Source organism: Neobacillus sp. 204 (assembly GCF_046562815.1).
Classification (GTDB): Bacteria; Bacillota; Bacilli; order Bacillales; family Cytobacillaceae; genus Neobacillus.
On record NZ_JBJORY010000006.1, the window covers coordinates 230687 to 288357 of the forward strand.

At 37.0% G+C, this 57671-nt stretch carries 65 protein-coding genes, 2 pseudogenes and 1 riboswitch (2 of these 68 running past the window's edge); of the genes and pseudogenes, 22 read left to right on the forward strand and 45 right to left on the reverse strand.

Translation table 11 applies throughout. The annotated features are described in order from the left end of the window. The 3 genes from efp to ACJ004_RS14455 form a co-directional block, all read right to left on the reverse strand. On the reverse strand, nt 1-88 hold the 5' portion of the coding sequence (efp, locus tag ACJ004_RS14445; RefSeq protein WP_335698119.1) for an elongation factor P. Its footprint begins 470 nt before the window's first position; only the first 88 of its 558 coding nucleotides appear in the window; it begins with the start codon at nt 86-88; the stop codon falls past the left edge of the window. Between the two features lie 21 nt (nt 89-109). After that, the gene (locus ACJ004_RS14450; protein ID WP_410893760.1) at nt 110-1171 is read right to left on the reverse strand and encodes a M24 family metallopeptidase; all 1062 of its coding nucleotides are present in this window, start codon (nt 1169-1171) and stop codon (nt 110-112) included. A gap of 78 nt (nt 1172-1249) precedes the next feature. Beyond that, nucleotides 1250-1747 (reverse strand): YqhR family membrane protein, encoded by a 498-nt coding sequence (locus ACJ004_RS14455; protein WP_410893761.1) that lies wholly within the window; start codon nt 1745-1747, stop codon nt 1250-1252. Nucleotides 1748-2035: 288 nt separating this feature from the next. On the opposite strand from ACJ004_RS14455, the gene ACJ004_RS14460 reads away from it, so the two are divergent. Both ACJ004_RS14460 and ACJ004_RS14465 read left to right on the forward strand, forming a co-directional pair. Further along, nucleotides 2036-2980, forward strand: coding sequence for a DUF1385 domain-containing protein (locus ACJ004_RS14460; RefSeq protein WP_410893762.1), 945 nt, complete (start codon nt 2036-2038; stop codon nt 2978-2980). A 57-nt stretch (nt 2981-3037) separates the two neighbouring features. Beyond that, the gene (locus ACJ004_RS14465) at nt 3038-3433 is read left to right on the forward strand and encodes an SA1362 family protein (RefSeq protein ID WP_410893763.1); all 396 of its coding nucleotides are present in this window, start codon (nt 3038-3040) and stop codon (nt 3431-3433) included. Between the two features lie 57 nt (nt 3434-3490). On the opposite strand, the gene ACJ004_RS14470 is transcribed toward ACJ004_RS14465, so the two are convergent. From ACJ004_RS14470 to ACJ004_RS14510, 9 genes and pseudogenes are all read right to left on the reverse strand, one after another. Continuing rightward, complete coding sequence (locus ACJ004_RS14470) at nt 3491-4375, reverse strand: patatin-like phospholipase family protein (protein ID WP_410893764.1); 885 nt, start codon at nt 4373-4375, stop codon at nt 3491-3493. A gap of 152 nt (nt 4376-4527) precedes the next feature. Further along, nucleotides 4528-4977: a C40 family peptidase gene (locus tag ACJ004_RS14475; RefSeq protein WP_410893765.1), complete on the reverse strand. Its 450-nt coding sequence runs from the start codon at nt 4975-4977 to the stop codon at nt 4528-4530. Between the two features lie 380 nt (nt 4978-5357). Next, nucleotides 5358-5927, reverse strand: coding sequence for a VanZ family protein (locus ACJ004_RS14480; protein ID WP_410893766.1), 570 nt, complete (start codon nt 5925-5927; stop codon nt 5358-5360). Then, nucleotides 5924-6844 (reverse strand): VanY-A/VanY-F/VanY-M family D-Ala-D-Ala carboxypeptidase, encoded by a 921-nt coding sequence (gene vanY / locus ACJ004_RS14485; RefSeq protein ID WP_410893767.1) that lies wholly within the window; start codon nt 6842-6844, stop codon nt 5924-5926. Before vanY ends, ACJ004_RS14480 begins: the two co-directional genes overlap by 4 nt. A gap of 101 nt (nt 6845-6945) precedes the next feature. After that, nucleotides 6946-8058: a HAMP domain-containing sensor histidine kinase gene (locus tag ACJ004_RS14490; protein WP_410893768.1), complete on the reverse strand. Its 1113-nt coding sequence runs from the start codon at nt 8056-8058 to the stop codon at nt 6946-6948. Beyond that, complete coding sequence (vanR, locus tag ACJ004_RS14495; protein ID WP_410893769.1) at nt 8051-8746, reverse strand: vancomycin resistance response regulator transcription factor, VanR-F/VanR-M family; 696 nt, start codon at nt 8744-8746, stop codon at nt 8051-8053. Before vanR ends, ACJ004_RS14490 begins: the two co-directional genes overlap by 8 nt. A gap of 307 nt (nt 8747-9053) precedes the next feature. Beyond that, nucleotides 9054-10817 (reverse strand): annotated as a pseudogene (locus ACJ004_RS14500) (vitamin B12-dependent ribonucleotide reductase); the annotation flags it as partial. Between the two features lie 347 nt (nt 10818-11164). After that, nucleotides 11165-11959 (reverse strand): annotated as a pseudogene (locus tag ACJ004_RS14505) (ribonucleotide reductase N-terminal alpha domain-containing protein); the annotation flags it as partial. 363 nt (nt 11960-12322) lie between these two features. Further along, complete coding sequence (locus ACJ004_RS14510; protein WP_410893770.1) at nt 12323-13159, reverse strand: lipoate--protein ligase family protein; 837 nt, start codon at nt 13157-13159, stop codon at nt 12323-12325. Between the two features lie 191 nt (nt 13160-13350). Here ACJ004_RS14510 and ACJ004_RS14515 point away from each other — a divergent pair, with 191 nt between their 5' ends. Then, a complete protein-coding gene (locus ACJ004_RS14515; RefSeq protein ID WP_410893771.1) occupies nt 13351-13734 on the forward strand; it encodes a rhodanese-like domain-containing protein in 384 nt (127 codons plus the stop codon). 152 nt (nt 13735-13886) lie between these two features. Here the strand turns inward: ACJ004_RS14515 and gcvPB are convergent, their stop codons facing one another. The 3 genes from gcvPB to gcvT are packed head-to-tail and all read right to left on the reverse strand — an operon-like array spanning nt 13887 to nt 17811. Beyond that, nucleotides 13887-15347, reverse strand: a complete 1461-nt coding sequence (gene gcvPB / locus ACJ004_RS14520) for an aminomethyl-transferring glycine dehydrogenase subunit GcvPB (protein WP_410893772.1) — start codon at nt 15345-15347, stop codon at nt 13887-13889. Beyond that, complete coding sequence (gene gcvPA / locus ACJ004_RS14525; protein ID WP_410893773.1) at nt 15340-16686, reverse strand: aminomethyl-transferring glycine dehydrogenase subunit GcvPA; 1347 nt, start codon at nt 16684-16686, stop codon at nt 15340-15342. The genes gcvPB and gcvPA overlap by 8 nt, the downstream gene beginning before the upstream one ends. 18 nt (nt 16687-16704) lie before the next feature. Next, nucleotides 16705-17811: a glycine cleavage system aminomethyltransferase GcvT gene (gene gcvT, locus ACJ004_RS14530; RefSeq protein WP_410893774.1), complete on the reverse strand. Its 1107-nt coding sequence runs from the start codon at nt 17809-17811 to the stop codon at nt 16705-16707. Nucleotides 17812-17981: 170 nt separating this feature from the next. Beyond that, nucleotides 17982-18069, reverse strand: a riboswitch (glycine riboswitch). 176 nt (nt 18070-18245) lie between these two features. On the opposite strand from gcvT, the gene ACJ004_RS14535 reads away from it, so the two are divergent. From ACJ004_RS14535 to ACJ004_RS14590, 12 genes are all read left to right on the forward strand, one after another. After that, a complete protein-coding gene (locus ACJ004_RS14535; protein WP_410893775.1) occupies nt 18246-19934 on the forward strand; it encodes a DEAD/DEAH box helicase in 1689 nt (562 codons plus the stop codon). Then, nucleotides 19912-20703 carry a YqhG family protein gene (locus ACJ004_RS14540; protein ID WP_410893776.1) on the forward strand — a complete coding sequence of 264 codons (792 nt, stop codon included), beginning with the start codon at nt 19912-19914 and terminating at the stop codon, nt 20701-20703. The genes ACJ004_RS14535 and ACJ004_RS14540 overlap by 23 nt, the downstream gene beginning before the upstream one ends. Nucleotides 20704-20824: 121 nt before the next feature. Next, nucleotides 20825-21907 (forward strand): competence type IV pilus ATPase ComGA, encoded by a 1083-nt coding sequence (gene comGA, locus ACJ004_RS14545; protein ID WP_410893777.1) that lies wholly within the window; start codon nt 20825-20827, stop codon nt 21905-21907. Beyond that, a complete protein-coding gene (gene comGB, locus ACJ004_RS14550) occupies nt 21894-22925 on the forward strand; it encodes a competence type IV pilus assembly protein ComGB (RefSeq protein ID WP_410893778.1) in 1032 nt (343 codons plus the stop codon). The genes comGA and comGB overlap by 14 nt, the downstream gene beginning before the upstream one ends. Before the next feature lie 19 nt (nt 22926-22944). Beyond that, nucleotides 22945-23265: a competence type IV pilus major pilin ComGC gene (comGC, locus tag ACJ004_RS14555; protein WP_410893779.1), complete on the forward strand. Its 321-nt coding sequence runs from the start codon at nt 22945-22947 to the stop codon at nt 23263-23265. Further along, nucleotides 23265-23705: a competence type IV pilus minor pilin ComGD gene (comGD, locus tag ACJ004_RS14560; protein WP_410893780.1), complete on the forward strand. Its 441-nt coding sequence runs from the start codon at nt 23265-23267 to the stop codon at nt 23703-23705. Before comGC ends, comGD begins: the two co-directional genes overlap by 1 nt. Further along, entirely contained in the window at nt 23689-24027 is a 339-nt protein-coding gene (gene comGE / locus ACJ004_RS14565) for a competence type IV pilus minor pilin ComGE (protein WP_410893781.1), read from the forward strand. The genes comGD and comGE overlap by 17 nt, the downstream gene beginning before the upstream one ends. Continuing rightward, nucleotides 23975-24451, forward strand: coding sequence for a competence type IV pilus minor pilin ComGF (comGF, locus tag ACJ004_RS14570; protein ID WP_410893782.1), 477 nt, complete (start codon nt 23975-23977; stop codon nt 24449-24451). The genes comGE and comGF overlap by 53 nt, the downstream gene beginning before the upstream one ends. Beyond that, nucleotides 24448-24834, forward strand: a complete 387-nt coding sequence (gene comGG / locus ACJ004_RS14575) for a competence type IV pilus minor pilin ComGG (RefSeq protein WP_410893783.1) — start codon at nt 24448-24450, stop codon at nt 24832-24834. Before comGF ends, comGG begins: the two co-directional genes overlap by 4 nt. Nucleotides 24835-24881: 47 nt before the next feature. Beyond that, nucleotides 24882-25067, forward strand: a complete 186-nt coding sequence (locus ACJ004_RS14580) for a YqzE family protein (protein WP_410893784.1) — start codon at nt 24882-24884, stop codon at nt 25065-25067. A 228-nt stretch (nt 25068-25295) separates the two neighbouring features. Next, nucleotides 25296-25994: a helix-turn-helix transcriptional regulator gene (locus ACJ004_RS14585; protein WP_410893785.1), complete on the forward strand. Its 699-nt coding sequence runs from the start codon at nt 25296-25298 to the stop codon at nt 25992-25994. 82 nt (nt 25995-26076) lie between these two features. Continuing rightward, nucleotides 26077-26319: a DUF2626 domain-containing protein gene (locus ACJ004_RS14590; RefSeq protein WP_410893786.1), complete on the forward strand. Its 243-nt coding sequence runs from the start codon at nt 26077-26079 to the stop codon at nt 26317-26319. A gap of 40 nt (nt 26320-26359) precedes the next feature. On the opposite strand, the gene ACJ004_RS14595 is transcribed toward ACJ004_RS14590, so the two are convergent. Beyond that, nucleotides 26360-27451 carry a class I SAM-dependent methyltransferase gene (locus ACJ004_RS14595; protein ID WP_410893787.1) on the reverse strand — a complete coding sequence of 364 codons (1092 nt, stop codon included), beginning with the start codon at nt 27449-27451 and terminating at the stop codon, nt 26360-26362. Between the two features lie 163 nt (nt 27452-27614). Continuing rightward, the gene (locus ACJ004_RS14600) at nt 27615-28250 is read right to left on the reverse strand and encodes an MBL fold metallo-hydrolase (protein WP_410893788.1); all 636 of its coding nucleotides are present in this window, start codon (nt 28248-28250) and stop codon (nt 27615-27617) included. A 214-nt stretch (nt 28251-28464) separates the two neighbouring features. On the opposite strand from ACJ004_RS14600, the gene ACJ004_RS14605 reads away from it, so the two are divergent. Beyond that, entirely contained in the window at nt 28465-28641 is a 177-nt protein-coding gene (locus tag ACJ004_RS14605; protein WP_410893789.1) for a DUF2759 domain-containing protein, read from the forward strand. Nucleotides 28642-28729: 88 nt separating this feature from the next. Here the strand turns inward: ACJ004_RS14605 and ACJ004_RS14610 are convergent, their stop codons facing one another. The 22 genes from ACJ004_RS14610 to ACJ004_RS14715 all read right to left on the reverse strand — a co-directional run bounded on the left by ACJ004_RS14610 (nt 28730) and on the right by ACJ004_RS14715 (nt 48664). Next, entirely contained in the window at nt 28730-29047 is a 318-nt protein-coding gene (locus ACJ004_RS14610; RefSeq protein WP_410893790.1) for an MTH1187 family thiamine-binding protein, read from the reverse strand. A gap of 91 nt (nt 29048-29138) precedes the next feature. Continuing rightward, nucleotides 29139-30284, reverse strand: a complete 1146-nt coding sequence (locus tag ACJ004_RS14615) for a YqgU-like beta propeller domain-containing protein (protein WP_410893791.1) — start codon at nt 30282-30284, stop codon at nt 29139-29141. 169 nt (nt 30285-30453) lie between these two features. Beyond that, nucleotides 30454-31425 (reverse strand): ROK family glucokinase, encoded by a 972-nt coding sequence (locus ACJ004_RS14620; protein WP_410893792.1) that lies wholly within the window; start codon nt 31423-31425, stop codon nt 30454-30456. A gap of 5 nt (nt 31426-31430) precedes the next feature. Beyond that, nucleotides 31431-31646, reverse strand: a complete 216-nt coding sequence (locus ACJ004_RS14625) for a YqgQ family protein (protein WP_410893793.1) — start codon at nt 31644-31646, stop codon at nt 31431-31433. A gap of 115 nt (nt 31647-31761) precedes the next feature. Next, complete coding sequence (locus ACJ004_RS14630) at nt 31762-33324, reverse strand: rhomboid family intramembrane serine protease (protein ID WP_410893794.1); 1563 nt, start codon at nt 33322-33324, stop codon at nt 31762-31764. Between the two features lie 150 nt (nt 33325-33474). Beyond that, nucleotides 33475-33669, reverse strand: a complete 195-nt coding sequence (locus ACJ004_RS14635) for a hypothetical protein (protein WP_410893795.1) — start codon at nt 33667-33669, stop codon at nt 33475-33477. 93 nt (nt 33670-33762) lie between these two features. After that, a complete protein-coding gene (locus ACJ004_RS14640; RefSeq protein WP_410893796.1) occupies nt 33763-34719 on the reverse strand; it encodes an L-lactate dehydrogenase in 957 nt (318 codons plus the stop codon). 67 nt (nt 34720-34786) lie between these two features. Next, the gene (locus ACJ004_RS14645) at nt 34787-35575 is read right to left on the reverse strand and encodes a DUF92 domain-containing protein (RefSeq protein ID WP_410893797.1); all 789 of its coding nucleotides are present in this window, start codon (nt 35573-35575) and stop codon (nt 34787-34789) included. Then, complete coding sequence (locus ACJ004_RS14650; RefSeq protein ID WP_410893798.1) at nt 35572-36138, reverse strand: 5-formyltetrahydrofolate cyclo-ligase; 567 nt, start codon at nt 36136-36138, stop codon at nt 35572-35574. The genes ACJ004_RS14645 and ACJ004_RS14650 overlap by 4 nt, the downstream gene beginning before the upstream one ends. Nucleotides 36139-36195: 57 nt before the next feature. Next, nucleotides 36196-36345: a 50S ribosomal protein L33 gene (rpmG, locus tag ACJ004_RS14655; RefSeq protein ID WP_015594975.1), complete on the reverse strand. Its 150-nt coding sequence runs from the start codon at nt 36343-36345 to the stop codon at nt 36196-36198. A 96-nt stretch (nt 36346-36441) separates the two neighbouring features. Continuing rightward, nucleotides 36442-37068 carry a hypothetical protein gene (locus ACJ004_RS14660; protein WP_410893799.1) on the reverse strand — a complete coding sequence of 209 codons (627 nt, stop codon included), beginning with the start codon at nt 37066-37068 and terminating at the stop codon, nt 36442-36444. A 14-nt stretch (nt 37069-37082) separates the two neighbouring features. Next, a complete protein-coding gene (locus ACJ004_RS14665) occupies nt 37083-38333 on the reverse strand; it encodes a glycosyltransferase family 4 protein (protein ID WP_410893800.1) in 1251 nt (416 codons plus the stop codon). Beyond that, the gene (locus ACJ004_RS14670) at nt 38326-38868 is read right to left on the reverse strand and encodes a DUF4912 domain-containing protein (protein ID WP_410893802.1); all 543 of its coding nucleotides are present in this window, start codon (nt 38866-38868) and stop codon (nt 38326-38328) included. The genes ACJ004_RS14665 and ACJ004_RS14670 overlap by 8 nt, the downstream gene beginning before the upstream one ends. A 220-nt stretch (nt 38869-39088) precedes the next feature. After that, nucleotides 39089-39748 carry a phosphate signaling complex protein PhoU gene (phoU, locus tag ACJ004_RS14675; protein ID WP_410893803.1) on the reverse strand — a complete coding sequence of 220 codons (660 nt, stop codon included), beginning with the start codon at nt 39746-39748 and terminating at the stop codon, nt 39089-39091. Between the two features lie 13 nt (nt 39749-39761). After that, complete coding sequence (gene pstB, locus ACJ004_RS14680; RefSeq protein WP_410893804.1) at nt 39762-40535, reverse strand: phosphate ABC transporter ATP-binding protein PstB; 774 nt, start codon at nt 40533-40535, stop codon at nt 39762-39764. A gap of 12 nt (nt 40536-40547) precedes the next feature. Continuing rightward, on the reverse strand, nt 40548-41369 hold the full coding sequence (pstB, locus tag ACJ004_RS14685; protein WP_410893805.1) for a phosphate ABC transporter ATP-binding protein PstB: 822 nt from the start codon (nt 41367-41369) through the stop codon (nt 40548-40550). Between the two features lie 16 nt (nt 41370-41385). Further along, a complete protein-coding gene (pstA, locus tag ACJ004_RS14690) occupies nt 41386-42273 on the reverse strand; it encodes a phosphate ABC transporter permease PstA (RefSeq protein WP_410893806.1) in 888 nt (295 codons plus the stop codon). Further along, nucleotides 42273-43193 (reverse strand): phosphate ABC transporter permease subunit PstC, encoded by a 921-nt coding sequence (gene pstC / locus ACJ004_RS14695; protein ID WP_410893807.1) that lies wholly within the window; start codon nt 43191-43193, stop codon nt 42273-42275. Before pstC ends, pstA begins: the two co-directional genes overlap by 1 nt. Before the next feature lie 84 nt (nt 43194-43277). Next, on the reverse strand, nt 43278-44192 hold the full coding sequence (locus ACJ004_RS14700; protein WP_410893808.1) for a phosphate ABC transporter substrate-binding protein: 915 nt from the start codon (nt 44190-44192) through the stop codon (nt 43278-43280). 305 nt (nt 44193-44497) lie between these two features. Then, nucleotides 44498-46522, reverse strand: coding sequence for a peptidoglycan D,D-transpeptidase FtsI family protein (locus ACJ004_RS14705; RefSeq protein WP_410893809.1), 2025 nt, complete (start codon nt 46520-46522; stop codon nt 44498-44500). Between the two features lie 190 nt (nt 46523-46712). After that, nucleotides 46713-47942 (reverse strand): MFS transporter, encoded by a 1230-nt coding sequence (locus ACJ004_RS14710; protein ID WP_410893810.1) that lies wholly within the window; start codon nt 47940-47942, stop codon nt 46713-46715. 113 nt (nt 47943-48055) lie between these two features. Next, a complete protein-coding gene (locus ACJ004_RS14715; RefSeq protein WP_410893811.1) occupies nt 48056-48664 on the reverse strand; it encodes a superoxide dismutase in 609 nt (202 codons plus the stop codon). A 354-nt stretch (nt 48665-49018) separates the two neighbouring features. Here ACJ004_RS14715 and ACJ004_RS14720 point away from each other — a divergent pair, with 354 nt between their 5' ends. Further along, the gene (locus ACJ004_RS14720) at nt 49019-49714 is read left to right on the forward strand and encodes a Crp/Fnr family transcriptional regulator (protein WP_410893812.1); all 696 of its coding nucleotides are present in this window, start codon (nt 49019-49021) and stop codon (nt 49712-49714) included. A 35-nt stretch (nt 49715-49749) separates the two neighbouring features. Here the strand turns inward: ACJ004_RS14720 and ACJ004_RS14725 are convergent, their stop codons facing one another. Beyond that, nucleotides 49750-50235: a DUF456 domain-containing protein gene (locus tag ACJ004_RS14725; protein WP_410893813.1), complete on the reverse strand. Its 486-nt coding sequence runs from the start codon at nt 50233-50235 to the stop codon at nt 49750-49752. A gap of 102 nt (nt 50236-50337) precedes the next feature. Here ACJ004_RS14725 and ACJ004_RS14730 point away from each other — a divergent pair, with 102 nt between their 5' ends. From ACJ004_RS14730 to ispG, 3 genes are all read left to right on the forward strand, one after another. Continuing rightward, nucleotides 50338-51186: a DUF1189 domain-containing protein gene (locus ACJ004_RS14730; protein WP_410893814.1), complete on the forward strand. Its 849-nt coding sequence runs from the start codon at nt 50338-50340 to the stop codon at nt 51184-51186. A 96-nt stretch (nt 51187-51282) separates the two neighbouring features. Next, nucleotides 51283-51615, forward strand: coding sequence for a hypothetical protein (locus ACJ004_RS14735; RefSeq protein WP_410893815.1), 333 nt, complete (start codon nt 51283-51285; stop codon nt 51613-51615). Between the two features lie 119 nt (nt 51616-51734). Beyond that, nucleotides 51735-52835 carry a flavodoxin-dependent (E)-4-hydroxy-3-methylbut-2-enyl-diphosphate synthase gene (gene ispG, locus ACJ004_RS14740; protein ID WP_410893936.1) on the forward strand — a complete coding sequence of 367 codons (1101 nt, stop codon included), beginning with the start codon at nt 51735-51737 and terminating at the stop codon, nt 52833-52835. Between the two features lie 58 nt (nt 52836-52893). Here ispG and ACJ004_RS14745 read toward each other — a convergent pair whose 3' ends face one another. Continuing rightward, a complete protein-coding gene (locus ACJ004_RS14745) occupies nt 52894-53376 on the reverse strand; it encodes a hypothetical protein (RefSeq protein ID WP_410893816.1) in 483 nt (160 codons plus the stop codon). A 197-nt stretch (nt 53377-53573) separates the two neighbouring features. On the opposite strand from ACJ004_RS14745, the gene ACJ004_RS14750 reads away from it, so the two are divergent. Beyond that, on the forward strand, nt 53574-54173 hold the full coding sequence (locus ACJ004_RS14750; RefSeq protein ID WP_410893817.1) for a 5' nucleotidase, NT5C type: 600 nt from the start codon (nt 53574-53576) through the stop codon (nt 54171-54173). Between the two features lie 222 nt (nt 54174-54395). Here the strand turns inward: ACJ004_RS14750 and zur are convergent, their stop codons facing one another. The 3 genes from zur to ACJ004_RS14765 are packed head-to-tail and all read right to left on the reverse strand — an operon-like array spanning nt 54396 to nt 56423. Beyond that, nucleotides 54396-54806 (reverse strand): zinc uptake transcriptional repressor Zur, encoded by a 411-nt coding sequence (gene zur, locus ACJ004_RS14755; RefSeq protein WP_410893818.1) that lies wholly within the window; start codon nt 54804-54806, stop codon nt 54396-54398. Then, nucleotides 54793-55653, reverse strand: coding sequence for a metal ABC transporter permease (locus tag ACJ004_RS14760; protein ID WP_410893819.1), 861 nt, complete (start codon nt 55651-55653; stop codon nt 54793-54795). Before ACJ004_RS14760 ends, zur begins: the two co-directional genes overlap by 14 nt. Then, entirely contained in the window at nt 55650-56423 is a 774-nt protein-coding gene (locus ACJ004_RS14765; protein WP_410893820.1) for a metal ABC transporter ATP-binding protein, read from the reverse strand. Before ACJ004_RS14765 ends, ACJ004_RS14760 begins: the two co-directional genes overlap by 4 nt. A 174-nt stretch (nt 56424-56597) precedes the next feature. On the opposite strand from ACJ004_RS14765, the gene ACJ004_RS14770 reads away from it, so the two are divergent. Beyond that, entirely contained in the window at nt 56598-56855 is a 258-nt protein-coding gene (locus tag ACJ004_RS14770) for a DUF2624 domain-containing protein (RefSeq protein ID WP_410893821.1), read from the forward strand. 27 nt (nt 56856-56882) lie between these two features. Here ACJ004_RS14770 and ACJ004_RS14775 read toward each other — a convergent pair whose 3' ends face one another. Then, on the reverse strand, nt 56883-57671 hold the 3' portion of the coding sequence (locus ACJ004_RS14775) for a deoxyribonuclease IV (protein WP_410893822.1). The gene runs 105 nt beyond the window's last position; only the last 789 of its 894 coding nucleotides appear in the window; the start codon falls outside the window, past its right edge; the stop codon is at nt 56883-56885.

The window sequence follows — 57671 nt, forward strand, 5'->3', positions numbered from 1 at the left end:
GCTTTACGTGTTGGAAATCCAAAACACGCCATAGGCCTCCATCAACTTCAATTGTTAATCCAGTCTTAAAATCATTTACAGAAATCATGTTTAAATCCTCCTAAGTTCGTTACAGTATAATTAGTTCTTTTGTAGAATGTGTGAGTGCTTCGTTATGGTCCTTTGTAATTAATGTATCATCTTCAATCCGAACACCGCCAAGACCTGGGATATAGATACCTGGTTCACATGTTACAACCATTCCAGGTTCTAAAACGACATCAGATTTCATCGATAATCCTGGCCCCTCATGGATCTCAAGTCCGATACCATGTCCAGTGGAATGCCCAAAGAATTCACCATAACCTTTTTCTGTTATGTAATCTCGTGTGATAGTGTCTGCTTCCTTACCCGTCAATCCTGGTTTGATTCCAGCCATACCACGTAGTTGTGCTTCAAGAACAATATCATAAATTTCTTTTAGCTTGGCATTTGGCTCGCCAACTGCAACTGTCCTCGTAATATCAGAAACATACCCATTGTAATAACAGCCGTAATCCATTGTTACAATATCTCCAGCCTCAATGACTTTGTCACTTGCAACACCATGTGGCAGTGCAGAGCGATGACCTGAAGCAACAATCGTATCAAACGAAGAAGAAGTGGCACCAGCTTTTCTCATAAAAAATTCTAACTCATTCGATACTTCTAGTTCAGTTTTACCTGGACTAATAAAGTCTAAAATGTGTTTAAAAGCAGCATCAGCAATATCAGCTGCTACCTTTAATATCTTAAGCTCTGAATCAGTCTTTATCAAGCGTAACTTTTCAATTACACCGGAAATCGGAACAAGTTCAGCTTCCATTTCTTTATCATATAATTTAAAGGAGGAATAGGTTAGAAAATCTTCTTCAAAGCCAAGCTTTTGAATGCCAAGTTTCTTAGCCTGTACCGCTACCTCTTCAGGGATTGTCCCTGTAATTTTAATAATTTCGAACCCTTGACATTGTTTAGTTGCTTGTTCAATATAGCGGAAATCTGTAAGAAACTGAGCTTTATCTGCACTAATTAAAACAACACCAGCCGTGCCAGTAAAGTTAGATATATAGCGTCGATTAAACGGACTAGTGATCAGTATCCCATCAATTCCATGTGTTGAAAAATTCGATCTTAATTTTTCTATTTTTTCCATAACTCTCCACTCTCCTTTTCAAATCAAATGAGGACAAAAATATTTTATCACAACCTACCAATTCCGACTAATTGAAAGTTAGGCTGATTCCTCTTTCTCTTGTTGTTTATTATTTTGAAACTCATAATTTATGGAATAACCAATGAAAATTCCATATACGATATATATACAAATGGAGGTAATAATCGTATCACGGTTTAAATCAAAGAATGGTTTTATTCCAGGAAAAAGTGGATTGAGTACAAAGAACACCACAGCAAATAATACAAGTCCATACCCAAGGCCAAACCAAAAGCCTTTGAATTTTCTCAGCGCTGCATAGTAAACAAAGGCAGCAACTACTGAACAAATTCCAATTAAGATGATGGAAATGATTGTTCCCAGCCATTCGTATTTCCAATTCCCCAGTGCCCATGGCTCAAGGATGACATTAGGACGAATTTCCGTAAAACTTAAGTAGGAAGCGATCCAACCAATTGTGCCCCAAAACAATCCTCCAAATAGCCCTGTCCAAAAGACCATAACTGGAAAGGACATGGGTTTAGGATAATTACCTAGTTTCTGCTCATTCGTCATTATAATAACCTCCGTTTACTATCCGCTTCTTCAGGCAGTGCCTTTTTGATAGTTCTTATTCATGTTGTACTGTCCCTGAAGCAGGGACTGCAAAAGACCATAATAAATTCCATTTTTTATTATGTCCTTAGGAATTCAATCCCTTGCATCTAAAAAAACTTTTTAATTTGGAAATATTATGTCATTCCTAGAGGTTTTTTCATTTTTCTAGTAGAATAGAATTAAGTACATACAGATTTATTCTACTTCTGCTGTTGTGCAACTTTTGATTAGGTTGGTGTTAAGTATATGTCTAATTCTCAAAAACCAGTTTATGGCGGTCAAGCGGTTGTTGAAGGTGTTATGTTTGGCGGAAAACATCATTATGTTACTGCGGTTCGCAGAAAGGATCAATCTGTTGAATATTTTCATTTGCCACGTAAAACAAATCCTTATTTTACTTTTTTAAAAAAAATCCCTTTTCTGCGTGGGATAATTGCCATAATTGAGTCGAGTGCGAATGGATCAAAACATTTAAACTTCTCAACGGAAAGATTTGATGTTGACCCCAAAGACGACGAAACAATAAAAGAAAAAGAAGTCTCAAAGTTAACAATGTACCTTGGTGTTGCTGCGATTGGTGTTATCTCATTTTTATTTGGTAAATTCGCCTTTACATTAATTCCTGTATTCCTTGCCGTTTTGACAAAGCCAATTTTTCCTTCGGATTTCGCTCAAGTGTTAGTGGAAGGCTTTTTTAAACTAATCTTGTTAATAACGTATATTTATTTTGTCTCACTTACTCCATTGATAAAAAGAGTGTTTCAATATCACGGGGCTGAACATAAAGTAATTAATACCTTTGAATCCGGTGTTGAGTTAACTGTTGAAAATGTGCAGGCTCATTCCCGATTGCATTACCGCTGTGGCAGTAGTTTTATCCTGTTTACAGTCATTGTCGGAGTTTTTGTTTATATGCTCGTACCCACATCACCACTTTGGCTACGGATTGTAGACCGTCTTCTTCTTATTCCTGTAGTGTTAGGTATTGCTTTTGAAGTCCTGCAGTTAACTAACAAACTAAGGGATATTCCAGTGTTGAAATTCCTAGGGTTTCCTGGTCTGTGGCTTCAACTTCTAACAACGAAGGAACCAGATAATGACCAAGTGGAAGTCGCGATTCTTTCTTTTAACAGATTATTAAAAATGGAGAAGGAATCTGAGTTCATTATGGAAAATGAAGAAATTGTCTAAATCCTTGTTTTATAGTGTTTAAAAGATAATAAAAATGCTTAAGATGCTCTTAGGGAGGTGGCTTTCTTGAAAAATCGGACATTTGTTCATGTGGTTGTTGGGGGACTTATTATTCTTGCTTTACTTGGCCTTGTTGGTACATTTACAGCTAATCCGGCCGGTTTCATTCAGAGAATAGCTGTCATCGCATTGATTGTTTTAGCCGTTTATTTCCTAGCTAGGAAGTTTTCCAGCTCAAGCCCTCAGAAAAAAGAGCAGCGGGCATTTCTTAAAGCAGCCAAAAAATCAAAAAAACGATTACAACAAAAGAGTGGGGATGTAACTGTTAAGACCTCTACTCTTGGAACATTAGCCTCATTAAAGAAGAGCAACAAGACAAAAAAGAAATCACCTGCTCATTTGACCGTTATCGACGGTAAAAAGGGTAAAAAGAAAAACCGAGCGTCTTTATAGGCGCTCGGTTTTTCTTCATTAAAATCCACATGTAAAAGACAGACACGCATCCTCTCTCTAATACCCCCATGTCTTCAAGAATTGTTTTGCTTTCTCTTTTCCTAAATCGAATAATTCGCGTTTCTTTTCCTCTGTTAACGTAAACTCGGTTGGTAAAACACCCTCTGTTGGGATAAAGATAATATTCTTTACATGTTTTTTTGAAATGTATCTAGAATCATGGGCATCCTTCATCGTTTCAAATAAGGCAGCAAATAGTTGAATCGCATTTTTAATTTTATGTTTTTCATGCTCATATTCACTTGAATTTAATTTAATCCCGAGTACAGGTCTTACTTTTTGTGCATTTTCATTATCAAATAGCCACATTGGAAAATTACTCAGAACGCCTCCATCAACTAAAACATTCATTCCATCCATCGAACGCATTTTAACCGGCTCAAAGAAATAAGGAATACTACAGCTGATTCTAATCGCTTTTGCGATTGGGAATGAGCCGGGGGAAATGCCGTATTTCTGTAAGTCATCTGGTATTACAATCATTTGTCCATTAGAAAGGTCTGAAGCGATGACCCGAAGTGCTTGTGGGGGCAGATCGGCGAAGGTTTTTAATCCTTTAGCCTCCAGTTTCTCGCAAATCCATTTTTCAAGCTCATTTCCTTTATATAGTCCTAGTTTCCAATAAACAAATAGCCATTTTGCTAATGGGAAAGGAATAATTGTTTTGCGGGCATCCAGAAGTTTTGAAAGATTTAACTCATCGACCAATTGAAATATTTCATTACTTGTGTAACCGGCAGCAATTAATGCTGCAACGATTGACCCTGCACTTGTTCCTGCCACCCTTACAAATCTCAAACCTTTATTTTCTATTTCAGCGCAAGCTCCAATTAGTGCAAACCCTTTAATTCCTCCTCCAGAAAAAACGCCGTCAATATACATGGCAGCCACTCCTAAAGATGAACTTATTTTTACATCTTTAAGCAGTTGTTGTAATAAATAGTACGGTGTACAAGTAAAAAAATTTAAAAATAAAAAAAGAACATCGTCTTTTCACGATGCTCTTGGTATTTTGAGAACGCTTTACTTTTTATCTAAAAACGTTTAGCCCCAATAAATCTTGGCTTCCAGTAACTGTTGCTTGTATACGCAATTGAAACGCCTTTTGAAGATGAAGACTGAATCATTTTTCCGCCACCAATATAAATCGCAACGTGACTCGGTCTGCTTGCTTTATTCGGTGCAAAAAACATCAAATCTCCAGCTTTCAAAGATTTAACACGGTACCCTTTTTTGTAATACATTTCAGCTGCCGTACGTGGCAATACTTTTCCAGCCTTACCGTAAGAGTATTTAACTAAACCAGAGCAATCGAAACCTTTTGTTGTTATTCCGCCCCATCTATATGGTACGCCAATATTTGCTTTTGCTACTGAAATTGCTTTTGTATGGTAATAGGCCGCTTCCGCTTTATCACCCATAGTGGTAAACAATGAACTTAGAATAATGGTCATAGCCATGGCTGCAATGATTTTTTTCAACAACTTGTTTAATCCCCCTGTGTGCTTCGATACTACTAATATATAAAAAAAAAATAACATCGAAGTAACAGGTTGATTACAGTTATATTACAAATTTCGACTTTATTCTAAAAATTCTAGTAATTTATTCATTTTTTGTAGTATTGTAAGATTTTTTATCCAGGGATATCGACATTTATCTCAAAAAAAAAAGAGAGAGAACTTCCTCCTAAGTTTGATAAAACGGATTCTTTCTTTGTGAAGTATTGTACAATTTTTATAAAAAAAGTTTGATAATTTTCTAGCTGAAATCTTCAAAAATCGCGCGCAATTCTGGAATAAGGACTGCTCCACAGCAGCCGTTTCTAGTATCGTTTCCCGTTTAGCTAAATAACCAGAACCCTTTATTTATGGTACTGTTCACCTTCCTCGATATTTTTAAATTCCTGGTTTTCAACAATATCTCTATCTTGGACAATGCTTGATGTAATTACTATAAACTTGCCATAAAGCTTGAAAGCACAATAGCCAAGCAATCCCCCAGAGGTGTTTAGTATAAGATCATCCACATCAAAACTTCCGATAAAAAGAACGAACTGTAAGCATTCCAGACATAAACTTAAGCTTAAGGATAAAACCAATGTATCTTTCAATGATATCCCTTTGTTTTTGGACAATAACAAAAGAAATACCCCAAATGGCATGAATATTAGGATGTTTCCAAACAAGTTTATTAGATCATGAATCGATGGACTCTGAATTGTATTGAATATTGTTTTAAACGGGATAAAGTTACTTAATTTCAATTTATGCAAAATACGATCGAGGTTACTTAGGTTCCTCTGAAGTAGGTCTAAAAGCATTTTGATATCAATGGAACCAAATTTAAATAAAATGACTTTGAATAATGCGTATATATAAAAGACAAATAGTGCTAGTACAATAATTCTGTTCATTAATTTCGTTTTTTTCATTCCGCCATCCTTACCTCCTTGAGATTAGTATGTGTTGTTCTGGGAAACACTGTCACAATTACACCATCCATATTGTTGCCTGATATCTCCCAACGAAGATTGGAAGGCACATGAATGGTCATATCTTTGGTTACAGGGTAATAAGAGATCTCATATTTTTCACCATGTATAGTAGTTGAAATGGACTTTTGTTCTTTTAGGAAATCCAAATATTCTTCTAAAGAAAAATTCTTTTCCTCCATAATCACACTGTGCGGCAATCCAACATAGCGAATATGCCAAGGTTCATACTGAATGCCTGTGATTGCCGTTTTATCCTTTGGATAGCGTATAATAAAGCCGTATTTCCAAGCATTTTTTTCTAGCCACTTACCTTCAGGTGCCTCATCCATTTTCTTTTGTGTAGATCCTACATCAAGCGATAAACCCAAATTGTGTTCGCTATGGCCTGCAGGCAAGGCATAGTCAGACCCCATTTCTTGATACAGTACATTTTGCTCATCAAAGTCTCGAAAGCCACTATTAATTAAAAAATGGCGAACCCCCTCTTTTTCAGCAGCAGCTATCATCTCCGAAAATTTATGTGCAACATCCTCTGACAATTTAATTTCGTTATCAAGCAACCCGTATCCCTTTGTCAATTCTTTATGCGTAAATAAATTTACAACATCTGATTTTATACTCTCTTGGTGAATCGGATATTCATTATTAACCAAGAGTAAATTTCCTTGAAAGACCAGTTCTTTTGTAATCTCTAACGTTTGGAAACTTTCAGAGGTCTCTCTATTATCTAATTGATCATTGTTATTTTTTTCATATCTTTGAACCTCTACTTTATCTTGAAAAGACGATTCTTTATAGACAAATGCAAAACTCAGACATAATACTAAAAACAATAAAAATCCCCACTTCTTCATTTCAAGTTCCTCCTTATTCTTATAGATACTAGAATAGGAAAAAACTTTTTAAAAAAAAGTAGGGTAAAATTTAAATTTTTCTTAAATCCTTTATGAAATTTTTAACCTTGGTCAATTGGAACACTTTCCTGCGGTAAACGAACTTCAAATACAGTACGTATTAAACTACTTTCGGCCGAAATCGTTCCATTATGTTGCTCCACAATATTCTTTGCAATGAATAAACCAAGACCTGTACTATCTTCTATATTAGTTCGTGCTTTGTCACCGGTATAAAACATATCAAAAAGATACGGAAGTTCATTCGGAGGAATACTATCTCCATAATTAACAACCTGAACAACCACTTCTCCTGCATCAACAAACCCGTTAATATCTACAAACTGACCATCATATCCATAACGATTTGCATTGGTTAAAAGATTTTCAAACACACGAGCTAACATCTCTCCGTCACCCAAAATAGGTAAATGGGGCAGAATATTCATTCGAGCGATCAAATTATTTTTCTCGAAAACAGGGTACAATTCTTCTTTTAATTGAAGAAGTAGGTCACTTAAATTAATTTGCCTTTTTTCAACTGGTAACATGCCATAGTTCATTCTAGTTATTTCGAATAATTCATCAATCAGTCTTTCTAAACGCTGAGATTTAGTAAATGCAATCGTTAAAAAATGTCTGACTTGTTCTTTAGTCAACTTCTCATCCTTAAGGATTAAATCTAAATAACCTAAAACAGATGTTAGCGGAGTACGCAAATCATGAGCCAAATTTACAACTAACTGTTCTTTACTGCTTTCTGAAAAATCGCCTCTTTGTATGGCTTCTTCTAATTTTTCACTTGCCAGATTAATTTCTTGTGCAATATCTTCAAATTCATCATTTGATTGGATATAAACCCGATGTTTAAAGTTGCCACGAGCGAGATAATGAATTCCGTTTGATATTTCATTGAAATAGGTAGAATAGGGCTTAGTGAGTAAATAAAAAAACAATATCGAAAGTGAGATAAATAGCATTAAAAAGAAGTTAATGTCTCCAATACTGCCTATGAATTGACGAAGTTGGGCCAAGGGATCACCACGACGAACCATCGTATGATAATAAAGCTGTAGTCCTTTAAAGATAAAGTAAGTTATAATACCAGCCAGAAGCATACTTAAACCAAATAATACGATTATTTTGGAGCGGAAACTGCGAATAATTTTAGCCATTGAATGTATACCCAACTCCCCAAACGGTTTTGATCAACTTGTTTTTTCTTTTATCTTCTCCAAGTTTTTTCCGTAAGGTACGAATATGCACCATTACCGTATTACCACCTTCAAAGTATGCATCACCCCAAACTTGCTGAAAAATATTTTCTACACTATAAACTTTCTTTGGATGACTGGCTAATAAATACAAAATATCAAACTCTTTCGGCGTTAGCTCGATGTTTTCACCATAGAGCAAAACTGTACGTTGATCAGGAGAAATCACTATTCCACCAAATTCCAAGATAGCTTTATTATCTACTTTGGGTTGATTCAACTTCATAAAGCGCCGCAATTGAGCATTCACACGTGCAACCAATTCAATGGGGGTAAATGGTTTAGTTATATAATCATCTGCTCCAATCACTAGTCCATGTACCTTATCGAAATCAGAAGTTTTCGCACTCAAAAAAATGATAGGCATATTATATTGTTCCCGAATCTGACGGGTTACTTCATATCCGTCCATTTTCGGCATCATAATATCCAAAATTAGCAAATCAATTGATTGAGTCTGGATAACATGTATGGCTTCTTGCCCATCAGGTACTTTAATGACATTGTATCCTTCTTTTTTTAGATGGATTGCAATCAGATCAGCTATCTCCTCCTCATCATCAGCAATTAAAATCGAAATACGTTTCATCTATTCCACTCCTATATCAGGTTACATTCAGTGTATTTTTTATCTATCATCAAACCTTACAAAGCAGCACCCTTCAAAAAAATTCGATGTTTTTGGTGGGGATACCTTATCAGCAGAATCTTAACTAACATGGTATCATTAAGAGCTTGTAATTTATCTTCTATTATTTCCTTTTTTTATTCAAGAATATGGCCCGTTTGCGAAACAAAGATTACTGTAATTAGGCGTCCTTGGACTTACATATAAACCTACATTTATCTCAAAAAAAAAAAAGGGGAGAGAACTTCCTCCCCCCTTTAATCACCTATTATAAACCACACTTTAACTGGGCTCCGCAGTTGGTACAGGTATTGCAGCCACCCATTTCTTTTACTTTACCAGTACGGCAAACCGGGCATGTGTTTCCTACTTCCGATCCGATCGTAACACTTGTTGAACGAAGCTCACTGATAGTATCAACCAAGACAACATGCTGCTTTGGTTTTTCATTAAAAATAGTTAATTGTTCATTAGTGTTTTCTTCAGCTTTAAGTGTTAATACCTGAGAATCACGTGAACCATCAACATAAACGGTTCCACCTTTTGCCCCGCCTCGGTATAAACGCTGGTAAACTTTTTCAACCTGCTCTACACTATACCCTTTTGGTGCATTGACGGTTTTACTGATGGAACTGTCAATCCAGCGCTGGATAACACATTGAACATCCGCATGTGCTTCCGTTGTTAGTTCCATCGCTGTAACAAACCAGTGTGGAAGATTAGTTTCATCTGCTTCAGGGTGTTTATCTAAGTACTCTTGCACGATATCCGCTTTAACTTCAATAAATTTACCAAGACGTCCGCTGCGGAAGTAAGAGAATGAGAAATAAGGCTCAAGCCCGGTGGAAACCCCAACCATGGTCCCAGTGGATCCAGTTGGAGCCACAGTGAGTAGATGTGAGTTTCTAATTCCGTTTTCTAAAATAGATTGGCGGATATCATCAGGCATTTTCTTCATATATCCAGTATCGATGAAAGCTTGTCGTAATCGATTGGTTTCAGTTGGTTTATCTCCAGTTAGGAACGGGAAGCTTCCTTTCTCTTTTGCCAATTCTATCGAAGTTCTGTATGCAGTTGTTGCAATTACTTCAAAAACTTGATCAACTAGTTTGTTCCCTTCCGGTGATCCATACTTCGTTTCACAATAAATCAGCATATCATGCAAGCCCATTACTCCAAGCCCGACACGTCGTTCACCAAGAGCTTGCTTTTTATTTTCTTCAAGGAAGTATGGAGTGGCGTTGATAACATTATCCTGCATCCGTACACCCACAGCTACCGTTTTCTTAAGTTTTTCAAAATCAACCGTTTTTGTTTCTTTATCAGCCATTTCCGCTAGATTAACTGCTGCAAGGTTACAGACGGAAAATGGTGCAAGTGGTTGTTCTCCACATGGGTTAGTTGCAACGACTTGTTGTCCGTATGCTTTTGCATTGGTCATGTCGTTGGCATTATCAATAAAAAATATTCCAGGCTCTGCTGAGTAGGTGGCACAAATATTGATTAGGTTCCAGAGTTCTTTCGCTTTAAACTTTTTGTAGACCCGTACTTTATGTCCAAGTTTTTCCCACTCGCGAACGTCACCAACTTTATGCCATTCTTCATTGTAAATCTTCATTTCTTCTTGATCATATTGTTCAACATATGGGAAGCGCAGTTCGTATTCACTATCGGTTTCTACAGCATCCATAAATTCTTTTGTTAAACATACAGATATGTTTGCCCCAGTAAGGAACTCTGAATTATGGACCGTGTAGTTACCACCGGTTAATAATTTTTCTTCAGCGTCAGCGATGATATTTTCATCAAATCCACCGTATCCAGGAATGTTTTTATAATTTACAATTCCCTGGTACATTGCCGTTTCTCTTAGAGTTAATGGAGTAAACTTTAACTTGTCTTTAGCAAGTTTTTTAATCGTTTCATCATTTGTATTTTCAATTAAGAATCGTAGAATTCTAGGATTTTGCATTTTAGAAATAATAAATTCAATAATGTCTGGATGCCAATCAGTCAACATTATCATCTGAGCCAATTATGTTTCGTTGATTCGTTACATCAACTCTCTAAGTCACCTTAGAGTTCAGACCATATCTTACACTCACTGAGTGTCCTCGCGCTTCGGAATCACTTAATCCCTACTCTACTCACTTCCACTTTTTAGTGTGCTTTCGATGGTCGTTGAACCTTTCCCTTTTACAGGGACTTGGCTGCTGATTGTCTTTATCCACTCGCTGTTTTTTAGCATTCACGCTTACCGTTTCCAGTTACGTTGTAGCCAGCAAGTCATGTATTTGGAAGTCAGTTGTAATGACTAACCATAAAGAGTTCCCAGCAATTCACGAGGTTTATTTATAGACGAGGCACTTATGCAGATTTACCACGTCTGGATCCGCCCTGCTCAACCAAATGCGTCAATTTTGCAATATCATCTAACCATGAAACTGATCCAGATGACTTACCATTTACGCCTCTTGCCAAGGTATTTCGCGGTCTTAGTGTAGAACCATTAGTTCCAACACCGCCGCCGCGGCTCATAATCTCCATAACCTGCTTACGATGGTCTGAGATTCCTTCACGTGAGTCGGGTACAAACGGCATTACGTAGCAATTAAAGTAAGTTACATCGGTATCTGCCCCTGCCCCGTAAAGAACACGGCCTGCTGGAATGAAGTTCATATTAACAAGTTCTTGATAAAACCGTTCCGTCCATTCTCTTCGCTTCTCTTCCGTCTCTTCAACAGATGCAAGACCTGTAGCATTACGCTTCGCAATTTGCTCATAGAAGAGCTCCAGTGGCTTTTCAATCACATCTAATGACCTGACTATCACACCGGTACTTGCTTCTTCAGGATCGTCGAGCACTCCTCTAAATTCCTCTTCAACTAATACTTTCGCTTTTTTCTTTTCCCAGTCGATTTCCATAATGTAACCAAGACCACGTGCTGGAAATTTTGGATCCTCTTTAATAGTTAAAACAACGAAGTCGCCGTTTGTAAGAGTAATTTTCGCGGTGTCTTTAAAGGTATAGCGGTCCAACATAACCAAACGAGAAACACCTTTATGAGTTATTTTCATATCTGGGGTAACTGGATGCACTTGGGGGAATAGATGAATATCCTCATTCAACCTTTCAAAATCAATATTCATTGTTTGTCTAAAAACTACAGACATGAGAACAACTCCTTCATAATAAAAAATCTATCTATTGTGCTAAATCTAGCAGGTTTAGCTATATCTAGTTAGTTTGTATTTTTAGGTTATCATAGCCAACCAGAAAAAATCAATATATGGTACCGAAAATATTTTCGACACCACTATATATTGTATGTTGAGCGCACAACAATCATTTTGTCAAACGCAAAATATAATATAATTTAAAGTAATCAATAGCTTTTAAACGATTTTCGTCAAAAATCAAGAAATTTTAACAAAATTCGCAGGTTGCCTTCTTTAAATAAGTCTCTTTTCGTAAATGTTCTTACGAAAAGATAAAAAAGTTATAATAACAAAAAAAAGCGACAGGTTCGTCGCGATTTATCTTTTAAAATTCCATTCATCACTCTCATAGCGCTCTTTTGCAATTTTGTCAACGTACGCTAGTTCTTCCTCAGTTAAATGATAAGGTTCAAGTTCAATATTCAAGCCTTCCGCAAAACCCTTATAAAATGCTTCCTTAGCTTCCTCAAGAGAAATTTTTCTAGGACTTATCGCGTTGATAGCAACCGCTTTGTCCTTAAAGGCTTTTCTCATTCGTTCCTTTACTCTCTCACTTGGATATTTAAATAAACTAAATAATTTATCTTCATCTAAATCTAACAGAATGGAACCATGCTGTAGGATGACTCCCTTTTGCCTCGTTTGAGCACTGCCAGCTACCTTTCTGCCTTCAACCACAAGCTCATACCAACTCGGTGCATCAAAGCATACAGCAGAGCGAGGGTTTTTCAAGGCATCCCTTTCTTCCGCTGTTTTTGGAACAGCAAAATAAGCCTCAAGTCCTAAATGATGGAACCCTTTTAAAATTCCTTCAGAAATAACACGATATGCTTCCGTCACCGAATTCGGCATTTCTGGATGATCTTCAGAAACGATTACACTATAGGTAAGCTCGTGCTCATGGAGCACTCCGCGACCGCCAGTAGGTCTTCTTACAAAACCTAATTGGTGAGCCTCTACGGCTTCCAGATCAATTTCCTTCTCAACCTTTTGAAAATATCCAACTGACAGGGTTGCCGGGTTCCAGCCATAGAATCGAATCACTGGAGGGATTTTCCCCTCACTATGCCAATCGAGTAATGCCTCATCTAATGCCATATTAAAAGATGGTGAACTATTTCCAGAATCAATAAAACGCCAAACTTCTTTTTTCATTCAAAAACCTTCTTTTTTAAATTATTTCGAGTTTAAGTCTACCAAAATCTGATATAGATTCAAAATAAGATGTTTCTGATATAATTAAATTAGGTAATTTAAAAAGATTTTTTTAGCATTCATCTTTATCTTTATGGAATTGACTTATATAATAAACTAGTGCAGGAAAGCTTGAAAGGAGCAAAAAGAAATTGAGTTCACTCTATCCCTTATTAATTATCATCGCAGCAGTTATTATCTATTCCGTTTATACCTTTTTCTATCAGAAAAGGATTGTTAAAACGGTAACAGAAGAGGAATTCCGTGCGGGATACAGAAAGGCACAACTAATAGATGTTCGTGAAGCAAACGAATTCGAGGGCGGCCATATTTTAGGAGCACGTAATATCCCGATGTCACAAATGAAAATGCGCATGAAAGAAATTCGTTCTGATATGCCGGTATATTTATATTGCCAAAGCGGGATGCGCAGTGCCCGTGCAGCACAATTCTTACACCGAAAAGGCTATAGAGACCTAACCCAACTTCATGGCGGATTCAAAAAATGGTCTGGTAAAGTAAAAACGAAGAAATAATTAAGTTTATCAGGTTCTGGAGACCAATCCGGGACCTTTTTTATTTTGACTGTTTTCTAACTTAAAATAATATGAAAAACGTTGTATTCGGGCTGCGGGTTAAATAATAACAAAAAGGTCAGATTCATATTTCGAATCTGACCTTTCAATTATTAAGCTTGCTGATATTTCAAGACTGGTTTACGTGCAGCTTTTGTTTCGTCCATACGTCCGACCACAGTTGTATGTGGTGCTTCCTGAACGATTTCTGGATTTTCTTCTGCTTCTTTAGCAATTTGAATCATAATGTCGATGAACGAATCTAAAGTCTCTTTTGATTCAGTTTCTGTTGGTTCAATCATGATACATTCTTCCACATTCAACGGGAAGTAAATAGTTGGTGGATGATAGCCAAAATCCAGCAGGCGTTTCGCGATGTCCAATGTACGAACACCTAGTTTTTTCTGGCGTCTTCCACTAAGGACGAATTCATGCTTACAATGTCGATCAAATGGCAGATCAAAATATTCAGCCAGCCTTCTCATCATGTAGTTTGCATTTAATACAGCATACTCTGTTACTGCTTTTAAGCCATCAGGACCCATTGAGCGGATATATGTGTATGCACGAACATTAATGCCGAAGTTTCCAAAATACGGCTTCACACGGCCAATAGACAGCGGGCGGTCATAATCAAGAACAAACTCTTCACCTTGTTTTGTAATAATTGGTTTTGGCAAGAACGGAATCAAATCTGCTTTTACGCCGACTGGTCCAGAACCTGGTCCGCCACCGCCGTGTGGACCTGTGAACGTTTTATGAAGATTTAAGTGGACCACATCAAATCCCATATCTCCTGGTCTAGCTTTTGAAAGAACAGCATTTAAGTTTGCTCCATCGTAATAAAGCTTACCACCGGCTTCATGGACAATTTCAGCTAATTCAAGAATGTTTTCTTCAAATAATCCAAGTGTATTGGGATTGGTTAACATTAATGCCGCTGTATCTTCGCCCACAACCCTTCTTAAATCTTCAAGATCCACTAGACCATGTTCATTAGATTTTACGGTAATAGTTTCAAGCCCTGCAATTGTTGCTGAAGCTGGATTAGTTCCATGGGCAGAATCAGGAACAATTACTTTTGTGCGGTTCATATCACCGTTAGCTTCATGGTAAGCACGGATCATCATTAACCCGGTCCACTCTCCATGAGCACCTGCTGCAGGCTGCAAGGTCACTTCATCCATCCCGGTAATTTCGATTAAATGCTCCTGTAAATCGTATAAAAGCTCAAGAGCCCCTTGAACAGAGCTTTCATCTTGCAGCGGATGAACATGTGCAAAGCCGTTAAAGCGTGCTACATTTTCATTGATTTTCGGATTATATTTCATCGTACACGAGCCGAGTGGATAAAATCCTGAATCGACACCATGATTTCTTCTTGAAAGGGCCGTGTAGTGGCGCATGATATCAAGTTCCGATACTTCAGGGAGTTCTGGTTCTTCGATACGTAAATAACCATCCGGAAGAAGGCCATTGAGATCTAGTTCTGGTACATCCATTTCCGGCAGACTATAGCCGATACGGCCGGGTGTACTAAGTTCAAAAATGAGCGCCTGGTCTTGATTATGCATGCAAATCCCCCAATTCTTTCACTAGAGTATCAATTTCTTCCTTCGATCTTTGTTCTGTAACAGCAATCAGCATATGGTTAGCAAGTTCTGGATAATCACGACCCAAATCATAACCGCCGATTATTTCTTTTTGTAACAGTTGTTGGTTGACTTCTTTAACTGGTTTATTTAATTTCACAACGAATTCGTTGAATGTATGGCCATCATAAACCACTTCAAAGCCGGCTTCCTTGAATGCATTTTTTGCATAATGTGACTTTTGTAAGTTGGCTGCAGCCATTTCACGAACACCGTTCTTACCAAGTGCTGTCATTGCAACAGAGGCAGCAAGGGCATTTAGTGCTTGGTTTGAGCAAATATTTGATGTCGCTTTATCACGACGGATATGCTGTTCACGGGCCTGGAGTGTTAAAACAAATCCGCGGCGCCCTTGATCATCCGTAGTTTGACCGACAAGACGGCCAGGTACTTTACGCATTAACTTAGTCGTTACTGCAAAATAACCGCAGTGTGGACCGCCAAATGCAGTTGGGATTCCAAACGGTTGTGCATCACCAATGACAATGTCTGCCCCAAATTTTCCAGGTGGTGTTAATACCCCTAGGGATAAAGGATTGCTTGAAACGACAAACATTGACTTGTTTGCGTGGATAATTTCTTCCAACTCTTTTAATGGCTCGATACGACCAAAGAAGTTTGGATACTGAACGATCACAGCTGCAACATCCTCATTAACCAGCTCTTTTAATGTATCTAGATCAGTTACCCCATCTTTTACGGGTACTTCAACTACATTAAGGTACTGACCCTTGGCATAGGTTTTAAGAACGTCGCGTGCCTCAGGGTGTACGGCATTGGATACAACTATCGTTTTTCGTTTTGTATGGCCCGCACTAAGCATTGCAGCTTCAGCAAGTGCTGTTCCGCCATCGTACATGGAGGAATTGGCCACGTCCATGCCAGTTAATTCACAAATCATCGTTTGGAATTCAAAAATAGCTTGGAGTTCCCCTTGTGAAATTTCTGGCTGATATGGAGTGTAAGCCGTATAAAATTCTGATCTAGAAATAACATGGTCGACGATTACTGGCATGTAATGGTCATATACCCCTGCACCTAAAAAAGATACATTTCTTTTAAGGTCGGCATTCCGACTAGCCATTTTAAAAAGTTCTTTCATTAAGGCCGTTTCAGACTTTGCCGCTTTGATATTGTACTCACCCTTAAATCTTACTTTCTCAGGGATATCGCTAAACAGTTCATCAATAGAGGAAACACCAATTGCCTCAAGCATAGCCTTCTTATCTTGTTCAGTCATAGGTAAATAGCGATGTTTCATAAACCTAACTCCCTTCTGTTATTTCTTTTCTCGTTTATAAAAAGGTGTTGGAACTACAGTTGCCTTTAAGCGTTTACCGCGAATTTCAACTTCAACTTCTGATTCAAGACCCGTAAATTCTGCATTAATTAGTGCAAGACCAATATTTTTCTTTAGTGTTGGAGATTGCGTACCAGTTGTAACCTCACCAATTAACTGTTCATTTTTATACACAGGGTAGCCATGGCGTGGAATCCCGCGATCGATCATTTCGATGCCTACTAATTTTCTTGGTAAGCCCTGTTCTTTTTGTTGAAGTAAAGCTTCTTTTCCAATAAAATCAGTTTCTTTATTTAATTTGACAGCAAAGCCAATTCCAGCTTCAAGTGGTGAAATCTCTGGAGATAATTCTTGTCCATAAAGAGCTAAAACAGCTTCAAAGCGAAGTGTATCCCGGGCACCTAATCCACATGGGATGACTCCATCTTCTTTTCCTGCAGTTAGAATATCTCTCCAAAGGTCGACGACATCCTTCGCGTCGCAATATACTTCAAACCCATCTTCACCGGTATAACCAGTTCTTGAAACCAATGCTTTTTTACCATTTAGGACTACTACTTGCTGGAATTTGAAAAAGCCGATTTCACTTAAATTAGTATCACCCGCAAGTTTTTGTAATACTTTTTCCGCTAGAGGTCCCTGTATTGCAAGTTGTGCTGTTTGTTCTGATAAGTTATCTAATGTAACATCGCCAGATAAATGATCTTTTAACCATTTGAAGTCTTTTTCAATATTTGATGCGTTTACGACTAAGAGGTAATGATTGTCTTCAATCTTATAGACAAGCAGGTCATCGACAGTACCGCCATTTTCATAACACATGGCTGTGTACTGGGCACCTCCATTTTTTATTTTTGAAATGTCATTCGTCATCATTTTTTGTAAAAATGTTAAACTGTCAGTGCCTTTAACTTCGACTTCACCCATATGGGAAACATCAAATAACCCTGCACTTGTGCGAACAGCTTCATGTTCTTCTTTAATGCTTGAGAATTGGACTGGTAATGCCCATCCCCCGAAATCGATGGTTTTTCCTCCCCATTCCTTATATACCTCAAAAAGCGGTGTTCGTTTTAATTCAGACATTCTTAATCCCCCTTCAATCATTGGCACATATTATTGTTTGGAAAACATAAAAAAGGACAGAAACCTCCCATGAAACAAAAGAAGGTCTCTGTCCTTGCACCTGAAAGTTTACCTCTAAAGGCTTTCCCCTTTGGTGGCTGCATAAGTTTAATCAGCACTCTCCAGAGCTGCGTCAAACAAGAGTTCTTTTGCCTGAGAGATTCACATTTCTGCTTGCTCCTTCGGCGCTACTAAGGTAGTCTCTCCCCTTGTTATCATTCGCATTATAATATTATCCAAATTGGTCATACTAATTATACTTATAAAATAAATTACCTTATTAAAATATTTAAAACATTCAAAGCTATTATCATCCTACCATTAAAATAATACATTGGGCAATAATTTTATTGAAAAGCATAAACCTGGAAATTGCACAAAAAGGAGCTGGCACCATGTCGATCGAAATTGAATTTGATTCCTCCTGGAAGGATGATTTTTTACATAGAATCGAAAACGATGGTCCATGGGGGAATTGGGACCTTTTTAAACTAGCAATTGGAGTAGAAAAACATCTTGTTGTTCCTGATTTTAACGGGTTACTGGCACCAGGCCATTTGCCTAATTTAACTCCCCTTCCACATCAACTTGAAACAGCGAAACAAGTCATTGAAAATATGAATGGGAAAGCAATCCTGGCCGATGAAGTTGGCCTCGGAAAAACAATTGAAGCAGGGTTAATTTTAAAAGAATATATGATTCGCGGATTAGTGAAAAAAGTATTAATTCTTGTCCCTGCTTCACTAGTCACACAATGGTCCATTGAATTAAATAGCAAATTTTTCATTCCAGCCATTTCTCAAAGAAAAAGTTATGTGTGGGAACAGTGTGATGTCGTCGTTTCGTCGATTGATACAGCAAAACGCAATCCACATCGAGACATCATTTACAAGCTGGACTATGATCTCATCATTATAGATGAAGCACATAAACTAAAAAATAACAAAACAAAAAACTACGAATTTGTTCAAAATCTGAAAAAGAAATTTTGTTTATTGTTAACAGCAACTCCTATTCAGAACCGGGTCGAGGAGATATTTAATCTGGTGTCATTATTAAAACCAGGCCATTTAGGAAGCGAAACGGCATTCTATGAAAAATACAAACGAGATGCACGGTCATTAAATGATGATGAACATTTAAAAGAATTAGTTAACAAGGTAATGATTCGGAATCGGCGGGCAGATACAGGAATTGAATGGACGAAAAGACATGTCGAAACGATTGCAATTGAATGTACGCCTGAAGAGAAGGATCTTTACGAATCAATTACTGACTTAAAAAGTGAAGGGAATTGGGTCCAAACTAGTTCCTTTTCCGTAATGACGTTACAGCGGGAGGCTTGCAGCAGCAGAGAATCCGTATTTTATACATTAAAAAATATGCTGCAAAAAAAGGAAAACCCAACCCCAGCTTTTGAAGAACAAATTCAGTATCTAATCAAAAAGGTTGAAGCGGTCCAAAAAAATTCCAAAGCAGAAAAAGCTTTAGAATTAATCCAAAAGGTAAATGATAAAGTGATTATTTTCACCGAATATCGAGCCACACAAATGTACCTGCAATGGTATTTAAAACAGCATGGAATTTCATCAGTCCCTTTTCGGGGCGGCTTTAAGCGTGGAAAAAAGGATTGGATGAGAGAATTATTTCAAAAACATGCTCAAGTCTTAATTGCGACAGAAGCTGGTGGGGAAGGGATAAATCTTCAATTTTGTAACCATATTATTAATTTTGATTTACCGTGGAATCCAATGAGGCTCGAACAGCGTATTGGTCGTATCCATCGTCTCGGTCAGGAAAAAGATGTTATGATTTACAACTTTGCGATAAAAAATACTGTCGAAGAGCATATCTTGAAACTTCTCTATGAGAAAATTCATTTATTTGAAAAAGTAATCGGCGAACTTGACGATATATTAACAAAGTTGGAATTTGGCAATATTGAGGACCATTTAATAGACATTTTCGGCCAATCCTCTACTGAGGGGGAAATGCGCATAAAAATGGAAAATTTAACATCTATGATTGAATTTGCACAAGACATGAAGAAAGGAGATTCCCATGCAGCAGCAGGAAATTCATAACTTTCTATTGAACTATTTTCAGGCCAATGATTGTGTAATTATAGAAAATGGGCCCGGTTATTTAGTTATCCAGTTAACAGTGGAGCTTGATAAGGAATTAATGAACCGACCGTTTTACTGGCACTATTTAGAAAAAACGGGGGGAATTCCAAACCCGATGAAGCTTACCTTTATCACGAATCAAAATGCCGCACCTGAAAATATAAAAGGGGAGATCATCCATTTTGGTTCTCCTCGTCTTCATCAAATTTTTGCTTCGACAAAAAAATTAGCCAGTTATATGCGGCTTTATGAAAATCATCGCCATCAAAACAGGCAGACTCCCTTGCTGCCATGGCTTTGTATGAATGTTAAGATCTCCTATCAATGTGATCGTAAGCGGGATATATTCAAGTCTATCGGCTTACAACTGATAAACGGAACTATGGTCGAAGATTTCCATGACAGGCTCCTGAAAATACCGTTAACACCTAAAATACCTGATTATTCCTTTACCTTATCGCCATTAGTAAGGCCCCAAAGCGGGATGTCAAGAATAGAGACTTATTTATCCTCGGTGATTGAGAAAGATGACCACTCCTGGGCTGAGGATGCAAGAAAACGCTGGGAGCAGGATTTACGTCTCTTAGACCACTTTTATGAAGATGTTGAAGAAAAAAACGATAATTACGAAACAGAAAAACTGGCACTAAAAGAACAATATGAACCAAAAATCTCCATATCCTTCATAAACGGCGGCCTCTTCTACCTAACCGACAAAGCCATATAAGGGTGTCAGGCACCATGTGAAAAATTCACATGGTGCCTGACACCCAAAAAATATTTTTGAAAATAAAGAAGGATAAGCAGGAACGCTGTCGAATATTATCAAATGAAAAATAATAAAGGCGGTGGTACCTATTGTTAGCTCGATAGAAATTTTAGCGAATCGTATCATTACAGATGCAGCACGGAACCAGGCAACAGATATTCACATTATCCCAAGGAAGAAAGACACACTCGTTCAACTCCGTTTGACCAACAAACTAATTCCGCGACTATCCCTTCCAAAAGATGAATGCGACAGATTAATCTCTCATTTTAAATTCACAGCCAATATGGATATTGGTGAAAGAAGACGACCTCAAAGTGGAGCTATATTTTGTGAGGTTGACGGAAAATTAATGGGCTTAAGGCTATCCACACTTCCTTCTAATAACAGAGAAAGCCTTGTAATCCGGCTGCTGCCTCAGCAAGAACAAATCCCATTTCACCAACTCTCTCTATTCCCGTCAATGACACGAAAACTACTCGCCCTTCTCAAACACGCTCATGGCTTAATCATTTTCACCGGGCCGACAGGCAGCGGTAAAACAACAACTCTCTACTCCCTATTAAATGAAACAGCCCATCTCTTTCACCGCAATGTTATCACTCTCGAAGATCCCATCGAAAAAAACTATGATTCCGTCCTGCAAATACAAGTGAATGAAAAAGCAGGCGTAACATACGCAGCTGGTCTAAAGGCTATTCTTCGTCATGACCCTGATATTATTATGGTCGGTGAAATTCGCGATGCGGAGACAGCGAAGATTGCGGTTAGAGCGGCTTTAACAGGCCATCTTGTCCTCTCCACCATGCATACTCGCGATGCAAAGGGAGCGGTTTATCGCCTAAGGGAGTTTGGAGTGAATTGGTTAGAAGTTGAACAGACGTTAATTGCCATAACAGCACAAAGATTAGTGGAACTCACCTGCCCTTTTTGTGAGGGAGAGTGCTCACCTATTTGTTATTCCTATGGCAGGTGGAAACGCGCGAGTGTATTTGAGCTTTTATCGGGAAGAAATTTACATGGAGTAATGAAGGCTGCCCAGGGAGAAAGAATAAATACACGTTACCGCACATTAAAAGAGGTAATTAATAAAGGGATTGCCCTTGGTTATATTCAAGAATCCGAATATGAGCGGTTGGTGTATGATAATGAAACGTCATAAATGGTCTGTAAATGAACAAGCTAATTTCCTGAGAAGAACTGGTGAACTATTGGCTAGGGGATATCCAATTGCGTTAGCAATTGAATCTATAGCGTTGCAACTACCGTCAAAACGAAAGGAGGAACTTAATGATTGTTTAGAAGGATTGAAAAAAGGCCAACCGTTTCATGAGGCATTAAATAATCTTGGCTTCCAGAAAGACTTAGTTGGTTATGTTTATTTTGCGGAACAGCATGGCTGCTTTACAGATGCGCTGCTAGAAGGAAGTAATCTTGCTCTACTAAAGGATAAAGATTTACGCAAGCTGCTAAAGTTACTGCAATATCCAGCATTACTGATCGTTATTACAGGTTTTCTATTTTTTTTCGTAGAAAATACATTGCTGCCAAGGTTTACAACCCTCTTTTCATCCCTTGGCCTAGAAGCAAATTTTTTCATGAATGTCATTTATGCTTTCGAGCGTTATTTCCCAATTGTTATCAGTGTCTTGCTTGTTATCCTCTGTTTGGGAGCAGTTTATTATGTACTTATTTTTCGAAATCTCTCCGTACTAAAACAAAGTGCACATCTGGTCCGAATCCCTATTGTTGGTAGGATCCTCAAATTACTGTTTACCCACTACTTTTCCATTCAGCTGAGCTTCTTACTATCCGGTGGATTATCAGTTTCCGAAGCACTACTACTCTTTGAACAAAATCTCAGACATCCCTTTTACAGTCACTTAGCTATTGCGATTAAATGTAAGCTTATCACCGGAGAAAGATTGGAGACAATTTTGGCAACGATGTCATTCTTCGAAAAAGAATTTCCAATGATTGTAAAACACGGTCAAGAAAATGGAAAATTGGAGCAGGAATTACTTTTTTTTAGCAAGCACTGTATCACAAATATGGAAGAAATGATCGAAAAAAAATTATCAACCATTCAGCCTATTCTATACGTTTTTATTGGATTCTTGGTGGTATCCATGTATTTAGCCATCCTTTTACCCATGTTTCACCTACTTGATGGTATTTAAAATATTGGAGGTTAATCAAATGATCAAAAATGAAAAAGGTTTTACGTTAATAGAAATGATGATTGTTATGCTTGTAATTTCAGTACTGCTAATTATTACAATTCCTAACGTTGCAAAACATAATTCAAATATCAACAATAAAGGCTGCCAAGCCTACGTTAAAATGGTCCAAGCTCAAGTTCAAGCATATGAAATGGATAAGAACAAAATCCCTACCATGGAGGAACTTAAAACAGAAGGATATATAAAGACGGATGCTCAAGGTTGTCCGAATGGTAATACAGTAGAAATAGACTCTTCAGGTACTGTAACCGCGGTTGCAAAAGTAACCAATCCATAATGAAAAACAATCAAAACGGCTTCACTTTAATTGAGTCCCTGTTAGTTCTCTCCATCTTCATGATTATTTCCTCAATTACGGTTTTCTCCTTGAAACCACAGCACTCAGTACTTGAGGATGAGGCCTTTTTAACCCAATTAAAAGCTGATCTATATTATTCACAACAGTATGCTATATCCCATCAACATGAAGTAACCGTTGTTTTTCTTCCAGCTCAGTATAGGTATTATATGCTTTTGAGACCAGACCTGCCCCCAATCGTCATGCGAAATTATTCAACAAATATATATCTTGTGGAAGGTTCCATTTCCTTATTTTTCAGATTCCTAAACGATGGAAATGTGAACCAATTTGGTTCTTTTCTAATCCAAACCAAAAATAAAACCTATCAAATGACCTTGTTAATTGGTAAGGGGCGGTTCTATGTTAAAGAGCTCTAAAGGCTATTTTTTGCTTGAGCTGCTGCTTTCTTTATCTGCTTTATTAATACTTAGTTTGTTCTTACTGCCATTATTAACTGACCTAAGAGAACAATCCCGAAAATTAGAATTAGAAAGTAAGGCCCGACAGTTGATGTACGAAGAATTACAGACAAATTTAATCAATAATCGAACAACTTCAAATTCCTCTTCTATTCAGAATGGGATTAAATATCTAATCATTTGGTATGAGAGCGAATCAACTGGTCAAAAGGAGGTGTGTGTAAGAGTTGAAAAAAATTCTTTCCTGCCTGAAGTCGAAGTCTGTGGGTTGCTTGAGTGACGATGCGTTTACACTTATAGAGGTGCTAATTTCTTTTTCAATTTTTACAACGATTATTTTTTTTATGACACCTGTATTTCAAATAATCCTTAATAATAAGGATACAGAGGCAACTTTACAAGCAATGGAGTGGGACGTCTTTTCGAGCCAAGTCAAAAAGGAAGTACGACTGTCCACCCGTGCAGAAGTGAACTCAAATCTGTTAATTCTAACAAAGGATACTGAAACAATTCAGTATGAAATGTATGGATCAAGCCTAAGGCGACGTGTGAATTCGACTGGACATGAAATACTCCTGCAAAATGTTTCACAGTATTCGTTCGCTATCTTAAATAATGCCGTTAAAATAGATGTAACGGACCTTTGGGGGAGAAAATATTCAGTTATCGCTTTCTCTATGGTCAATTGGCAGCCTCTCCCATGAAAAATAATGAGAATGGCTTCACTTACCCACTTACCCTATGTCTATTAATCATATTTTTGTTATTTCTTTCGGGACGTATTGAAGTTTTGTTATCGGAAAGAAAAATGGCACATGAAACAGATACAATTCTGCTCGAGGAATATTATTTCCTATCGTCTGTTAAAAAAATTGAAGTAATGTTTCAAATAAGTGGAACTCTGCCTGCCAAAGGAACAATTAAGTTTGTTAAGGGCACAATGGATTTCCAGGCTGAAACTCCCACCGGGTATGTCCAAAAAGTCAATTTCACTTTTCACCTCAATTCTGATGATGTAACATCTAGCGGAAGGGGGTATTTTGATACACGAACAAAACGATTAACCAAATGGCTTGAATTGAAATAAACAAACATGGGCATACTTGTTTATGAAAATTAAAGGCAGGTGTGTCCATGAAAACTAATGACTATGTTAAATATATGACCCAAACCATCGTGAGATATGCAGATCAACCAAAGGATGAACGGAAACGTCTTCGAAATGAGCGGAAAGAAACAAAAGCCTCCTTTTGGTATCGTTGGTTTGGAATACTACCTTACATCCTCTATTTTGAAGTAAAAAAGAGGCGAAGAATGTAAACGAGCAGCTATCCTCAACGTGCGTTATTTTTCCAAAATAACTATATTTCAGCTATTTACAATAGTTTTTTTTTCAAAATGGCTGTTTTTTTATTATATTGTTACAATATAAAGTCGCTAATTGTGAACATTTTCTAAACTTATAGTGTTAACATTGTTAACCTCATTCCCATGTTACATTGGCTGTATTATAATGGAATAAATTATGGGGGTCCGAGGTGAACAATGATGGAACAAACATTAAAGATAACAAACGTTTTGTCAGATCCAACACGGTACTATATTTATCAATACATTACCAAACGTCATCAAGAAGTAACAGTTCAAGAGGTAGCAGAAAACTTTAATATTCATCCAAATGTTGCAAGACTACATTTATCTAAACTTGAAGATGTAAATATGTTAGCATCTGAAACAAAAAAAACTGGTAAAGGCGGCAGACCAAGTAGATTATATCGTTTATCAGATGATGTAATTCAGCTGCATTTCCCATTTCGTGACTACATGCTCTTATCTAAAGTCGCAATCCAAACAATGATTTCACTTGGAGAAGCTGGCAAAAAAGCACTTTTCCTAACTGGAAAACGTTTTGGGACAGAAGTGATTGAACAAGAAAAGGCAAAAAGGGCGTTTGGTGAGGAATTAGAATTTGATCAAAAGCTAATAATATTAAAAAGCGCTGCAACTCTAGCGGGTTTTTATCCTGAATTTGAAGCCAATGGTGATAAAACAAAAATTTATTTCCAAATTTTCAATTGTCCGTTCAAAGAAGTGGCAGAAGAACATTCGGAGACAGTATGTAGTATGCACCATGAATTTCTTAAAGGAATGTTTGGAGCACTATTTGAATCCGTTGAGTTAATTGAAAAAGATAATATTATTTCTGGATGTGAAACTTGTTCATATCAAGCGCTAGTTACAAACTAATTCGAAACCATTATTTACATTATACCTCCTCTTACTTTATAATATTGTAATGATGGTATCGTAGGGTAAAGGAGGGATACATATGGATCGTATGTTCAGAGTTTGTGGTTTCTGGACGGGCATTTTTACAGTAATGTTTTTTCTTGGAGATATGGATAAAACGGCAATGTTATTCTTAGCCCAAACAGGTTTTTTCGTTCTGCTCAGCTATCTTAAACTATCCGAGCGCATGTATTTGTGGGTTTTCGGAGCATATTTAACAATTTTCTTCGCGGGCTTCACTTATTGGACAACTTTCATGATGGTGCCTGGTGCAGGGCATTAAGAAACACTTAGAAAAAACGCCGGAATTCCGGCGTTTTTCTTTATTCTCTAAAAATGTCACTCAGATTGATGTTAAGACCTTTTTGCTGAATAACCACATGAAAATAGGAACTCATCCCTGTAGGCATAATTAAACTGCGAATCGCACGATTCCGTTTGCTTACCTCAGAAAATGGATTGGGGTCATAGTGGTTCTCTAATTCTTTGAGGATACCTGCCTTTAATAAAAACTCATCCTGCCTGATTTTTGAAATAAGTTCTAATTTTTCCTGTTCACCTTTTTGAATTAGATAATCAAAATGGATATGAGTTGTGATATCCATTTCTCCGGGGTGCTGCAAGACATCATCAACCATCTGATGCTTAAAATAACCTCGCAAACTCCCCTTTGTCCTTCTAGGGTTCATCCATTCTTCATTTGTATAACCATAATCAGAGGTTACAACTACCCCTTTTAACAATGTTCGAGAAATCTCCCTCAGCATCTCCACCATGGCTAACGGGACCTCGATCCGCTGCTTTTCCTTTAAATCAATCTTGCTTTCCTGTAAAAAGATGAGGATGTCTGAATTGGTTAAAGGTACTTTTTGCTCATAAAGGTCATTATTTCGAATCCCTATCATCATTTCATAAAGTTCCCCATTATGCTTTTCAATGACATGAACGGGTAAGGCATCAAAGAGCTCGTTCGAAAAAATCATTCCTTCAAATGCTTCAACCTCATTAATGCTATTCACTTGGACAATTGGAAAATCAGGCAATAACAATTCTTGCTGTAATTTCCGATGAAAAGGGCTGCTCTCAACAATAATATATGTTAATGGGGTTTGCAGTTTGTCCTTCCATTCCTGTAAAAATGCTTTAGCAAAACGTCCATTTCCGGCACCAATTTCACAGAATACAGGAGCAAGTTGTGCCCTCTTACATACTAGAGAAAACCATTTGGCCATCATTCTTCCATATAAATCAGAAATATTACTTGTTGTTATGAAATCACCATGCCGCCCAATCTTCTGTTTATCCCTCATATAATAGCCGAATTCTGGATGATACAATGCTGCCTCAATATATCTTGCGTAAGTGATTAACTCATTGGATGAATTTGAAATTAATGCTTTTAACAATGTGTTCATATATGCTCCTTTGCGAATAAACACTATTGACATAGTGATAACTTTATAATATTGTTAAGTTAGTAGCTTAAACTTTATCCCCTCCCATATTAGAATAGAATATCCCCCAGAAAAACCCTTCTCAATTCGGAGAAGGGTTTTTCTATATTGTCTCCCTTAGCTACTAAAATCCATTCAAAAATGGATTACTATCCATTTCTTCACCAATGGTTGTCACAGGACCGTGACCAGATAATACATACGTTTCCTCTGGTAATACAAGCAACTTATTATGTATGCTTTTTAATAACTGTGCTTCGTTCCCTTCTGGCAAATCTGTTCGACCAATACTGCCTTGAAAAAGAGCATCACCAGAAAGAATAAACCCTTCCTTTTCAAAATAATAAGAGACACTTCCTGGTGAATGACCAGGGGTATGAAAAATGGTAAACTCAAAATCGCCTATTTTCATGATGCCTTCATTTTTAATGATATGATCAGCCGGATTTACTTTCAAAGAATCCTGAATCATAAAAAATTGTGAACCATTTAGTGCAGGGTCCCCAAGCCATTTTTCTTCCTGTTTGTGAAGATATACGGGAATATTATAAAAATCCCTTACTTCATCGACGCCCCCGATATGATCAAAATGTGCATGGGTTAGGAATATTGCCAGCGGTTTCAATTTTCTATTGTTCAATAAATTAATGAGCTTTTTCCCTTCACTGCCTGGATCAATAATTAAACAAGAACGGTCCGAATTTTCTACGATGTAGCAGTTAGTTTGAAGTGCCCCTAAGGGGATTTGTTGCCATTTCATATTTTTGTACCTCCAATTGTAATTGCGATATTATTATTTTACACTAAGTAATATGTAGAGAGAAAGAATACAAATTCAGTGAGTTCTTTTTTGCTCTCGACAAATGAAAGAAAAAAATATAAAATAAGAATCGAATGTAAATAATATAGGTACATAATTTTTCTTTAATTTGTTTGATGTATGCTTGCTAATGACAAAAAAAGGGGGATTTTTCATGGGTTTAGTAATTATCTTTGCTCTCGTAACGATTCTTGCTGCTTTCGGTGGATTTTCAGCACTGAAGAAAAAAAATTTCTTAGGTGCATTTTGGGGTGTAGCTTCATTTGTGGTTTTCGGCTGGTTTACAGTTATGACCATTGTTGAATCTGGATTTCCAACTGGAACTCATTAAGAGAATTAAAAAAGACTGCCAACCGGCAGTCTTTTTATTTTCCGCATTTAAATCGATAGTGCTGAATTTTGCAAAATCCGCTCCCTATTTAGCCCTCATTTAAAAGGCTTGTTACCCTGTCTACTTTATATTCCATACTTCGCTTGACATCTCTTCTGTCATCAATTCGAATCGTTGTAGCGACTCGCTGGATACCTTCAGTAAAGGGTACCTCATGCATTTCTTGTATGACTTCAAATAATATTGGAAGGTCACCTTCAATAATCGTATTCATTGGTGTTAATTGAAAACGAATTTTCCCTTCTTCTTGATATTTTCTCAAAACCTTTTGAACACTTGCTACATATTTACTGACACTAGGTGTTTCTGTACCTAGTGGAATAACTGTTACATCTACTATCGCCATTGAATTACTACCATCCTCTTTTAGTTTTTGATTTCAACGTGATTTTACCATATCGGAAGATAAAACCAAAAAATGACACTCAAAACAAGTGTCATTCTTTTACCAGTTGATATATTTTCTTTGCACCTAGATCGATTATTTTTTCAAACCGATTCCCATATAGGAGAGCCTCACCTTTAGGTGAGAGAGTCATTGGCTCATTTTCTAATCCATCCATTATCAGGCTACTGTTTCCATTCTTAAGATTATAGGTACGGAGTTGAAAACCTTCTGAATAAGAATCCATTTCTCCACTTGATAGCGGTCTAAAGGTAATAAATTGTCTGTTTTGTTCATTATAATCATAAAAAGGAACTAACCAATCTGAATATCTTGTTAGCTGTGGCATTGAAAAAGTAAATAGCTTTCTCTTTTGTTTGTCAAAAAATGAATAAATGGCTAAGGATTGGTCTTGTTCATTTACGGAGATTGTCATGAGGACGTCCCGCAAAACTGAAAAATCTATTACAGATGGAAACAACGTCTTCTCAATCCCATTTTTTAAATTTTTAACATGGAGTGGACCAAATAAGGATGGACTATCTTCTGCCCAATTTATGAAAGCAATCTCATTCCCATCTATCCACTTTACAAAAGGCTGAGGAAAGTCTAGTTCAGATGTATTGGTTTTCTTCAAGTCTATCAATAACACTTGAAAACTCCAATCCTCTGCAAATTTTGTTACTAATACTTGGGCTTCATTATACGGATTCCATTCAAATGCTAATTCATAAGATGGAAACGATTTTTTCAGGATTTCAGTACCTTTTATATCGATTATTGTAACTAATCCTTCGGATGCTGATTGCGACGCATGGATTAGAATGCTTTTTTTCGACGGACTAATCACTACCTTAATAATGGGATTTTCACTTTTATAAATTAATTCACTTTTACCTGTTAAGAGGTCGTAACGATATAAACTTGAAGTTTGTTCTAGATTCGTAATATAGAGGACTTTAGTCTCTGATAGCCAGCCAACGAGTTTGGAAAATTCACCTTCCGGTATAGAAATTGGCAATTTCCATTTTTGTCCAACCGCAGATATAACCGGTGTTTTAGGCTTTACATTTTTAACAGGAACTTTAAGGTTTACTTTCTCCTTTTGGGAGCATGCACCTAAGATGAGGATCAAAAAAAATAAATAGAGGACCAGAAACATTGGATTTTTACTATATTTCCTGTTCAATATAATCAATATTTCCTCCTCTCTTATTTCTCTCATATGTTAGTACGTTAAAATAACAATAATGTTTCAATATTATAACAATTTTATCAAAATAGGAAAAAAGCCATAGATTCTAGATTTAGTATTTTTGTAAGTTACAAAGAAAAAACCGCATTAATGCGGATTTTTCTTTTATATTTTATTGATTTAATTGATTCTTAATCAACCATGCCGCACCAAGTACGCCTGCATCATTCCCAAGTGTAGCCAAAGCTAATTTTGTGGAATCACGGACGGCTGAAAAAGCAAACTGTTCAAAATTACTTTTTACTGGATTTAATAAAATATCGCCTGCTTTTGAAACACCGCCGCCAAGAACTATCTTTTCTGGATTAAGAGTATTGGCAATACTAGCTAAAACGAAACCTAAGTGAAAGGAAACCTCATTCAAGACTGTTTGCGCTAATTCATCACGATTTCGTGCCGCATCAAAGACGTCTTTTGCTGTAAATGTGCCATTTTCAGCAATTTTATCTGTTAATTCACTTGGTGACCCCTTAGCAAGCTCCATTCGGGCTAGACGTACAATACCTGTCGCAGAGGCTACGGTTTCAAGACAACCTGTTTTCCCGCAATTGCATGGCGCTCCACCAAAGGGAATAGCAGTTATATGGCCGATTTCTCCAGCGGCACCATTAATACCTTGAACAACTTTTCCGCCTGCAATTACACCTCCACCGACCCCTGTGCCAAGTGTGACACATACAAGGTCCTTTGCTCCATTGCCTGCACCCATCCACATCTCACCCAATGCTGCACAGTTCGCGTCATTTTCAATCGCTGCTGGAAGTAAAGTTGCTGTCTCAAGGCTGTCTTTTAAAGGATAGTTATTAGGCCAGCCTAAATTTACGACATTTAAAACTATCCCCTTTTCATAATTAACTGGACCCGGTGCACCCATACCGATTCCTATTAAATTATCTTTTGTTTGACCCAGCTCTTTTAGTTTTTCATCAATTGCCTTGGCAATATTTATTGTTATGTTTTTTCCTTCATTCGCATTATCGGTTGGTATTTCCCATTTATGAATAATCTCGCCATCATTTGTAATGAAAGCTAGTTTAGTCGTTGTACCACCAAGATCCACACCAACAATCCATTTTTTTGACATTAAAATCACCTATCTTTATTTTTGACTTTTTCTTTTTGAAATTGTATTTCATGCCTCAAAATTAATAATGCGGTTTGGAATTCTCGTGGTTCAATCAGTTGAGACTGATACAGTTCCTTTAGTTCCATTTCCATTAATTCAAGGTCAGCTACTCTGTCACCAATATAAATAAATGTTCCAAATCTCTTTAAAAATTGCTGAATATCATAAATAGTTTTCATCCTATATCTCCTAGTATTTTAATGGAGAGAAAAAATATTGTACAAGAAAAAGTATAACCCATGCCACCGTTTATCCTCAAGACAATATATTCATAGTTATCAAGAAAAATTAACCTTACTCCCCCTTGTCGGTGGATTGAAGCTGGCGATTTATTTCTTGTAGTAATTCAGAATAATTCTGTTGATTCGGGTTTTGCTTAATAGCCAATTGAATATTTTCCTTAGCTTCTTCCAAATCTTTTTGTTCCAGATTAATCAGTGCCAAATTAAAGAACGCTTCATCAAAACTAGGGTCAAGTTTTATGGCCTTTTCTAGATGTGTTTTGGCCTCAGTGAGCATTTCCTTCTTAATTTCGACAAAAGATAAGAGAAAATAGGTTTTCTCGGACACATTCACAGCGTTCTCTTCAGATTCCTTTAATACGTTATAGGCTTTATCATAATTGTTTTGCTTAATATATTCCTGAGCCATTAACAAACCAGAGTTTTCATCATATGCTTTTCCAGAAGCACTAAAACCGTAGGATAAAGAACCCCATAAAAGCGCGGCAGCTACAATGAAAAATAACATTTGCAACAAGGGTTTTTTCTTCTTCGGAAGGTGGACAACACCTGCACCAAAGAATCCTCCAACTAACCCGCCTAGATGACCTGCATTGTCTATACCAGATGCCGAGAATCCAATCATCAAGTTTATTCCGAGCACAACAAGCAAATTTAATCCCATTGTCCGGAAAAATAATTTCGGGAAAATAACTCCAAAATACAGTAATGCACCAAAACAGCCAAAAATAGCGCCACTTGCCCCTGCTGATAAGTTAGCACTAAAGATGAAACTGGCAATAAAGCCTATAACTCCGGCAAATAGGTAAATCACCAAAAAACGAAGATTGCCAAAAATTCTTTCTACTTCCGTTCCAAGAAAGTACAAAGCTAAAGTATTCATAGCCAGATGGACAAATCCAATATGAAGAAAAACCGGTGTTATAAATCTCCACCATTCCCCTTCAACAATCAATTGATTGACTTTTGCGCCGTATTTAATCAACGTGGAAGTGTTAGTACTCCCACCATGCATTTGCAGCCAGAAAAAAACAGCAAGCTGGATTGCAATGAAAACATATGTAAAGAATGGTTTACCATTCAATAGAATCGCTCTTTCTGTCTTTACTTTTTTTATTGCGTAATCCAAGGCTGCTCTCTTAACTAACTCAACATCTTCTGCTGAATAGTCATCTTTTATAGAAAAGGAAACCTCAGACGCAAGCCTTTCTGATAAGCGTCGGAAACCTTCATCGTATTGTCCCTCCGCAAATAGGATTGAACTAACCATTGTTTTATTCCCATCTGTATGGACAAAAGGTTTATTGAGTCGAAACTCGTATTCATCAACAGGTGGAAACTGACTGACGTAAATGTTGACTACATTCAATTCATGACGTCCAATTTGTTTCCGAACTCTTTCCCCATTGGCAGCAGTAAACTCAATATCCCTCTGCATTGCATTACTCCAATCCAAATTATGGAGCAGCAAGCGAATGATTGGTGCTTTTTTATTTTCAATTTTTTCAAGCCATATTTCTTTTTGATTTTCAAATAATTGAATAATTCGATAGCCATGTTCTGCTATCAATGAATTTGCCAACTTCCAAAAAACAAAACCTTCTCTATTATTCATTTCCCCCCAACTTCCTATGTAAGAATAAGCTTCACGCATTTTATTTTATATCTTTCATTATAAACGAAAACTCTAGTTACAATAATCAGACAAGCTGATTATTTTTTGCAACGATCTTCCCTATTGAAAACAAAAAACCATCTGTGGTTTTTACCCCTCAGATGGTTTTCCGAACATCGATTGCATCATTTTTTGTTTTACTCCTGGGAAATTCATGATTGAGCCAACTGCAATCCTGCGCATCCAACCAGACTTAAGTAGAACATTAATAAGTCGGAATTTGTACTTATATAAAAAATACCCGATGGAGCCAATCATTAATATGGATGTTAACATTCGAGACATCATCATCCCTCCTCTTTCTATTTTGTGTTTTTGAGGATTATTTTATCCAATAAAAAGGATTGAATTCTCCTTATTTGAATTCAATCCTTTCAATTAATAGCTCTTAAAAACTGGCTCCATCGTTTTCTTCAACACATTTACAGAATTTTCGAATTTCGCCCGTTCTTCTTCATTTAAATTCAGTTCAACCACTTGTCTAACTCCCCCACGATTGACTACAGCCGGAACGCCAATATAAATATCGTTTTGTCCATATTGTCCATCAAGATACGTGGAAACAGTTAGGACTGAATTTTCATCGCGTAGAATCGCTTTGGTCAATCTAACAAGCCCCATAGCAATTCCATAATAGGTTGCACCTTTGCGTTCAATGATATGGTAGGCAGCGTCTCGGACATTTAAAAAGAGCTGCTCAAGGTCTGATTGTTTAAACCCAGGTTTGTTTTTAGACCAATCACTAATGGAAGTTCCGGCAATATCAGCATTACTCCAGACAGGTAGTTCTGTATCACCATGTTCTCCAATAATATAGGCATGCACATTTCGAGTGTCCACATCAAAATAATCACCCAACAAAAAGCGAAAACGTGCTGTATCTAAAATCGTCCCAGAACCAATTACCCGTTCTTTTGGCAACCCTGAAAATTTCCACACAGCATATGTTAAAATATCCACCGGATTTGTGGCCACCAGAAAAATTCCGTCAAATCCACTTGCCATGATTTCTTCCACAATTCCTTTAAAAATTCTTGTATTTTTTTCGACCAAGTCAAGTCTGGTCTCCCCAGGCTTTTGGTTAGCACCAGCAGTGATCACAATTAAATCGGCCTCACCACAATCCTGATAACTTCCATACCAAATCTTCGTTCGCGATGGAGAAAATGGCAGTCCATGATTCAAATCCATTGCGTCTCCTTCTGCTTTTTCCTTATTTAAATCAATTAAGACAAGTTCTTCAGTTATACCTTGATTTAATAGAGCAAAAGCATAGCTTGAGCCAACAAAACCAGTTCCAATGAGGGCAACCCTATTCACTCGACGACTTTTCATGACCATTCCTCCAAATGAAATAAATTAATTTCCCCAAAGATATACAAATCCATTATGATAAGCTAAGTTATTTATTCAAATAAGTAATAGTGATTGCAAGTACCGAAGCAATAAAACCAGAAAGGAAATTCACCATATCATTATCTACAAAGATTATCCCTTTTATTCTAGTTGTCGGCATCTGACAGTGGCTTCTCTTTTCAGTTTCAATCCCACATTGCTTGCAAACATATACCTGCTGGTAAAAAGCCCCAATCAACGTATCAATGACATTCCCGATGTAACCAAATAAAAATACTAGACAAGTAACAAAAAAATCTAAATGAAAAAGCCAAAACCCGATAATGGAGATTAGTAATGAACCTGCAAGTGCAGCTGCACTACCTAAAAAACTTATTGCTCCGGATGTCCCCTTATCAATTCGCTTAAAGGTCCGTATGTAAATTGGGGCTCGTTTACTTAAACTGCCAATTTCCGAAGCCCATGTATCAGAATTAGCGCTTGCGAGACAAACTAAGAAGCCAATTAACCAAATCATATCATGATTAAAATAATGGATGATACTGAAAAGGGCCGCTGCCCCTCCATTCGCGGCGACTTGGCTCCAATCCCGCCTAGCTCCTTTTGCCAGCTTTTCTTCTATTATGTATTTGGAACTACTCTTATATTTTGACCACAAGCTTGAAGACGCAAAAAATGCACCAAGCAGATAAAGACCGTTCACACCGAAACCTAAATATACCGCAATTCCAACTAAACTGGCTGAAAAAGAACCCGATGGCGTCAAAGATTTAAGGCGATAGCCTGCTGCAGCGGTCAATAATATAAAAATGAAAATGATAATGGTTTCTATCATCTTATCTTAATAACCTCATCGTTTGTAATAATTTTTGAGACAGGAATATCATGACTCTCAACAAGAAACTCTGGGACCAATTGATCAACAAAGGCTAGTGATAGGGTTTTACCAGAGTAATTTAATAAATATCGATCATAATAACCTCCACCAAAACCCAGTCGATATCCTTCTCGAGTGTATGCTAAACCTGGCACTAGGAGAAGGTCAATGCGATCAGCACTAACTTCCTTAGTTACTGCCTCAATTGGCTCCAATAGACCATAATAAACTGTTTCCAATTGTGAAAAATCAGTGATGGTCCGAAAAGACAACTTCTTCTCCTTTGGGTAACACTTCGGTACTACCACTTGCTTCCCTATTTCCCAAGCTCTCTTAATAATTTGATAGGTATCAACCTCTGGTTTTTTTGAAATGGTTATTCCAATAACCTTCGCTTGCTTCCAATCTTCATCCTCATAAAGTCTGCTCGCAATTGAATATGAATAATCTTCATATAAAGGTTTTGTAAGCCTGGAAAGTGTCTCTTTCATTTCTTTACGTATGGACTCTTTATTATTCATGTGAAGGTAACCTCCTTACTTTTAGACACAAAAAAAAGCAGCAGGAAGCCCTACTGCTTATTTTGTTTCACGATGTGCTGTTGTACGTTTCTCTCTTGGGCAATACTTCTTAAGCTCAAGACGATCTGGATTATTACGTTTATTTTTTGTTGAAATATAGTTACGATCTCCACACTCGGTGCAAGCCAATGTAATATTCACACGCATGTTTATTTCCCTCCAAACAATTAAGCATTTCATTCATACGACTTTTCCATAATATCATTTTTTAAAAGGAAATGCTAGTATGTTTTTTTTAGATAATTATTGCTTTCTTTCCGTTTGCTTTAAAAGGGCTTGCTCCATTGAAAGTAATTCGTTTTTGTTGGAACCTGAAATCGTCCAAGTGTTCACTTTTCCTATATCATGTTGACCTATCGACATTGTTATCGTAAAAATACTAGCAGCAGGGCTTTTAGCCATTGGGTGATAATTTAAGTTCCCCTTTTGAAGTGAACTCCAAATTTTATCGGTAAAAACATTCCATTGTGGCATAACCGTATATTCCTTCATTCCTTCTCCATTGTAATCACCATTTACCAAGTAAATATTTTTATTAGCAAGGTGAAAGATTCGATTATCTGTCGGTGATAAAAAAGCAAGGTTGTCTTGAATTACGTTTGGGTAATAATGCATGGCCAAGATCTTAACCTCTTTCGTTTCCTTGCTGTGATTACTAATATACATACTAGAATAATGAATTTTGGAGTGGGGTTGCTCCTGTCTCACTTTAATAATGATTTCTTCGTCCTTAAAGACCTTTTCCATACAATCTTGGAGCCAAAAGTACTTTCCGTTTACCCATAAACCAGGTATAAACTGAAGTGTTTCTTTTTGAAGTTGGCGGCTAAGTTTTGGTTTCGTTTTTTGTAGTTGTTCAATTAGATTCATCGATCCACACCTTTTTACTGGTTATTTAGTGTTGCATTTGATTCACTTGAACTAACACGTTTTTTTAACAATGTATCTTCCATTACCCTGCTAGTTTCTATGGCAATTCGTTTCCACCCATATAAACTAGTTACAATTTTCCTTCCTCTTTTTCCAATTTCTTCTGCCTTAAACGGGTGTTTTTCTAGATAATCAATTTGATCTAGCATGCTCCGTTCATCTCCAGGTGTCATCAACAGTCCCGTATTTAAATGTTTCACGATCCCTTTCATACCGCCTGTATTAGAAACAACGGTTGGTTTCCCTAAGATCATTGTTTCCAGTACCACGATCCCAAAAGGTTCATATAAACTTGGAATGACGGCTAATTCACTTCCAGCGATGAGCGCGTTTCGTTGCTCATCATTTACATACCCTATAAATCGAACATGACTTTCCAATTTCATTTCGCTAATCCGTTGTCGATACGTTTCTAGCATCGGTCCTTTACCCGCTACTACAAAAATCCAGTCAACGTTTCTTTTTTTAGCAATCGCCGCAGCCCTTATTATGGTTTCAAATCCTTTTTCTTTAACGATTCTTCCTAATGAAAAAATATATTTCTTTCCCTTTAGTTCTGGAAATATGTCCTCTGTTTTGAAGTTCGGCTTTAGAGGGTCAATTCCATTAGGTAAAATTACCATTTTTTCATTTTTAGTTTTAAAAATGGTATGAAGGACGTTTTTCATATAATCACTACAAACAATAATGTGGTCAGACTCGCCAATTAATTGATGTTCTTGATTATGGATAAATTGTTGATTTTCATTATGAATGCCATTATTCCTTCCATACTCTGTAGCATGAATGGTTGATAATAGTGGGAGCTCCAGTGATTCTTTTAAAACAATCGCCGCCGAACCCACTAACCAATCGTGGGCATGGATCAAGTCAAAAAGGATTTCTTCCGATAACTTTTCTGCTCGAAAAGCCATTGCTAAATTAAGTCCACCTATCCATGAAAAAAAATTCTCATCGTTTTCGTTAATGGGTTTGACTCGGTGAACATACACACCCTCGATTAATTCATCTAATGGTAGATTTCCATTTCCTGCTGTTAATACATGGACTTCATGACCTGTTTGTGCCAAATGAACGGATAATCCAAATACATGCCTTGAAAGGCCTCCTATTACATTGGGAGGAAATTCCCAACAAAGCATCAATATTTTTAATTGTTCCTTATTGGGAGCAATGTCATCTAGTTCGGAGATTGTATTATCCATTTAAATCCTCCGATTCCTCGTAATAGCTATACGTACTTACATGATCAATCCATTTTGGCGGATGCTCTTCATGTTGCTTAAGTTGGATTAGATCATGATTTATGTCATTTCCATTCGGTAATGCCATTGTCGGTGTGCGAATACTATTGGAGCGAAATAGTGGAAAAAATCCCTTATCATAAAGATTGATCCCTAATTCTGCTACATAGCTGCGATTAGCAACTAATCCATTTATGAACCAATGTCCATTTTGATAAGGAACCACGATTTCAAAAAAGTGATGCGCATTTTTTCCATTAAAAACCAAATCTGTCACATCATAAATTCTGACAACTGGGATCAGACGATCAAAACTTAGATTAAAATAGCGTTCGATAATTTTTTGAGGAATTTTAGAAACTTCCCAGAAGAGAAACATTTTGCGTGGGGTAACAAGCTTAGCAACCAATTCACCCTTAAGTGGGATATAATCTGTAGATAGATGGTTAGTTATATTTCCTCCATCTCCTTTAAACATAATCATTTCATTAACCATTTCGTCCTCCATTTCTGCAAACAATCAGTATATGCACGAAAATTCCAAATTATTCTTAATAAGTGATAATTTAATCGTACCACCAGATTGAACCGCGCACAATAAACGCAAATTGTCGTTTCTTGCTAGTCTTTGGAAATGAAATGGGAATAAGTCTCGTTTAAAAAATAAAAAAGATAAGGCTTAAATCTCCTTATCTTTAATAAAATCTATTTTTTCTTTATTCATTTAAATTAATACGATTTCCTGTCACAAGATAAATAACATTCTCTGCAATATTCGTGGAATGATCGGCAATTCTTTCAATATATCTACATACAAACGCTAATTGTATAATTTGATTGGTTGCATTTGGATTTTGTGGGATATAGCTCAAGAGCTCTTGTATCAAGCTTCCAAACATTTTGTCTACTTCATCATCTTTTTCTGCAGATTTTTTTGCCAAATCAATATCCCCTGAATAATAGGCTTTAATGGAATCAGAAACCATTTCCAAGGCCATCTCCATCATTTTAGGAATATCAATGATTTCTTTAAAGTGCTTTTCTTTGCCGATGTGAAGTGCCGATTTCGCTATATTAACGGCTATATCCGCAAATCGTTCCACTTCTGATGAAACTTTTAATGCAACACTTATTTTCCTGAGATCGGTGGCTACAGGAGATTGTCTTGCAATTAATAATAGTGCCTTATCATTAATCTCATATTCTAAATCATCGATTTCATTATCCCCATCAATAACCAGCTTTGCCTTTTCCATGTCCTGATTAATAAGGGCAATCATCGATTCTTTAATGGCGTGCTCCGATTTTTCAGCCATTTTCAACAGCAAATCTTTTAACTCTTTTAAATCGTTATCAAAATTTGTCCTTGTACTCATCATCGTCACCTCATCATCCGAATCTTCCAGTAATATAGCCTTCAGTACGTGAATCTTTTGGATTAGAAAAAATTGTTGAAGTTGAATCTAGTTCGATTAATTCACCCATTAAAAAGAATGCAGTCTTATCTGAAACCCTTGATGCCTGCTGCATATTATGGGTAACAATCACGATTGTATATTTTTCTTTTAATTCTAAGATCATTTCTTCAATTTTTAACGTGGATATTGGGTCTAACGCTGAAGTTGGTTCGTCCATTAACAACACTTCAGGTTTGGTTGCAAGGGCTCTTGCTATGCACAGCCTTTGTTGTTGTCCCCCTGATAGTCCTAAGGCAGGCGCATGTAAACGATCCTTGACTTCTTCCCAAAGCGCAACATCCATTAGTGATTTAATGACTATTTCATCAAGATGCTTCTTTTTAGTAATACCATGGACTCTCGGACCATAGGCAACATTATCAAAGATAGATTGTGGAAAGGGATTTCCCTTTTGGAAAACCATTCCCACGTGTTTGCGCAGTTCTACGAGATCCATTTTATCGTCTAATATATTTTTTCCATTAATATTAATTTCGCCCGTCATTCTAACATTCGGAACCATATTAATCATCAAGTTAAGTGTTTTTATAAATGTGGACTTGCCACAGCCCGAGGGACCGATGATAGCAGTAACCTCTTTTTTGTTAATTCCAAAATTGATATTTTTTAAGGCATGATGCTCGCCATACCATAAATTCAGATCTTTTATATCAAAAACTTGTCTGGTTAATGTCGAAATTGCCACAACTTCTCCCCCTTATCCAAACCTTCCAGAGATATATTCCTCTGTCTTTTTGACAGACGGATTGGTAAAGATTTTTTCGGTATAATCATATTCAATGATATCACCGCTCAAAAAGAAGGCTGTTTTATCAGAAATACGTGATGCCTGCTGCATATTATGGGTGACAATGATAATTGAATATTCCTTTTTTAAATCAACAATTAAATCCTCAACTTTAGCATTTGATATTGGGTCTAGTGCAGAAGATGGCTCATCTAAAAGCATGACAGTAGGTTTCATCGCAATTGTCCTAGCAATGCAAAGACGTTGCTGCTGACCGCCAGAAAGAGAGAGGGCAGATTTATGAAGCCTGTCCTTTACTTCGTCCCATAATGCCGCTTTTTTCAGACTTTCTTCAACAATTTCATCAAGTTTGCTTTTCTTTTTCATTCCTGAAAACTTAAGGGCATGTGTAATATTTTCATAAATTGATTTTGGAAATGGGTTCGGCTTTTGAAAAACCATTCCAATTTCTTTACGTAAAGCAACCACATTTATTTGTTCCGACAAGATATTAAGATCTTCATAAATAATTTCCCCCTCAGCCCTTGCACCAGGGATAAGGTCATTCATCCGATTAATACTTCTTAAAAAAGTTGACTTCCCACAGCCTGAAGGGCCTATGAGAGCTGTAACGGAATTTTTTTCAATATCCATTGAAATCCCATTTACTGCTCGTTTTTCTCCATAGAATATTTCTAAATTATTTACCTTTAAGATAAGATCATTTTGCAATTGGCTGTTTGCCTGAACAGCTTGGTTTGCGTTTGTCTTTTCCGTAAAAGCTGTATCCATCCTATCTCCCCGCCCTTTATTTAGTTGCTGTTACTTTCTTATGAATCATACTTCCAATCCATCTTGCCAGTAGGTTAAATACTAGGACCGATAATACTAAAACAGCAGCTGATCCATTGGAAACTTCTTCAACATCTGGTATTAATCCTTGTGTGTTTACGGACCAAATGTGAACGGCAAGTGTTTCTGCAGGACGAAATATATTTAACGGTGATTGTGCGGAAAATGGATTCCAGTTTGCATAATCAAGTCTTGGCGTTGAAAGGCCGGCAGTAAATAATAGCGCTGCTGCTTCCCCAAATACACGCCCTGCTGCAAGAATCGCTCCTGTTAAAATCGATGGAAAAGCACTTGGTAATAAAACGGTTTTTATCGTATGCCATTTGGTGATGCCTAAGGCAAGACTAGCCTCTTTTAAATCACGTGGGACTGCTCGAATAGCATCCTCACTTACACGTACAATGACTGGCAGGTTAAAAACTGTTAATGCTAAAGCTCCTCCTAATATGGTGTAGCCCCAGCCTGTTAAATTGACGAACATTAATAAACCAAACATCCCAATGACAATGGATGGCAGTGAGGCTAAAACTTCTATACAAGAACGGATCAAGTCTGTAATCTTTCCTGGTTTAGCATATTCCGCCATATAAATTCCCCCGCCAATACCTAAGGGAAGGGCAATTAACATCGTAATAAATAATATATAAAACGAATTGAACAATTGGTCGCGGATTCCCCCGCCGGCACGTACATTGCTCGATGGAGTGGTTAGAAATTCAAGAGAAATATGTTTAAGTCCATTAACCAAAATATAATAAAATAAACCAACCAATATCGAAATGATTATTATTGCAATTGATATAAATACGCCTGTAGCAATCCGATCTGCAGTTTTACTGTTCATTACATTTTCCTCCTTGACGAAAGGTAGCGAATGAGGAGAATAAACGCAAAAGACATAATTAATAAAATTAATCCCATTGACCATAGAGTATTATTTTCTACACTACCGTAGGTTGTATGACCCATGTTTAAAGTAATAATTGTCGTTAAGGTTGCTGACGCGTCTAATAAGCTTGTTGGTAAATCTCTAACGTTACCGATGACCATTTGTACTGCGAGAGCTTCTCCAAACGCTCTTGCCATCCCTAGAACGACAGCGGTCAATAGGGTAGGCAATGCAGCAGGGATTAAAACTTTTCGAATCGTCTGCCAGCGGGTAGCACCTAAAGCATAAGACCCTTCACGAAGGTTTTTCGGTAATGAACTCATTGCATCCGTCGCGATTGTTGTTACTGTTGGCAAAATCATGATGGATAATACAATCGTACCTGAGAGCAAGCTAAAACCAAGTCCACCCACATGTTCTCTGATAAATGGGACTAACACTGTAAGCCCGATGAAACCATAAACAACAGATGGAATTCCGACCAAAAGCTCTATGACTGGCTGTAAGATTTTTTTTCCCCATGAGGGTGCAATTTCTGTCATGAAAATCGCTCCACCAATACCTAGCGGTGCTGCAACGATTGCTGAAAGAAAGGTCACCGCAAAGGAGCCAAAAATAAACGGTAAAACTCCATATTCAGGTTTCGCTTGATTTGTAGGATTCCAGTGAGTACTGGTTATGAACTCAATAAGACTTACACCGTTTTTTATAAAGGATTGTAAACCTTTCGACCCGAGGAAAATCGTTATCGAAATTGTTGCTGATATCATTATTACAGCACATAAAATAACGAGAATTTTCCCGCGCAATTCCCCATCCAGCCAATTTTTCTTTGACTTTAACAACCTGTCTTTTGCAGGAGTTAACTTTTCCATAATTCACCAATCACTCCTAAACTACGTCATAACAGGGTAAATGCACAATCGCATTTACCCTGTTCAGTATTTTGAACCTTAAAATTATTTATTTGTTTGATTCCCTTTAGCATCACGTTCTACTGTCATTTTTGTTACAGGAAGATATCCTTGTTCTTTTAATAAGGTGTTTTGGATATCATCAGACATCATGTAGTCAAGGAACGCTTTTGCTAATTCATTAGGCTCACCTTTTGTATAAGAATGTTGATAAGCCCAAACTGGGAATTTACCAGATTGTACATTTTCTGCAGTTGGTTGAACACCATCGATAGCAAGTGGTGTAACAGAATCATCAGTGAAGTATGAGAACGCAAGGTAACCTACAGCACCAGCAGTTTCGTTAATAATCTTTTTAACCGTGTTTGATGAATCTTCGGTAATTCCTTCAGCAGGTGTTGCACCATCAAGCGCAAACTTATTGAATACAGCTCGAGTTCCTGAAGAGTCTGGACGGTTTACAAGAACGATCTTTTGGTCTGCTCCGCCAAGTTCTTTCCAATTGGTAATTTTTCCAGTGAAAACTTTGATTAAATCTGCTTTTTTAATATCTTTAATGCCAACTTTAGGGTTAACAGCAGCAGTCATTCCAACAACAGCTACTTTATGGTCAACTAGCTTATCAGCTGGGATGCCTTCTTTTTCTTCAGCGAAAACGTCGGAGTTACCAATCTGTACAGATCCTTCAGCAACTTGTGATAAACCTGTACCAGATCCACCAGCTTGTACTTGGATATCAACATTTGGATTTGCAGCCATGAATTCTTCTGCAGCCGCGGCAACTAATGGCTGCATCGCAGAGGAACCAGAAACGCTTAAGGTGCCAGAAAGTTTTGCGGTCTTATTATCTTTATTAGTAGTTCCTTCATTTTTATCAGTAGAAGCTCCGCCACACGCAGCTGCAAATACCATTAATGCGGCAAGAGTAAGTAATAGGCCGAATTTTTTAAAACTTTTCATTTGTTTAATTCCCCCTGTGAATTATGGTTTGTTTGTTATTTGTTCTGCCTTACATGAATAAGAATAAACCTCAACTGTTAACTGAGTTTTAATTCAATGTAAAGGTTTTGTAAAGATATGTTGAGTTTTTGTAAATGTACAAATTTATCTTTTCCTTCTATTAATAAAACATGCGGATTATTTAACCCGCTGCCCGAATACACATAAAAAAACACCTGTCTCTGACGCTGAGACAGGTGTCTGACTTATTATGGTTGTGTTTACTCGTTGTTACTGGTGTCTTCTTCTTTTTGATCAGAAGATGATTACTTCTCTTTATCTTGACGCTCTTTCTTTAAATCAAAATACGCATCCAAGACTCTTCGACCGATTAGGTTATTAATGCTTGGACCACTGTTTCCTTGATATGCCCAAGGTACGACAACAGCCATGGCGACCTCAGGATTATCAGATGGTGCAAAGCTTACGAGACTTAAGTTCATAACTTCTGTGCCACGCTTTGATTTATCAGATCCATCATAAAACGCCTCTGCTGTTCCTGTTTTTCCTGCAGGGGAATAATCTGCGCTCTTAAAGTGACTAACAGCCGTACCGTCGCCCACCTGCATGACCATTCGAAATCCTTCTTGAACCCTCTTAATCCAAGATTCCTTCATATCCAATCGGTTTAATACTTTCGGCTGGATTTCTTCAACAATTGGACCCAATTCATTGTTTTCCATGACCGGTTCACGAATTTCCTTCACTAAATGCGGCTGAATACGATTACCACCATTTGCAATTGTGGAAACGTATTGCGCGAGTTGGATTGGTGTATACGTATCATACTGTCCAATCGAAAGGAAAAGAAGTAAACCAGGAGTCCTATCTGCACCTGGAAAACCGCTCATTTCATTAGGTAAGTCAATCCCTGTACGCGTACCTAAACCAAACTGACTAAATGACTGCCGCATCGTATCAAAGGCTGAATAATCTAACGGTAATGGTTGATTTGCTCTATATTGTCCTCCAGCCATCGCAATGACGGTTTTCCACATATATACGTTGGAGGAAACTTGGAGTGCCCGTAAATCATTGATCCGTCCAAATGTTCTCCATGAGGACATTACTGGTGAACTAGCTATTCTCAAAGGCTCGTCTAATTGTGTAGAACCAGGCTGAATTGCTCCTGTTTTATATCCAGTTAAAATCGTTGCCCCTTTTACCGCTGAACCAACGTTATAAGAAGTTGTAATATTTCCTCCAGCAAAGTCTTTCATGACTGTTTTACCATTTTTATCTTTACCAATTTGTTTTCCAGCCAGTGATAAGACTTCACCAGTATGAGGATCCATCAAAACAACGAAGGCACGATCTAGAAGAGCGGTATTTGGTTTCTGTTTGGCACTCCACATTTCGTCCTCGATGATATTTTCTACCTTCTTCTGAAGATCCATATCAATGGTTAAAACAAGATCTTTACCCCTTTTCCCTTCAGAAACTACTTCAGTTGAAAGGATTTTACCAGTCTTATCGGTTACATTTTTCACTTTTGCCTTTTGACCATGAAGTACATCTTCGTATTTTAATTCAAGATAACTTTTTCCAACTCGGTCATTGCGGCTGTAGTCTCGAGCCATATACTTTTCTAATTGCTCCTTGGGAATCCCTGCTTCGGACGTAGTGACATCCCCTAAGATTGTCCTTAAGGTACTGCCAAAAGCATATGTTCGTGTCCAATCGGTGGTTGTATCAACACCTGGTAAACTTTCTAAATTTTCACTAACCATAGCGAATTCTTTATTCTCAACATTAACTTTGACAATTTGTGGCGTTAAAGCATAACCACTATTAAATTGCCTGTAGATGGCCAGAGTTTTTAGTTCTTCCTTATTTAAACCATTAATTTCATTTTCAGTGATTCGTTTTAATTGAAGATCATATATTTGTTTATCGTTCAATTCATTTTGTTTATATAACGCCCATTCTTTTTCGGTAATCTTATCTTTGGCTTTTTCTGGATGTATTAATATCCAAAAATCCTTTTTATCCCGAACAGGAAGTTTTTTAGTTTCTATATCGATTATTTTCGCTAAGCGTTCTGCGGTCTGTAACATTTCCTTTTGAGTGGTCTGTTGATATTTAGTATAAGTAATTGCATTTAATGGTTTATTATCAACAATAACTTTCCCATTGCGGTCGAACATCTTCCCCCGTGGAACAGGGTTATTTACAGTTATATCTTCTGTTCGTTCGATTTCACGTTTAAAATCATCTCCAAAAACGATTTGTAATTCGCCAAGTCTAAGAATGAGAACAGAAAATAGCAAAAATACCACAAAAAATAACATGTTTAACCGAAAGGGCACATGTTCTTTCTTTTTTTTCTTTTTATTATTCAAGGGATAACACACTTCCTTTTTCACTGCTTAAGCTAACTTTCTCTATTTTATAGGATAAGTCAGCTTTTTACTACGAAAAACCCTTACCAATTTCTCGGGTAAAAATGTCCAAAGAAAAAAATGGCGCTGAGTAAATAATTTACTCAACGCATTTCGGGGTCGGTAATTGTACCCTTTTAAGAAAAAAATAGATGCATGTGTGCCCCGCGCCTAAAATAAGCAAGAGAATGGGAATACTGATTTCAGCTTTAAACCAAGTGATTGCTCCTAAAAAAGCCACTATTGAAACGATTCTACCCAAATTCAGATATATTTCTCGAACAACAATGTATTCGATCCTCATTTCTGCTGCCTTCCATCCAGTTCCAATAACATCGTATGTAGTTGACATATAGGGGACGAGTAAAAGTGGATAGGCTATCGCGATCATCCCGCCATAGATTAACAATTTGACAAAAGTAACTTTCCAAACAATTAACAGAACCGATGCATATAGGATAATACCGCCAATCAGGATGGCTTTTTTTCGAAATTCTTGTTTAATTAATCGAGACGCTAGGTAATACGCAATAAATGATATACCCGAATTTAGCAGTCCAAATGTACCTAAAGACATTTCACTTCCCGTCGAAAGGTAAACCAATACGGAGATGACAAATGCAAAGGTACCTTCCCTCAAGCCCTGGAAAAAGTTAGCATTTGTAATCATTCGCCAATTTTCATTTTGTTTTCTCTCATTAAGAATCTTTCTAAAACAATAACTGCCTGATGATGGACGTGGTTTCAAGGAAAAGCTCATAAAAACCGCAAAAGCAAATAAAGCAAGTGAAATTCCAAAGACAATGGTATAGCCAGTAAACTTTTCAAATCTAGTGATGATGATACCAGCAGCAATTGGCCCGATCATTCCACCCGCAGACGATAATATCCCTAAAAAGCCATTAAAAAAATCTCTCGTATCAGGTTCGGTGATTTCAAATGTTAGCACATTATAAGCAAGCCAATAAAAACCATACCCTACGCCTAAAAGACTACCTAAGAGTAATAAATAGGTTGAAGCATTTGTACCAGCTATTAATACCATTACATAAAATAAAGCTAAAAAAATTACACCAATCCTAAGTACAATCACCCTGTCGATTTTTTTCGCCCATCGTCCCGCTAAGATAAACGTAAGCAGTTGTAAAATAACAGTCGATAAATTATAAAGAGCGAGATCAGAATATTGCCCCGTCTGTTTCCAAAGATAAATATTTACAAATGTGTTGGATAGAGCGATGCTTAATGAGTATAACCCTCCGATAATCAGCAAAAGTGATAAATCTTTTGTTAGTTTAACATCACCTAGAATCATAAATTTTTTTGCCATTAAAAACTCCCCTTTATCTTATGGGTAGTCTTTATCAACCATGTTTTTCTTATTCACAGTTATAACAAAACAAAAAAAGACAGCTATTAAAGCTGTCTTTTTTATCACCATTATTATTTTGCTTGGCTGTAGCGTTTTGACACTTCATCCCAATTTACTACATTCCAGAAAGAGGAAATATAGTCTGGACGCTTGTTTTGATATTTTAAGTAGTAAGCATGCTCCCAAACATCAAGACCAAGAATTGGAGTTTTGCCTTCCATTAGTGGAGAATCTTGGTTTGGCGTACTAGAAACTTCTAACTCACCATTGTTCACAGATAACCAAGCCCAACCTGACCCGAAACGAGTAGTTGCTGCTTTAGCGAACTCTTCTTTAAAGCTTTCGAAGCTGCCAAATTTGCTGCTGATTGCGTCAGCTAATTCACCAGTTGGTGCACCGCCGCCATTTGGAGAAAGAATTTGCCAGAATAAAGAATGGTTAGCATGTCCGCCGCCATTATTACGAACTGCAGTACGAGCAGCCTCTGGAACCGCATCCAAATTAGCAATAACTTCTTCAACTGATTTAGAAAGTAATTCCTCATTACCAGCTAAAGCGTTATTTAGATTTGTTACATATGTGTTATGGTGTCGAGTGTGGTGAATATTCATAGTTTCTTTGTCAATATGTGGTTCAAGTGCGTTTTCTGCATAAGGTAATTGTGGTAATTCAAATGCCATTTTAATTCCTCCTATGTATAAGTGAATTTATAGGCTTTAGAATTTCGAATATTTCTAAAGCTTTCCTCCTTAAGATACCAAAGTTGGTTAATTGTTTCAAATATATTGCTTAGGTTCTTAACAGAATTACCATGCCCGTAATGTGGAATTTTATTCAAAAAATACTTTGAAAAGCAAACTGAAAGGATTCTTTAGCAATTTTCGAAAAGTTGTCATCTTTAATCTAAAGGGCAATCTGTCAACGATTTTTGTCATATCCGACTTTTATCACTTCCAAATCATGTAAAGACTATATTGACACCATGTTAATAATTTATTTAAATCAAAGTGAAGGGTGCCTAAGGAGTGATTTCTATGCAAAAAAGCCGTTTATCCATATATAGTTTGTTAGTTTACTTTTTCCAAAAAAAAGAACCGATTCAAAAAATGAAAGCTGGTTCGTTTCTATTTCAAGAAAAGGATTCTGTCGAGTATGTTTACTTATTACTTAAAGGGAGTATCTCACTTGGAAGAGTTCATTTACGCGGCAAGGATTTTATCTTAAAAATTTTAAATGATCAGGAATTAATTGTCGAATATCAACTTTTCAAGGCAAATCCCCATTATCAATTTTATGCAAAAACAATAACCGATTGTGAAATGATTCTTATAAAAAAAGAGCATTTTGAAGATTTCATCTTAACTGATCCAGAGGCAATGGTTGCACTCGTTACCTGGTTAAGTACTGGTTATTTAAAGGCACAAATGAAATGTCAGGACCTCATTATGAATGGAAAAAAAGGCGGGTTATATTCCATTCTCATCCGTTTATGTAACACGTATGGAATTAAAACAGAAGATGGTATTCTAATCGACCTGCCATTAACACATCAAGAGTTAGCTAATTTAACTTATGGCACACGCGAAGTGATTCAACGAGCTTTAAAAGATCTGCGTGAACAGAATATTATTGGCTATGAGAATCAAAAGTTTACAATTAAAAAACTTACCTATTTAAAAGAAGAAGTAGACTGCCAAAATTGTACTTTAGAAATTTGCGGGTTAAATTAATTTTTCATCAAAAAAGCCACCTAAAAGTGGCTTTTTTAGTACAGTACAACAATGAAAAAAAAGATAATCATAATGATTTGAATAATTGTTTTTGTTACAACACTAGATACAAAACCTACGACTGAGCCAAATCCAATTTTTAGGCTCTCACTGAAATTTCTTTTGTTAAAGATTAATTCCGCTCCGATGGCCCCGATAAATGGACCTATAAGGATGCCTAAAAAAGGAATCACGAACGGTCCCACCAAAATCCCAATCGTACTCCCCCAGACACCAGCCTTTGAACCGCCATATTTTTTGATTCCAATCATATTGGCAATATAGTCAGCAATAAAAAGAAGTACAATAAACAAACCTTGAATTAACCAAAAATACCATCGAAAGGGTTGAAAGCTAAAAAAAAACCCATATAAAACAAACCCTGCTAATAAAAACAATACACTTGGAATGATCGGATAAACCAGACCAACAAATGCAATGATAAACAATACGATAATGATACTCCAATAAACCATATCCATTTTACTCATCCTCATAACTAATTCTTATTATTCAATGTACACATTCCTTCTTACGATTAAACTTATAATTGGTTTCAAATAAAAATTCAAGTGGTGTCATTCTTGTATCTAACCATTACTCAAGATACAATAGATGCTGAAGCAATTTATTTGTATTTAAGTATGAAGGTGGTCATTATGAATATTTTTAAACAACTTTATAAAAGTATCTATTCACCAAAGGATATTGCCTTGTTTCGATTTCAAGGAATAGGAAAGACAATACTATATGTCTTTTTCTTAACATTCATTTCAATTCTCCCGTCCGTTTTTTACCTAAGCTCTGCACTTTCTTCTGGAATGGAGAGTGCACAGACAATAATCAATGATGAATTACCTGATTTTTCGATAAAAGATGGGCATTTATCCGCGGATACTAAAGTGCCAGTTACCATTAATAAGGATGACTTCTCAATCATTCTCGACCCAACAGGTGCTATTTCTGGAAATGATGTCGAGGATGAGGGGAATGCTTTTGCATTGTTAGAGGATAAATTTGTTTTTGCGTCTGGTGGCAGATTTGAAACATACCCCTATTCTATGTTAGAAGGATTAAACATCACGAAGGGAGACATGGTCGATTTTATTAACGGAATTAGTGGAATGAAATGGGTAATCATCCCCGTCGGAGCATTGTTTATCTACCTGTTTGCAAGTGCTGGCAGTTTTATCGAAGTCACCGTTTTGGCTTTGATTGGTCTGGTTTTAAAAAATCTGATTGGAAGAAACTTAAATTACCGTCAGTTATGGAGGATGGCTGCTTACAGCGAAACATTACCGACCTTGTTTTTCACCATTATGGCAGCAATTAAAACTACGGTTCCTAGCAGCTTCATGATTAATTGGTTTGTTGTGATTATTGTTTTATCTTTAGCAATCAAGGAAATACCGAAACCCAAAAAAGCAAGCTAGGATACGCCCAAATTGGGCGTTTTTTTTATTAACTCGTTCTTTTTACACTTGGACAAGCATACCAATGTATAAACTGACCTTTCGGAGGCTTGTCTAATGAAAAAACTCTTTGGTTTCCTACTTGCCGTTTTAATTATATATGTAATTTATATTGACTTAACTGTTGGCACTCTGCCTTCATCTCAAACAACACAGGTAGATGCTAAAATCGAAACACCAAAAACGGAACTAAAAACAGACCTGCCTTCTTTTGAAGCAAAGGTAGAACCTGGTGAAACCGTGATATCGATCGTGGAACATCAGCTGGATAAACAACTTCCTGTCTCGATTACTGACCTAATTCAAGACTTTCGAAAATTAAACCCTGGGGAAACACCTGAAAAAATTCAAATTGGGTCTACATATCATTTCCCTGATTACTCAAAATAAAGAGGATAATGCTTATTCTTGTCAAAAATAGTGAAAGGCTGATAAAATAAAAGGCGGATTGTTTATATATATACCTTATTCGAATCCCATTTTGAAGGAGCGAATTACACGTGAGTGAAATAATACATCGCACAAAGACCCGACCAATTAAAGTAGGTAACTTAACAATTGGCGGGAGTAACGAATTATTTATCCAAAGTATGACCACAACAAAAACACATGATGTGGAAGCAACCGTTGCTGAAATAAAACGTCTTGAGGAAGCTGGTTGTCAGATTGTTCGTGTGGCTTGTCCGGATGAACGCGCGGCAAATGCCATTTCTGAAATAAAGAAAAGAATTAACATTCCTCTTGTTGTTGATATTCATTTTGATTATAAATTGGCGCTTAAAGCCATTGAAGGCGGAGCCGATAAAATTAGAATCAATCCTGGAAACATTGGCAAACGAGAAAAGGTGGAAGCGGTAGTAAAAGCTGCAAAAGAACGCGGTATTCCAATTCGAATTGGTGTAAATGCGGGTTCGCTTGAGAAGAGAATATTAGAGAAATATGGTTATCCAACTGCTGATGGCATGGTTGAGAGTGCACTCCACCATATTAAAATTCTTGAGGACTTAGATTTTCATGACATTATTGTATCCATGAAGGCGTCGGATGTGAATCTTGCAATTGAAGCCTATGAGAAAGCATCCAGAGCTTTTGATTATCCCCTCCATCTTGGGATTACGGAATCAGGTACTCTCTTTGCTGGCAGCATAAAAAGTGCGGCTGGTTTGGGCACTATTTTACACAAAGGAATCGGTAACACACTTCGCGTTTCCTTAAGTGCTGACCCTGTTCAGGAGGTTAAGGTAGCCAGAGAACTATTAAAAGTTTTCGGTCTTTCTTCCAATGCTGCCACATTGATCTCTTGTCCAACGTGCGGTCGAATTGAAATTGATTTAATCAGTATTGCAAATGAAGTGGAAGAATACATTGAAAAAATCAAAGCACCGATTAAAGTAGCGGTATTAGGCTGTGCTGTTAATGGTCCTGGAGAGGCCCGTGAGGCTGATATTGGTATTGCAGGCGCTCGTGGTGAAGGGCTATTATTCCGGAAGGGTGAAATTGTCCGCAAGGTCCCTGAAGCTCAATTAGTCGAGGAATTGAAAAAGGAAATCGACCAAATTGCTGAAGAGTACTTTCAAAAAAAAGCAGCGGAAGAAAAAATAACTAATTAACACATCAAGAAACCCGGTATTTATTACCGGGTTTCTTTTTGCTCCTATGCAGGTTTTGTTAAAAGAATGGAAGAATGAAGATACCGATCACAATGGAAATTGCACCGATACCAATAGCCCATGCACCTAAACCAGTGGCCCCTCTCCTTCTGGCAACAAAACCTAACACAATACCTGCAGCACCAAAAAGAATAGGTAAAACAAACAGTGATAAAATCGAAAGTATTAACGCAAGCGTCCCAATACCGGTACCACCAGCCGCTTTTTCCCTTTCCTCTTCATGTTCCCTTCCTCGGATAAGTGGAGCAGGTGCAGCGATTTCTGCAGCTGTTTCTTCCCTATATTCAGAAGTTCTTATCGGAACAGAAGCACCAATCCTTGGCACAGACTCATCTTTTTTCAATGAGTAATGAGCCTTAATAGGTTCAGCGATTTCTGATGCTGTTTCCTCCCTAAATGATGTAGGAGAATTGGGTATATCTTGACCAATATTCGAACTTTGAAGAGCTTCTTGCACTTTCGTGTCTCTTTCATCTGCCATCCTAATCCCTCACTTTCAGTAATAGGAGCATTAATTATTGTTTGCCTCTGAAAGCATTTTAGTATGTTAATGTTTGCCTGTAATAATTTTTTATTTCTATTCCCAAAAAATTACTTGTAAATAGTTAATTCATTGAACGCTATACTTTGGTAAAATATATAGAGATACTGAAATGACTTATGAAAGTGAGTTTACACATGAAAAAAAGATTTGGCATTGATATTGATGGAACTGTAACCTGCCCAAAATCCATCCTACCTTTTATTAATAAAGCATTTGGCTTGAATATTTTGTATGAGGACGTTATTCAGTATGACTATAATCCATATGTAAATGTTTCCGAAAAGGAATTTGCTGAATGGTTCACTGAAAATGAACCGTCCATCTATGCCAGTTCCCCTCTTGCGAATGGAGCAGGAAATGTCCTAAAAAAATGGAAAAATGAACATGAATTGTTTTTTATTAGTGCGCGTAGCTCTCATTTACTCGAGCTTACAACTAAATGGTTGATCGATAAAGGCTTAAGTTTCGACCACATCGAATTAATTGGATCACATGACAAAGTCGCCTCCGTTAAAAAGCATGGTGTGGAGATCTTCTTTGAAGATAAACATGATAATGCTGTGATGATACATGAAGAGTGTCAAATCCCAGTCATTTTATTTGATACACCATATAACCAAGACCCCATTCCAAATGGTGTAATCCGTGTCAATAACTGGAGAGAAGCAAATAAATGGGTAGAGAATTGGATGAAGCAAGAACAGAACATCCGCTCATTGGTTAAGTCCCGTTAGCAGTTACCAACAGAAAACCGCTTGTGCAATGAACTGCACAAGCGGTTTTTTAAAGGCTCTTTTCGTAAACTTTGTTGCTTTTGGAGCTTTATATGGGTCATAACTTAAGTTTCTAGGCAATTTTCGCAAATGTTCTTACGAAAAGATGCCACGAAGCATATAGTTATACGGGTTGATGAATTTATACGAAAAACAACAATCTATGCGAAAAAATAGCCTTTTTTAATGACATTCAGGACAAAGACCATAAATCTCGAATTTGTGACCGGAAATATCATATCCTTTTAGATTTTCACTTAAATCTTTCATCGGACAAGTGTCAATTTCTTTTGTTTTCCCACAGGTTAAACAGATAAAATGATGATGATGGTGATGCCTAGAACATGTAAAGCGAAAATGCTTTTCACCCGATAATTCTGTCATTTCAAGGATTCCCATATTAACAAATAAGGAAAGATTTCGATAAATTGTATCAAAGCTCAGACCTGGATAATCATCTTTGAGCTGATCCAATACGTCCTTGGCAGTTAAATATTTATCACTATCAGCAAACAATTGAAGCATATCTTCTCTTTTACCTGTTTGTTTAAATCCTTTTTCTTTTAAATATTGTATCGCTTCATGAACGTTCACCAGACTGCCCTCCCCTACGGATTAAAAACTTTTTATAAAAAATGGAGAAAATTAAGATGAGAACTGCAATCATAACAATCGTTCCACCTGGGGCTAAATCTAAGTAGTACGCTGTAAACAAGCCGCCAAGAACAGAAACTTCACCAAAAATCACAGATAAAAGAATTGTTTGCTTAAATCCTCTAGCAAGCCGAATACTGGCTGCGACAGGTAAGGTCATTAGAGATGACACTAATAATATCCCGACAATTCTCATCGAAGCCGCGATCACCAAGGCCACCATCACAATAAAAATAAAATGAATACTTTTAGCCGCAATGCCTGAGGCTTTCGCATGTTCATCATCAAATGATAATAAAAAAAGTTCTTTATATAATAAAATAATCACTAGAATTACCAAAATTCCGATAATAAACACAACCCATAAATCCGTTCTGCTAACTGCGGAGACACTTCCAAATAAATAGCTGAACAAATCCGTATTAAAACCATTGGCGAGCGATATAAAGATCACGCCTAATCCAATTCCGCTCGAAAGAATAATGGGAATCGCAAGTTCTTGATAGTGCTTATAAACACTTCTAAGTTTCTCGATGAACAGGGATCCTCCTACAGAAAAAACCATACCTAAGTACAATGGATTTACTCCTGCCATCATGGCCACATTTCTTTCCAAAAGCAAACTGGCTGCTATCCCCGCCAGAGTCACATGGCTTAGAGCATCGGCAATTAACGATAATCTTCTTACAACAACAAATACTCCTAGTAATGGGGCAATAATCCCAATCATAATCCCAGTTAAAAAGGCATTTTGTAAAAATTCATAATGAAAAATTCCTTCAATCATTTCACAACGCCTCCGTGCTCGTGATGATGGGCAAGCATGTGGACATCATGCCCATAGGCTTTAGACATATCATCCGCTTGGAGTTTTTCAAATTCCTGTGTTTCACCATGAAAATGCAAATGTTTATTTAAGCAGGCTACATGGGAAACTTTATCCGATATCGTCCCAATATCATGCGTCACCAATAAAAGAGTAATATCACGAGTTTTATTTAAATCGCCGAGCATTTGATAAAAATTACTAACATTCTCGGCATCCACACCAACTGTGGGTTCATCAAGAATAAGGAGACTTGGTTCACTAACTAGAGCACGGGCAATAAAAACTCTTTGCTGCTGGCCACCAGAGAGTTCACCTATATTTCTGTTCCTGAACTTTTTCATCCCTACAGCATCCAAGGCTTCGATTACTTTTTGAGAATGTTCCTTTTTAAAAAACTTAAACATTCCTAGCTTTTTCGTTAAACCACTCTGGACCACTTCAGATACGGTTGCAGGAAAACCCGTGTTAAAGGAATTTGCCTTTTGAGAGACATAGCCAATTTTTTGCCAATCCTTAAATTTACTTATTTCCTTACCAAATAAATAAATTTCCCCTTTTTGCGGCTTTAATAAACCTAAAATCAACTTTAAGAGAGTGGATTTCCCAGAACCATTTGGTCCGACAATCGCCAAAAAAGAACCATTAGGAATGGTAATGTTGATATTCTCTAGTACTACATCTTTTTCATAACGATAAGAAAGTTTTTTTATTTCTATAATTGATTGCATACTCAACGCATCACCTTTTAATTATAAGAATCATTCCGATTTAACTCAAGTAGTATACAATAGGTCTGTTTGATTGTAAAGTCTGCTACACTGTCATTAGTCAATTTTGTTTTTATAAAATCTGTAATCACACTCCGGGAACTTTTTCATACATTAAGGTGAGGAGTGGTGAGTGTGTCAATTTTTCAGAGCATCATTAATCATAAGATTAATACGATATCTGCTGACGAACTGTTAAAATATGCTGATCAATTTAAGATCTCAGTGACTAGGCAGCAGGCAGCAAAAATTGCGGAATACTTAAGAGGGAAAAATGTTAATATTTTTGATGATACACAGCGGACTCAATTAGTAAAAGAAATTGCCAAAACTGCGGGACCAGCAACTGCAAGGGAAGTTAATAAATTATTTATACAATTAACCAAAAAATAAAAAGCTGTGACTTAGCACAGCTTTTTATTATGATTGCATGATTAAATCAAGCAAGTTTTCATTAAACTTTTGCTCATGAAGCATGTTGATCTCAAACTTATAGGGTGCTTTTTTATTATTCTTATCTTCACCTACATATGGAGTTTCTAAAATCTTAGGAACATCTGTAAGTTGTGGATGGTGGACGATATAATTAAGTGCCTTAAAACCAATATGACCAAACCCGATATTTTCATGTCTGTCTTTTCTCATCCCGACAGCATTTTTACTATCGTTAATATGCAGAACCCTTAGTTTGTCCAAGCCAATGATTTTGTCAAACTCATTTAATACTCCATCAAAATCCTCGACAATATTATATCCCGCGTCATGGGTATGACAGGTATCGAAGCAAACGGATAGCTTATCACTATAGTTGACACCATCCATAATCATTGCTATTTCCTCGAAAGATTTTCCACACTCGGAGCCCTTTCCTGCCATAGTCTCCAAAGCAATTTGAACTTGCTCTTTGCCTGTTAGGACTTCATTTAACCCTTCGATGATTTTTTTGATGCCAGCTTCCGTTCCAGCACTAACATGTGCTCCAGGATGCAGAACAATTTGCTTCGCGCCGATTGCCTCGGTTCTTTCAATTTCTGATCGAAGGAACCTAACACCTAATTCAAATGTGTCTGGGTTTGTTGTATTACCAATATTGATGATATAAGGTGCATGAACAATAATTTCTGAAATACCGTTCTGCTCCATATGCCTGCGTCCAGCTTCAATATTGAGGTCTTCAATTTTTTTTCTTCTTGTATTTTGCGGTGCTCC

Bases quoted from the DNA above. Each gene is read 5' to 3' on its own strand.
- ACJ004_RS14450 (WP_410893760.1), bottom strand. From the start codon at position 1,171: ATGGAAAAAATAGAAAAATTAAGATCGAATTTTTCAACACATGGAATT.
- ACJ004_RS14455 (WP_410893761.1), bottom strand. From the start codon at position 1,747: ATGACGAATGAGCAGAAACTAGGTAATTATCCTAAACCCATGTCCTTT.
- ACJ004_RS14460 (WP_410893762.1), top strand. From the start codon at position 2,036: ATGTCTAATTCTCAAAAACCAGTTTATGGCGGTCAAGCGGTTGTTGAA.
- ACJ004_RS14470 (WP_410893764.1), bottom strand. From the start codon at position 4,375: ATGTATATTGACGGCGTTTTTTCTGGAGGAGGAATTAAAGGGTTTGCA.
- ACJ004_RS14480 (WP_410893766.1), bottom strand. From the start codon at position 5,927: ATGAAAAAAACGAAATTAATGAACAGAATTATTGTACTAGCACTATTT.
- vanY (WP_410893767.1), bottom strand. From the start codon at position 6,844: ATGAAGAAGTGGGGATTTTTATTGTTTTTAGTATTATGTCTGAGTTTT.
- ACJ004_RS14490 (WP_410893768.1), bottom strand. From the start codon at position 8,058: ATGGCTAAAATTATTCGCAGTTTCCGCTCCAAAATAATCGTATTATTT.
- vanR (WP_410893769.1), bottom strand. From the start codon at position 8,746: ATGAAACGTATTTCGATTTTAATTGCTGATGATGAGGAGGAGATAGCT.
- ACJ004_RS14510 (WP_410893770.1), bottom strand. From the start codon at position 13,159: ATGAAAAAAGAAGTTTGGCGTTTTATTGATTCTGGAAATAGTTCACCA.
- gcvPB (WP_410893772.1), bottom strand. From the start codon at position 15,347: ATGCATAATCAAGACCAGGCGCTCATTTTTGAACTTAGTACACCCGGC.
- gcvPA (WP_410893773.1), bottom strand. From the start codon at position 16,686: ATGAAACATCGCTATTTACCTATGACTGAACAAGATAAGAAGGCTATG.
- gcvT (WP_410893774.1), bottom strand. From the start codon at position 17,811: ATGTCTGAATTAAAACGAACACCGCTTTTTGAGGTATATAAGGAATGG.
- ACJ004_RS14535 (WP_410893775.1), top strand. From the start codon at position 18,246: ATGTCGATCGAAATTGAATTTGATTCCTCCTGGAAGGATGATTTTTTA.
- ACJ004_RS14540 (WP_410893776.1), top strand. From the start codon at position 19,912: ATGCAGCAGCAGGAAATTCATAACTTTCTATTGAACTATTTTCAGGCC.
- comGB (WP_410893778.1), top strand. From the start codon at position 21,894: ATGAAACGTCATAAATGGTCTGTAAATGAACAAGCTAATTTCCTGAGA.
- comGC (WP_410893779.1), top strand. From the start codon at position 22,945: ATGATCAAAAATGAAAAAGGTTTTACGTTAATAGAAATGATGATTGTT.
- comGD (WP_410893780.1), top strand. From the start codon at position 23,265: ATGAAAAACAATCAAAACGGCTTCACTTTAATTGAGTCCCTGTTAGTT.
- comGE (WP_410893781.1), top strand. From the start codon at position 23,689: ATGTTAAAGAGCTCTAAAGGCTATTTTTTGCTTGAGCTGCTGCTTTCT.
- comGG (WP_410893783.1), top strand. From the start codon at position 24,448: ATGAAAAATAATGAGAATGGCTTCACTTACCCACTTACCCTATGTCTA.
- ACJ004_RS14580 (WP_410893784.1), top strand. From the start codon at position 24,882: ATGAAAACTAATGACTATGTTAAATATATGACCCAAACCATCGTGAGA.
- ACJ004_RS14585 (WP_410893785.1), top strand. From the start codon at position 25,296: ATGGAACAAACATTAAAGATAACAAACGTTTTGTCAGATCCAACACGG.
- ACJ004_RS14590 (WP_410893786.1), top strand. From the start codon at position 26,077: ATGGATCGTATGTTCAGAGTTTGTGGTTTCTGGACGGGCATTTTTACA.
- ACJ004_RS14595 (WP_410893787.1), bottom strand. From the start codon at position 27,451: ATGAACACATTGTTAAAAGCATTAATTTCAAATTCATCCAATGAGTTA.
- ACJ004_RS14600 (WP_410893788.1), bottom strand. From the start codon at position 28,250: ATGAAATGGCAACAAATCCCCTTAGGGGCACTTCAAACTAACTGCTAC.
- ACJ004_RS14605 (WP_410893789.1), top strand. From the start codon at position 28,465: ATGGGTTTAGTAATTATCTTTGCTCTCGTAACGATTCTTGCTGCTTTC.
- ACJ004_RS14610 (WP_410893790.1), bottom strand. From the start codon at position 29,047: ATGGCGATAGTAGATGTAACAGTTATTCCACTAGGTACAGAAACACCT.
- ACJ004_RS14620 (WP_410893792.1), bottom strand. From the start codon at position 31,425: ATGTCAAAAAAATGGATTGTTGGTGTGGATCTTGGTGGTACAACGACT.
- ACJ004_RS14625 (WP_410893793.1), bottom strand. From the start codon at position 31,646: ATGAAAACTATTTATGATATTCAGCAATTTTTAAAGAGATTTGGAACA.
- ACJ004_RS14630 (WP_410893794.1), bottom strand. From the start codon at position 33,324: ATGAATAATAGAGAAGGTTTTGTTTTTTGGAAGTTGGCAAATTCATTG.
- ACJ004_RS14635 (WP_410893795.1), bottom strand. From the start codon at position 33,669: ATGTCTCGAATGTTAACATCCATATTAATGATTGGCTCCATCGGGTAT.
- ACJ004_RS14640 (WP_410893796.1), bottom strand. From the start codon at position 34,719: ATGAAAAGTCGTCGAGTGAATAGGGTTGCCCTCATTGGAACTGGTTTT.
- ACJ004_RS14645 (WP_410893797.1), bottom strand. From the start codon at position 35,575: ATGATAGAAACCATTATCATTTTCATTTTTATATTATTGACCGCTGCA.
- ACJ004_RS14650 (WP_410893798.1), bottom strand. From the start codon at position 36,138: ATGAATAATAAAGAGTCCATACGTAAAGAAATGAAAGAGACACTTTCC.
- rpmG (WP_015594975.1), bottom strand. From the start codon at position 36,345: ATGCGTGTGAATATTACATTGGCTTGCACCGAGTGTGGAGATCGTAAC.
- ACJ004_RS14660 (WP_410893799.1), bottom strand. From the start codon at position 37,068: ATGAATCTAATTGAACAACTACAAAAAACGAAACCAAAACTTAGCCGC.
- ACJ004_RS14665 (WP_410893800.1), bottom strand. From the start codon at position 38,333: ATGGATAATACAATCTCCGAACTAGATGACATTGCTCCCAATAAGGAA.
- ACJ004_RS14670 (WP_410893802.1), bottom strand. From the start codon at position 38,868: ATGGTTAATGAAATGATTATGTTTAAAGGAGATGGAGGAAATATAACT.
- phoU (WP_410893803.1), bottom strand. From the start codon at position 39,748: ATGAGTACAAGGACAAATTTTGATAACGATTTAAAAGAGTTAAAAGAT.
- pstB (WP_410893805.1), bottom strand. From the start codon at position 41,369: ATGGATACAGCTTTTACGGAAAAGACAAACGCAAACCAAGCTGTTCAG.
- pstA (WP_410893806.1), bottom strand. From the start codon at position 42,273: ATGAACAGTAAAACTGCAGATCGGATTGCTACAGGCGTATTTATATCA.
- pstC (WP_410893807.1), bottom strand. From the start codon at position 43,193: ATGGAAAAGTTAACTCCTGCAAAAGACAGGTTGTTAAAGTCAAAGAAA.
- ACJ004_RS14700 (WP_410893808.1), bottom strand. From the start codon at position 44,192: ATGAAAAGTTTTAAAAAATTCGGCCTATTACTTACTCTTGCCGCATTA.
- ACJ004_RS14705 (WP_410893809.1), bottom strand. From the start codon at position 46,522: ATGTTATTTTTTGTGGTATTTTTGCTATTTTCTGTTCTCATTCTTAGA.
- ACJ004_RS14710 (WP_410893810.1), bottom strand. From the start codon at position 47,942: ATGGCAAAAAAATTTATGATTCTAGGTGATGTTAAACTAACAAAAGAT.
- ACJ004_RS14715 (WP_410893811.1), bottom strand. From the start codon at position 48,664: ATGGCATTTGAATTACCACAATTACCTTATGCAGAAAACGCACTTGAA.
- ACJ004_RS14720 (WP_410893812.1), top strand. From the start codon at position 49,019: ATGCAAAAAAGCCGTTTATCCATATATAGTTTGTTAGTTTACTTTTTC.
- ACJ004_RS14725 (WP_410893813.1), bottom strand. From the start codon at position 50,235: ATGGATATGGTTTATTGGAGTATCATTATCGTATTGTTTATCATTGCA.
- ACJ004_RS14735 (WP_410893815.1), top strand. From the start codon at position 51,283: ATGAAAAAACTCTTTGGTTTCCTACTTGCCGTTTTAATTATATATGTA.
- ACJ004_RS14745 (WP_410893816.1), bottom strand. From the start codon at position 53,376: ATGGCAGATGAAAGAGACACGAAAGTGCAAGAAGCTCTTCAAAGTTCG.
- ACJ004_RS14750 (WP_410893817.1), top strand. From the start codon at position 53,574: ATGAAAAAAAGATTTGGCATTGATATTGATGGAACTGTAACCTGCCCA.
- ACJ004_RS14760 (WP_410893819.1), bottom strand. From the start codon at position 55,653: ATGATTGAAGGAATTTTTCATTATGAATTTTTACAAAATGCCTTTTTA.
- ACJ004_RS14765 (WP_410893820.1), bottom strand. From the start codon at position 56,423: ATGCAATCAATTATAGAAATAAAAAAACTTTCTTATCGTTATGAAAAA.